This is a genomic window from Aestuariicoccus sp. MJ-SS9 (genome assembly GCF_032586235.1).
Classification (GTDB): Bacteria; Pseudomonadota; Alphaproteobacteria; order Rhodobacterales; family Rhodobacteraceae; genus Aestuariicoccus.
The window spans coordinates 1-55,205 of record NZ_JAWHTD010000004.1; the positions used below are offsets into that span (position 1 = coordinate 1).

Here is a 55,205-nt window from a genome sequence, read left to right on the forward strand (position 1 = left end):
CGGCAAAAGTTCCCACGACACGGAATAGACTTGTTCCGCTTCCAAAAGCACCCTGAAAAAATCTTCATCAGAGGCGATTTCAGGGGAAATGAGTTCCAGGGTCGAACTAACAGAAGTGTTTGGTTCGAGCGTGGCCGGCGTTGAAATATCTGCTGGCAAATCCATCAAGTTTCCCTCTTTAGCCATTAATATCGTCGGCTTCATTAAGCAGCCCAAGGCCGATGGCAGAAGGTCCGCCACCAGGCCGTTTTTGGTTCAGAGGAAGGTGAAATCCTCCACCGTCAGATCAGCCGCCGCAACGCCCTCGATCAGCACGGTGTGCCCCTGGTAGTCGATCAGCGCGCCCTCGGCGGTATCGGTGATGTTGAGCGCATCGACATAGCCTTGGAGCCCGTTACCGCCGTTGGAAATGTTCACCGCTCCGGTCTCGGGGTTCACGATGCGGATCAGGAAGCTGTCGATGCCGTCTTCGAAGTCGGTGATGACATCCGCGTCGCCGTCCTTGAAGAAGTTCCAGACGAAGACGTCAGCGCCGTCGCCGCCGGTCATGGTGTCGTCACCGTCGCCGCCGTTTATCGTGTCGAGCCCGTCGCCGCCCGAGATCACGTCGTCGCGTCCACCTCCAGCAAGGAAGTCGTTTCCCAAATAACCATAGACACTATCATCGCCCTCACCACCGCCAAGGCTGTCGTCACCCATGCCACTGGAGATATCGTCTTTTCCCGGCCCTCCCCCGAGATTGTCGTCTCCCATGCCGCCATTGACAAAGTCGTTACCAACGGAGCCACCCAAAGTGTCAGATCCGTCGCCACCGAAAATATAATCATTGCCAGGGCCGCCGTTGACGACGTCGTCACCATCCTCACCGTAAACGACATCGCGGCCGTCACCGCCACCAATACTGTCGTTGCCTGCCCCGCCGTACAAAAGGTCGTTGCCAGTACCCCCACCTATGCGATCGTGTCCTTCATCCCCTGTTACGCTGTCCGCGCCCGATTGGGCAGCGATGTGATCGTCGCCAGGCCCTCCAGCAATAATGTCGCTTCCCTCGCCACCCTGTATTGCATCGCTATCCGAACCACCTTCGATCCGGTCGGGACCTGCAAGCCCTTTGATCCGGTCTGAGCCTCCTAACCCAATGATTATATCGCTTCCCGGTCCCCCGATAAGAGTATCGTCGTACTCAGTCCCGGTGAGCGTCTCAGAGGCCGCATCATAGATTTCCACGCTGTAGTTGAACAAAGCGAGACCGGGGTCGAAATAATAGTCGGGAACTGCAGGCCCCACGACGAGAAAATACGTACCATCTTCAGCGATCAGGATGGGCGGTGACTCTTCCTCAGAAATGTCGCTAAAAATTGTAATCTCGGCGAGGCTTGTACCTGCTGCATCGACTAGTTTAACCGAAAATTCCAGGGACCCCGAAAAGGCTCTAAACTTGTAGCCTTGCCCACCCATCAGGTTCACTGAGTACCAATCTGTATCGTAAATGAAATCGAACGAACCATCGATGGCATTGTCGACCTCGGCGCTAAAAGCGGTTTCGGGTGCGCTCCCCGGATCATCGAAATCTACGGTATCGAGGATAATGGTATAGGGCTCACCATCATCGATGAGAAATGTGTAAGCGCTAACGAAATAGCTTCCACTTTCAGGCACTGAGAATGGCGGAGCACCGAACTCTCCCAAATAAGCAAGCAAGTCGCCAGCCTCGTCGTAGACGGCCCTCGGCTCCCCGGTGCCGTTAAAGTCTAAGAAATAAAGCCTGTAAGCCTGCCCGGCCTCTAGCTCCACGCGAAACATGTCGGCGTCGCCTCCGGGTTCGAAGAACGACTCGAAGGGAACATCTGGCAACAAGACGGCTTCGGTAGTGAAATCGCCTGGAATGTCCGTCATCGCCCCGTCCAATATTTTCAAAGGACGAAATAGCTTTAAGCTACCCCGGCCGCCCGGTTTTGGAGTCAAGTTTAGCCATAGGGCGCACTCGTCGCTTTGAGCAGGGTCAACCGGACACCTGGACGGCTCAGGTACTCCCCGAGCACAAAACCGCCCACATTACCGCCCATGACTGACTTCACAGCAAGTCTCCCTGCAGCAACCACCGCAGGCAGAAGTTGCCGCTAGCGGTCAAAGGAACGTAAAGTCCTCCACCGTCAGATTGCTCGCCGCCACGCCCTCGATCAGCACCGTATGGCCCTGATAATCGATGAGCGCACCTCCAGCGGTATCGGTGATGTTGAGCGCATCGACATAGCCATGAAGCCCGTTACCCCCGTTGGAGATATTGGTCTCGCCGGTCTCGGGGTTCACGATGCGGATTAGCAAGCTGTCCGTGCCGTCCTCGAAGTCGGTGATCACGTCCGCATCGCCGTCCTTGAAGAAATTGAACACGAAGACATCGTTGCGCTTAGAGCCGGTCATGGTGTCGTCACCGTCGCCGCCGTTGATCGTGTCGTTGCCTTCCCCGCCATCGATCACGTCATCGCGTCCACCACCTGCAAGAAAATCATCGCCAGTGCCGCCGAAGATGGTGTCGTCACCTTCGCCCCCGCCGATACTGTCATTGGCGTTACCCCCGCCAAGGCGGTCGCGTCCAGTACCGCCACCGATATCGTCGCGGCCATTGCCGCCAAAGACCGTGTCATCGCCAAAGCTGGCACCCATCGTGTCGTGGCCCAAACCGCCGATCAGGCTATCGTTGCCGGGGCCACCGTTGACCACGTCGTTGCCGTCTCCGCCATCGACCGTATCGTCGTCCTGTCCGCCGCCCATGAAGTCGTTTCCGGCATCGCCATTCATGTCGTCGTTGCCGGTACCACCGCCCATCAGGTCGTCGCCTGCACTGCCGTGCAGCAGATCGTCGCCCGGTCCCGCGCCGATATTGTCGTCGCCGCCGGCACCGTCGAGCGTATCGTCGCCGCCCAGGCCAAAGATATTGTCGCCGCCCTCGTTGCCAACGAGATCATCCGCGCCATCGGTGCCGATCAGGGTTTGGGCCTCCGTGCCGCCCCCGTCTTGTGTCAGATCAAGCGTGGCGTCGAGGAAATGTATCGTCTCGATCCCGATCAGAACGTCGCGTCCCTCGGCGGACTCGACGATGACCCCCGCACCCTCGTAGCTGATCGCAGCCGCGTCCTGAAGCACACCAATAACCGCCACGTCCGACCCGCCGCCGCCATTTAGCGTGTCGTCACCCGGCCCACCGTCAAGCGTGTCCGGGCCCGCCCGCCCGGCCAGGCTGTCTTGCCCATGCTCGCCATAAAGCCGATCCGCGCCGCCAGCGCCGTCCAGATGATCGTTGTTCCATCCGCCCCAGATCTGATCGGCCGTATCGGTTCCGATGATGTGGTCGTCGCCGACACCGGCATGAGCCTCGTTTTGCAGTTGGAGGATGACCGCGTCGTCGTTCGAGGTGCCGTACCAGATGTCCGCCGCACCTTGCCCGGTCATCATGACCATGCTGGTGCGTGAGAGCGCATTCTCGTGTTCGCTCCACGCCTGGACGAAATCCGCGCGCCCGTCACCGTTCATGTCGGCGATTTCCCAGCCGGCGAGGCTGTACTCGGACTGAACGTCCGGCTCGTGAAAACCGAAGGCGCCGTCACCAAGCAGAACAGCCGCCGACGTTTCGGGATCTGCGGGGGAAAAGAAAAGGTCGAGATTGCCGTCCGCATCGAGGTCCAGAATATTGATCTCGAATGCCGTAAAAGTGTTGCGCGTCGTAACCCGAGGCAGATGTTCGGAGACATCCGTATAATGGTCGCCGTCGTTGCGCAGCACCTGGATGATCCGATGCGCAAAGTTGGGGTCTACTGTAACACCCAGGTTTTCGGCCTCCCACGAGGGATAGAAATCGCCTTCGTGGATAAAGCCGCCGTTGTTCATATAGGCGATCACCAGATCCATATCGCCATCGCCGTCGAGATCGCCGATCTGCGAATTGTTGATCTCATAGGCCCAGGGATCCATCCATGGAACCTGCGGAACCGGCAGCGCCACGCGCGTTTCGTGGTCCCGTGAGAAGGAATAGATAATTTCGCTGGGAAAAACGGGCGGCGCATTCCCCGGTGCCATGGGCAGGTTCCAACCCGAGGCGCCGATCAGCAGGTCGGTTTCTCCATCCCCGTCAAAGTCCTGAATGCGCGTTCTGTGCAGGACGTCCCGGTAATAGGGTCCGTACCAAATATGCGGTCCGATCAAATCGGTACCGGTAAGCTCGTCGACCACGAATCCCTCGGCGGAGCCCCAGTAGACATAGAGCGGATCATTCGATCCACCGGTCGAGAACACGTCAATCCAACCGTCGTCGTTGAGATCGCCGACCGAGGTCGCATGCGCCCAGTTCGCCGGCAGCTCGGTTCGGGTGTCGCGGCTGAAGCTACCGTCAGGGTTCTGCAGATACAGCACATCCGGCGTGGAACCTTCGGGGATCAGCAATTCATTGCCGAGGGTCGACACATACAAATCCGTCAGGCCATCGTTATTGAAATCCTTGGCCCAGATTTGTCCGGGAAAGGCGAGCTCTTGACTTTCCTCCACGACCGCGCTGGCGAAACTTCCGTCTGGCTGCTGCAGCCAGAGATGCGGTTTGGTGAGAATCTCTCCAGTCGGCCAATCGCCGGGTGCGTGCACCATGTCGAGACGCCCGTCACCATTCACATCCGCAAGAAGGGTCGAGATAGGCGTCGCGCCAATGGGCCGCGGCGTGATATCGGTTTGCACAATCTCGTCTGAGACAACTGCCAGATCATTGAAAACCAGCTCGTCCGGCATCATTCGTCCTCACGCTTCACCTTCGGCGGACGAGTGGCCTCGAGCCGCGGTGGAGCGTAGGCCATGGGGTGTGTCTTGCCAAGCTCACAAAGCTCCGACAAGAGTTGGCCCTCGACCGTCCCGGGCTGGTGTTCCACAGCACCAGAAAGTGGTTTGTGACCCAATGCGAGCGAACCGGCGTCCCCGAGCACTGGACTGCCAGCCTCGTCGGACACCAGTCGGCGCGGTCGGAGAACGGGGTGACCTACGGGCTGTACTCGACGGGTATCTCGGACGAGCAGAAGCGGGGCATAGTGGACCAGATCCGGTTGCCGGACGGCGGAACGCCATGACCATCCCCGACATCGAGGCGTTCGAGGAGAGGGCCGCTATCGCTCAGTACGATGGCGGGTGCTCTCGTTCCCAGGCCGAGGACGTCGCGGCGGTGGACCAAAGGTTTCCTGACGCTCAAGCCTACTGGCAGTGGCTGGCCGACTACGTGATCGCCCGTAGACTGCCCTGACAACACCCTCGGCCTTCGGGCCGGGGGACCCCCACTTTGCTTTCTTTTTGCCCCCGTTACCGCCTCAGTTTCCTGGATCGTTGGGATTTCTTCCGAAGAACCTGTTCCGGGTGCACGAGGTCTTTGACGACTGCGTACCCGGATTACCAATTGGGTTCCGACCGCGATTTGCGGTGGCCTAAAACGCCATCGCCACCTATGGATGCTAATGTTTAAGGCAACAGAGAACGTACGGTCTTATCTGGCTGTTTTGACCCACTGCAGAGCCGCATTCACGCGTAAGGTGGTCATGCCTCAAGCGGGAAGTCTTTCGCGGCGGTGCGGTGGGCTAGGTTGAGCCAGCCCAAAACCTGTTTGGACAAAACGAGTGAATTTCGAAGTTTTGGGCGACTTTCCGGGATGGACCGCGGGCTCTCCAGACAGCAAGGGGAAGAAGGCCTTGCAACATGAGTTTGCCAAGATACAGATCAAAGCACCCAAGGTCCCCTGACATGCTGAAAGGAGGTCAAGCGGATGGTAACCTACAGCGAGGAGGTTGCAGCCGAAATCTGTGAACGGATTGCACTGGGAGAGACCGTCTCCAGCATCTGCAAGGACAAGCACATGCCCTCCGAACGTACGGTTTAGAAATGGCGACAGGTGCATGGCAAATTCGACGAACAGTATCAGCGCGCCCGAGTGGATCAGATGCACTCTTGGGCGAACCAGATCGTACACCTTGCGGACGATGCCGAAGGAGACTTCAAGATCACGGTGCCACTGGACAGCCCCGAGTTGCAGCGCATTGAGAAAAAGGGGGCCGTGACCTTCAAGTTCGACGGCACGCATGTGAACCGTGCCAGGCTGTCGATCGACACTCGGAAATTTCTTATGGCCAGGTACGCTCCCGAGACGTTTGGGACGCATTCGACCGTTCAGATCAACCCGCCGCTTGATCACAAGTCCGACGAAGAGTTGGTACAAGACCTTCGCGACGCTCTGCAGGAAGCCGGTATGACTACCCAGGAATTGGTTGAGTTGCTTGATGGCGGAGAGCAAGCGTTACGCGGCTTGTGAGCATCTGTTGCTTCGAACCACTACACCGGAGCGATTTCACCGAGCATACCAGCCCTGAAAGTTCTCTGAAATTTTATACAAGGACGGCACGCTCGAGGTGGAACCGGCGCTGGCGGAAAGCTGGGAGATCAGCGAGGACGGCACCCAATATACCTTCACCCTGCGCGAAGGCGTCACATTCCACGACGGGTCGTCCTTCGACGCCGAGGCTGTGGTCTTCAACTTCGAGCGGATGCTGAACGAGGATCACCCCTATCACGACACCGGCCCGTTCCCGCTGGCGTTCTTCTTCTCGGCGGTCGAGAAGGTCGAGGCGGTGGATCCGATGACGGTGAAATTCACCCTGAACGCGCCTTACGCGCCGTTCCTGTCGAACCTGGCCTATCCGACCGGGCTGATCGTGTCGCCCGCCGCGGTGGAACAACACGGCGCGGAGTTCGGGCGCAACCCGTCGGGCACGGGGCCGTTCACCTTTGCCGAATGGCGGTCGAACGAGGCCGTGGTGATCGAGGCCAACCCAGATTACTGGGACGGTGCGCCGGATCTGCAGGCGGTCGTCTTTCGCCCGATCACCGATGCCAACACCCGTACCGCCGAGATGCTGGCGGGCGGCATCGACCTGATGGTCGAGGTGCCGCCGGTGGCGCTCTCGGAATTCCAGGGCGACGCCTTTACCTTGCACGAACAGGCCGGCCCGCATGTCTGGTTCCTGATCCTGAACGCCAAGGAGGGCCCCTTTGCCGACAAGCGCGTGCGCCAGGCGGCCAATTACGCGGTCAACAAGGAGGCGCTGGTGAACGAGGTGCTGGAAGGCACCGCCGAGGTCGCCGCCGGGCCGACCCCGCCGGCCTTCGCCTGGGCCTACAACCCCGATCTGGAGCCCTATCCCTACGATCCCGAAAAGGCCAAGGCGTTGATCGGCGAGGCCGGCGCCGAGGGGGCGGAGCTGACGTTTTTCGTCACCGAAGGCGGGTCGGGGATGCTCGACCCCGTGGCCATGGGAACGGCGATCCAGGCGGACCTCGAGGCGGTGGGCTTCGACGTGAAGATCGAGACCTACGAGTGGAACACCTTCCTCGGAGAGGTGAACCCGGGGCTGGAAGGCAAGGCCGACATGGCCGAGATGGCGTGGATGACCAACGATCCGGACACGCTGCCGTTCCTCGCGCTGCGCACCGAGGCCTGGCCCGACGCGGGCGGCTTTAACTCTGGCTATTATTCCAACCCGGAGGTGGACGCGCTGCTGGAGGCGGCCCGCGTGGCGACCGATCAGGACGAACGCGCGCGGCTTTACAAGGAGATGCAGACCATCGTGCAGGAGGACGCGCCCTGGGTCTTTGTCGCGAACTGGAAACAGAACGCGGTGACCAGCGACCGGGTGGAGAATTTCACCCTGCAGCCGTCGTTCTTCCTGCTGCTGGATGACGTGGTGAAGAACTGACGGATCGGATCGGCTTTGCCGATCCGACCGAAGCGGGGGGCCAGCCCCCCGCACCCCCCGGAGTATTTTCACCAAGAAGAAGAAGAGGGGTGGTTCTGGTGACGGGCTACATCCTGAAGCGATTGGTGTCGGCGGTGCCGGTGCTGCTGGGCATCACGGTGATCGTGTTTCTGATCATGGCGATGATCCCGGGCGATCCGGCCACGGCGATCCTGGGCAGCTATGCGACGCCGGAGAATGTCGAGAAGCTGAACCGCGATCTGGGCTTGGACAAGCCGCTGGTGCAGCAGTATTTCATTTGGCTCGGCAATATGCTGACCGGGGATTTCGGCACCTCATTCGCGCTCAACCGTCCGGTGTTGGACGAGGTGCTGGAGCGGTTCAACGGCACGCTGGTGCTGGCGGGCACTGCCTTTGTGCTCTGCTCGGTGCTGGGGGTCGTGGCGGGGGTGATTTCGGCGGCGAACCAATACGGGCTGGCGGACAAGGCGATTACCTTTGCGGTGCTGTTGGGGATTTCGATCCCGTCGTTTTTCCTTGGCATGATGATGATCCTCTTCTTTGCGGTGAACCTGCGGTGGTTCCCGGTGTCGGGCATGTGGCCCATCTACGGGGCGCGGGATCTGTCGGCGCTGGTGTCGCATCTGACCATGCCGGCGCTGGCGGTGGTGGCCACGGGCGTGATCGCACGGCTGTCGCGGTCGGCCATGCTGGAGGTGCTGCGCCAGGATTTCATCCGCACCGCGCGGGCCAAGGGCGTGCATGAGCGCGGCGTGATCTGGCGCCATTCGCTGCGCGCGGCGATGGTGTCGATCATCCCGGTGTTGGGCATCCAGGCGGGCTTTGTGCTGTCGGGCGCGGTCTATATCGAGATCGTCTTTCAATGGCCCGGCGTGGGGCGGATGCTGGTCGATGCCATCCTCAAGCGCGATATCCTGTTGGTGCAGGGGGGCGTGGTCTTTGTCGCGGCCTGTTATGTGATGTTCAACATCGCCGTTGACGTGGCGCAGAGTCTGCTCGACCCGAGGATCAAGACATGAGGGGTTTTCTGAGCCTTCTCGCCCGCAACCGGCTGGCGCTGGCGGGGGGCATCGTGCTGGTCGCGGTGGTGCTGCTGGCGCTGGTCACGCCGCTTTTGCCGCTGGCGGATCCGGATGTGACCAACACGTCCAACCGTTTTCAGCCGGTGTTGTCCGAGGGCGCGCTGCTGGGCACGGATCATCTGGGGCGCGATCTGCTGAGCCGGCTCTTGTGGGGCACGCGGCTGTCGCTGGCGGTGGGGTTCGCCGCGGCCATCGTCGCAGCCACAATCGGGGCGGCCATCGGGATCGTGGCGGGGTTCTATGGCGGGCGCACGGACAACATCATCATGCGCGGCGTCGATATGCTGATGGCCTTTCCCTACATCCTGCTGGCGCTTGCCATCGTCGCGGCGCTTGGCCCGGGGCTCTTCAATGCGCTGATCGCGGTGGCGGCGGTCAACGTGCCGTTCTTTGCGCGCAACATCCGGGGCATCACCGTGGGCATCGCGCATCGCGAGTTCGTCGATGCCGCGCGTCTGGCCGGGCTGTCGAACACCCGCATCATCCTGTCCGAGATCCTGCCCAACGTGGTACCGGTGATCGTCATCGCCATGTCGACCACCATCGGCTGGATGATCCTCGAGACCGCCGGGCTGTCGTTCCTGGGGCTTGGCAGCCAGCCGCCGCAGGCCGATCTGGGCTCGATGCTGGATGAGGCGCGCTCGGCGCTGATCACCAATCCGCATACCTCCATCGTGCCGGGGATGATGATCCTGGTCATCGTCATGTCGATCAACCTCTTGGGCGACGGGGTGCGCGACGCGCTGGACCCGCGGCTGAAATCCGGCGCGCTGTCGCGCCCGATGGCGGCGACGCGGGTGGCGCGCAAGGGGCCCGTGCCCACGCCTTCGGGCAAAGGCCTGCTGGAACTGCGCGGGCTCGAGACGCAGTTTCACGTCAAGGACCGTGTCTATCGCGCGGTGGGCGGGGTCGATCTGCACGTGGAAAAGGGCGAATGCCTTGGCATCATCGGCGAAAGCGGGTCGGGCAAATCGGTCACCGCGCTGTCGATCATGGGGCTGGTCGCCTCGCCGCCCGGGGTGATCACCGTGGGTGCCGCCTATTACGACGGCGAGGATCTGATCGGCGCGCCTTACGGCCGGCTGCGCGACATGCGCGGGCGCAACGTGTCTTATATCTTTCAGGACCCGCTGGCGACGCTGCATCCGCTCTATCGCGTCGGCGACCAGCTGATCGAGGCGATCCGCGCGCATCGTCCCATCGGCAAGGCCGAGGGCCGCGCCAAGGCGATCGAGCTGCTGGACGCGGTGCGCATTCCCAATGCCGCGCAGCGCATCACCGATTACCCGCACGAGATGTCGGGCGGGATGCGCCAGCGTGTGGGCATCGCCATGGCGCTGGCCAACGACCCGGACATCATCATCGCCGACGAGCCGACAACCGCTCTCGACGTGACCGTTCAGGCGCAGGTGCTGACGATCCTCGACGATCTGCGTCGGTCGCGGGGGCTGGCCATTGTCTTTATCACCCATGATTTCGGCGTGGTGGCGCAGATGTGCGACCGGGTAGCGGTGATGTATGCGGGCCGGATCGTGGAAGAGGGGCGCACGGCAGATATCCTCGATGCGCCCCGTCACCCCTATACCGCGCGGCTGATGGCCTGCGTGCCGGAACTGGGCGGCGGCAAGCGGCGGCTTGAGGCGATCGCGGGCCTGCCGCCGGTGGTGGACCGGCTGCCCGCGGGCTGCGCCTTTGCCGACCGCTGTCTCAAGGTGACCGAGGCGTGCCGGGCGGGCGACATTCCTTTGGACCGGCAGGGCGCGCGGGCGGTGCGTTGTCTTTTCCCGGAACCGGCCACGTCGGAGGCGGCCCAATGACCGAAGCGTTGAAATTGACGGATCTGTCCAAGACCTTCGCGGTGGGTCGGTCGCTTTTCGGCCGGGCCAAAGGGTCGGTCAAGGCGGTGCATCCGGTGTCGCTGACCGTCCGCAAGGGCGAAACGCTGGGGATCGTCGGGGAATCGGGCTGCGGGAAATCCACCCTCGCGCGGATGCTGGTAGGTCTGCTCGAGCCCACGACGGGCAGCATCGAGATCGAGGGTGAGGCGCTCGACAATGCCGATCCGGCGGTCTTCGGCAAGCGCATCCAATATGTCTTTCAGGACCCGATCTCGTCGCTGAACCCGCGCAAGACCATCCGGCAGGTGATGGAGGCGCCGCTCAAGCGCCTGCACGGGATGCCCGCGCCGGAACGGGCCAGGCGCATCGCCGAGATCTTCGACAGCGTGAACCTGCGCGAGGAATTCCTGGATCGTTATCCGCATGAATTCTCGGGCGGGCAGGCGCAGCGGATCGGTATCGCCCGCGCTTTGGCCGCCAATGCCCGCATTCTGATCCTGGACGAGCCGGTGTCGGCGCTGGATGTGTCGGTGCAGGCGCAGATCCTCAACCTGCTGGCGGACCTGCGCCGCGCCTTCGATCTGACCTATCTCTTCATCAGTCACGATCTGGCGGTGGTCGAGGCGGTCAGCGACCGGATCGTCGTGCTTTATTTCGGGTCGGTGGTCGAGGTCGGCCCGGCCGAGCAGGTCTTTGCCAACCCGCGCCACCCCTACACCCGGCTCTTGGCTGACAGCGCGCCGGTGGTGGGCCGCCCCTTGACCGCGCCCGAGGCCAAGGGGACCGAACTGCCCGACCCGCTGAACCCGCCGCCCGGCTGCGCCTTTGCCGCGCGCTGCCCGCGCGCGTCCGACCGATGCCGCGCCGAGACGCCCGCGCTGGGACCTGTCGGGGGCGAGACCGAGGTGGCCTGTTTCCATCCTTTGGGGGGCGACACGGGGTAGGGCGCAGGCGGCCCGCCCCGGCTCAGGACGCTTTCTTGAGAACGGGCCAGACCGGTTTGCGGTCGGCCTTGCGGTCGAGCCCGCGCAAGAGCGCGGCCAGCTCTTTCTCGCGCACCAGAGCCGCCGCTTTGCGGGGCGAAAACCAGTGCCGTTTGCGCGCCTTGCGTTCCTTCCAGCGCCGTTTGAGCTTTTGCACGTCCATCGCATAGACTGTCACGCGGCAGCGCAGCCGGCGGCCGTTGGGCAGCCTTTTGGCGTAATGATAGGTGCCGAGGGGACGGTGCGACACGGCGCCCACCGCGCCTGCCTCTTCCAGCGCTTCGATCTCGGCGGCGCGCCAGGGTTTCTTGCCGTCCATCGGCCAGCCCTTGGGCATGACCCAGCGGCCGCTTTCGCGCGTGGTGACCATAAGCACCCGCAGCCGGCCTTTCCTGTCGCGCCGGACCGGCAAGGCGGCGATCTGCCAGGCCAGGTTTTCCGGCGCCTTCATCGCCACGCCCCTGCATTTGCGCAGCGGCAACGCAGGGTCTTTTCCCAAGCAATCCCGTTCGCGTTCAAGGCGAGAAACTCCTTTGCTCTATAAGAGTTTCACCACCCGTTTGAGGGGTATGCAACAAAAATCGTTGCAAAAAGGATGGAAACTCCACAATCCTCAAAGGGAACGTCGAGTCGGTGCAGGCATGGCAGAGGCCGGAATCAAAGCGCAACATCACGACACGGGCCGGATGCGGCTCAACAAGACCGAGCGGCGCGATCAGATCCTGCTCGAGCTCAAGCTGCGTCCGCATGTCCGGATCAGCGACCTGGCCGCGCGCTTCAACGTCTCGACCGAAACCGTGCGGCGGGATTTCGACGCGCTGGCCGATGACGGGCTGGTCAGCCGCGCCCACGGCGGTGCGTCCGCGCCGGTGCAGGGTCGTTATCCCGGGCTCGACGAACGGGCCTCGGCGCGTGTGGAGGAACGCGAACGCATCGGGCGCCGTGCGGCGCAGCTGGTGCACGCGGGCGAGACGGTGATGATCGATTCCGGCTCGACCACGATCCAGATGGCGCGGTCGCTGGCCTATCTGGGCACGCCCTGCACGGTGATCACCAATTCGATCCCGGTGGCCATGACGCTGGGCCACGGCGCGGCGCAGGTGATCTTGTGCCCGGGCGAATACCTGCCCGCGGAATCTGCCGTGGTCGGCACCGAGACGCTGGAGTTTCTGAGCGGCTTCAACGTCGACCGCTGCATGATCGGCGCCTCGGGCATGTCGTCCGAGGGGCCTTCGGAAACCGTGCGCGGCTTTGCGGCGGTCAAGCGGGCGATGCTGCGGCGGGCGGCCAAGCGGCATCTGCTGATCGACGCCGGCAAGTTCGGCACCCGCGGGCTGGCCCGTGTCGGAGCTTTGGAGGAGCTCGACTCGGTGGTCGCCGACCGCCGTCCGAAAGGCGATCTTCTGTCGGCGTTTCAAACGGCGGGGGTCGAGATCGTTCTGGCGCAATAATGGGAAAAGCGCGTTGATAACCGCGGTAAAAAAACAACCGCATCACTGGGAGGAACCAAAATGAAACTTGACCTGAAGCTTTTGATCGGCGCATCCGCCATCAGCCTGATGTCGCTGACGGGCACCGCCTCGGCGCAGGATTGCCCGCGCGGGGATCTCGATGACCGCTTTTGCGATGTCGATGGCGATCTGGTTGCGGATATCCCCACCGATCCCAACGAATGGGTCGATCCCGACACCCTGATCTTTGCCTACACACCGGTCGAGGACCCGGCGGTGTACCGCGACGCCTGGGTCGAATTCATGGATCACATGACCGAAGTGACCGGCAAGAAGGCCGTTATCTTCCCGGTTCAGTCGAACGCCGCCCAGATCGAGGCGATGCGTTCGGGCCGTCTGCACATTGCAGGTTTCAACACCGGTTCGAACCCGCTGGCGGTGAACTGCGCGGGCTTCCGTCCCTTCACGATCATGGCGTCTGCGGACGGGCATTTCGGCTATGAGATGGAGATCATCACCTATCCGGGCTCGGGCATCGAAAGCATCGAGGACATCAAGGGCGGGCAGCTGGCGTTCTCGTCGCCGACCTCGAACTCGGGCTTCAAGGCGCCTTCGGCGATCCTGAAAGGCGATTACGACATGATCGCCGACCGCGATTTCGAGCCGGTCTTCTCGGGTAAGCATGACAACACTGTTCTGGGCGTGGCCAACAAGGATTACCCGGCCGGCGCGGTCGCGAATTCGGTCATGAACCGGATGATCGCGCGGGATGTGATCAAGCCCGACCAGGTGGTGTCGATCTACAAATCGCAGACCTTCCCGACCACTGGCTTCGGCGTGGTCTACAACCTTCCCCCGGACCTTCAGGAAAAGATCATCGAGGCGTTCTTCACCTTCGACTGGGACGGTACGGCGCTTCAGGCGGAGTTCTCGAAGTCCAACGAGGCTCAGTTCATCGAGATGAACTACAAGGATTTCTGGGACGTGATCCGCAAGATCGACGCGGCCAACGGCGTCAGCTACGCCTGCGAATGATCCCACTTTCAAAAGGCAGGCCCGCACCGGGCCTGCCGCACACCCGAGCAAGGGGTCTTTCATGCTGCGGCTGAACAAGCTGACGAAAACCTATAAAACCGGCGATCAGGCGCTCAAGGCGATCGACCTAGAGGTGCCCAGCGGGCAGGTGCTGGCGCTGATCGGGCCTTCGGGCGCGGGCAAGTCCACGATGATCCGCTGCATCAACCGGCTGGTGGAACCCACCGGCGGCGAGGTCTGGCTGGACGATCTGGAACTGACCGGGCTGGGCTCTGGCGCGCTGCGCCGGGCGCGGCGGTCCATGGGCATGATCTTTCAGGAATACGCGCTGGTCGAACGGCTGACCGTGATGGAGAACGTGCTGTCGGGCCGTCTGGGATATGTCGGGTTCTGGCGCAGCTTCCTGCGCCGTTATCCGCAATCGGATGTCGACGAGGCCTTTCGCCTGCTCGACCGCGTGGGCCTTTTGCACATGGCCGACAAGCGCGCCGATGAATTGTCGGGCGGGCAGCGCCAGCGTGTGGGTATCTGCCGGGCGCTGATCCAGAACCCCAAGCTCTTGCTGGTGGACGAGCCGACGGCGTCGCTCGACCCCAAGACCAGCCGCCAGATCATGCGGCTGATCACCGAACTTTGCCGCGAGCGGGGGCTGGCGGCGATCATCAACATCCACGATGTGGCGCTGGCGCAGATGTTCGTGCCGCGCGTCGTCGGGCTGCGCTTCGGCGAGATCGTCTTTGACGGCCAGCCGACCCAGCTCAGCCCGGAAATGCTGACCGAGATCTACGGCGAGGAAGATTGGGAAGCCACGATCGAGGCGATCGAGGACGAAGAAGAGATCGAGGCCGCTCAATGAGCCACAGAGAGCTGGACGACATGCTCGGCAAGGGCTGGCGCAAACCGCATTTCATCAAGAACCCGGCGCTGCGGTGGGCGTTGCTGGCGGGCTTTGGGGCCTATCTGGTCGCTGCCGTGCTGACCATCGACGTCGATTGGGCCCGGGTCTATGCCGGGCTCGACCGGGGCTGGCAGTTCATCCTGTCCTTCACCCGGCCCGATTTCGTGTCGCGCGCCAGCGACATCTGGGCGGGTCTGCTGGAAAGCATCGTGATGACCGTGGCCGCGTCGGTGGTGGGCATCCTTATCTCGATCCCCATCGGGCTGGGGGCCGCGCGCAACATCGCGCCGCTGCCGGTCTATGTGGTCTGCCGGGGCATCGTCGCCGTCAGCCGCGCGCTGCAGGAAATCATCGTCGCCATCCTGCTGGTGGCGATCTTCGGGTTCGGGCCGCTGGCGGGTTTCCTGACACTGTCCTTCGCGACCATCGGCTTTCTGTCGAAACTGCTGGCCGAGGATATCGAGGCGATGGACAAGGTGCAGGCCGAGGCGATCCGCGCCTCGGGCGCGCGCTGGATGCAATGGATCAACTACGGCGTCCAACCCCAAGTAATGCCACGACTTGTCGGGCTCAGCATGTACCGGATCGACATCAATTTTCGCGAAAGCGCGATCCTTGGGCTGGTGGGTGCGGGCGGAATTGGCGCGACGTTGAACACCGCCTTCGACCGTTATGAATACGACACCGCCGCCGCGATCCTGATCCTGATCATCGGCATCGTCATGGCGCTGGAATATCTGTCGGGCATCATCCGCGCGAGGGTGCAGTAATGCCGGTGCTCGACAAGAACGGCGCGCAGGTCTGGCGTCGGCGCACCAGCCGCGAGAGCCTGGTGCGCTGGTTCGGCTGGCTGATCGGCGTCGCGGTCTTCCTGGTCTGCTGGCAGCGAATTTCCGAGGCCACCACCTGGTTCTTCGTCTGGGACGCGCCGCGCATCGCCGGCGACATCTGGACCCGCGCCACCCCGCCGCGCTGGGAATACATCACCCAGCTGGGCCGCCCGATCTGGGACACGTTGAACATCGCCACGCTGGGTACGCTCATTGCGCTTTGCCTGGCGGTGCCGGTGGCCTTTCTGGCGGCGCGCAACACCACGCCCTCGGCGCTCTTCATCCGGCCCATCGCTTTGCTGATCATCGTCTCGACCCGCTCGATCAACTCGCTGATCTGGGCGCTGCTCTTGATCGCCATCATTGGCCCCGGGGTCTTTGCCGGGGTGGTGGCCATCGCCATCCGCTCGATCGGGTTCTGCGCCAAGCTGCTCTACGAGGCCATCGAAGAGATCGACCACACCCAGGTCGAGGCGATTTCGGCCACGGGCGCATCGCGCTGGCAGGTCATGGCGTATGGCATCGTGCCGCAGATCCTGCCCGCCTTCGCCGGGATCGCGGTGTTCCGCTGGGACATCAACATCCGCGAATCCACCGTGCTGGGGCTGGTCGGGGCAGGGGGCATCGGGCTGCAGCTGTCGTCGTCGCTCAACGTGCTGGCCTGGCCGCAGGTGAGCCTGATCCTCGTGGTCATCCTGGTGGCGGTGGTCATCAGCGAATGGGTGTCGGCCAAGGTCCGGGGCGCCATCATATGATGCTGACGGCCGACGCGGCCTTTGCCGCCTACGAGGCCGTCCGCCCCCGGCTGCCCGCGGCCGTGCCGCCGGGGCAGGCCGCGCGGCGGGTGGCGACGCTCGATGCGGTGGCCGATCTTTTCGACGTGTTCCTGCTGGATGCCTTCGGGGTGCTGAACATCGGCGAAACGGCGATCCCCGGCACCGCCGAGCGGATCGAGGGGCTGCGCCGCGCGGGCAAGCGCGTGCTGGTGGTGTCGAACGCCGCCAGCGTGCCTTTGGCCGAACTCGAGCGCAAATACCGTCGGCTAGGATACGATTTCGCGCCCGAGGACATCATCACCAGCCGCGCGGCGATGGCGGCCGCGCTCGGCGCGATGGCCCCGCGGGACTGGGGCGTCATGGGTGCCGAACCCGCCCGCTTCGACGATCTGGGCGACCTGCGGCTGACCCTGCTGGCCGAGGACCGCGCGGCCTATGACGCCGCCGAGGGCTTTTTGCTGATCGGCAGCGGTGCCTGGACCGAGGACCGGCAGGCGCTCCTCGAGGCCTCGCTGGGCGCCGCCCCGCGCCCCGTGCTGGTGGCCAACCCCGATATCGTCGCCCCGCGCGAGACCGGCTTTTCCGCCGAGCCGGGGCATTTCGCGCATCGGCTGGCCGACCGCCTGGGGCTTGCGCCCGCGTTCTACGGCAAGCCCTTCGCCAACATCTACGATCTTGTCTTCGCCCGGCTGGGCCCGGTCGACAAGGCCCGTGTGCTCATGGTCGGCGACAGCCTGCACACCGATATTCTGGGCGCGCAGGCGGCGGGGGTGCGCTCGGCCCTGGTGGCGGATTACGGCTTTTTCGCGGGGCACGACGTCGAGGCCGCCATCGACCGCGCGGGCATCGTGCCGGACTTTGTGCTGGACCGCCCCTGAGCGGTCCGAACGCGCGGGCGGCGCATCGCGCTTTGGGCGCAAATTGGCGCGAATACGCCTTGCACGTATGGGCTTCGGCGCATAGAAGACCCCAAATTTGACAGGCCCGGGCGCATCCGCCCCGGCGAAGCTATGGGGAATTGAATGCAGGTCACCGAGACGCTGAACGAAGGTCTGAAGCGCGGCTATGCCATCACCGTGACGGCGGCCGAGCTGGACGCCAAGGTCAACGAAAAGCTGGCCGAAGCCCAGCCCGACATCGAAATGAAGGGCTTTCGCAAGGGCAAGGTGCCGATGCCGCTGCTCAAAAAGCAGTTCGGTCAGCGCCTGCTGGGCGAGTCGATGCAGGAAGCCATCGACGGCGCGATGAACGAGCATTTCGAAAAGTCGGGCGACCGCCCCGCGCTTCAGCCCGAGGTCAAGATGACCAACGAGGACTGGAAAGAAGGCGACGACGTTAAGGTCGAAATGTCCTACGAGGCGCTGCCCGAGGTGCCCGAGATCGACTTCACCCAGATCAAGGTGGAAAAGCTGGTCGCCAAGGCAGACGACGCCTCGGTGGACGAGGCGCTGGCGAACCTGGCCGAGACCGCGCAGGACTTCAAGGACCGCAAGAAGGGCACCAAGGCCAAAGACGGCGACCAGGTCGTGATCGACTTCGTCGGCAAGGTCGACGGCGAGGCGTTCGACGGCGGCTCGGCCGAGGATTACCCGCTGGTGCTGGGCTCGAACTCGTTCATTCCCGGCTTCGAGGAACAACTGGTCGGCGTGAAGGTCGGTGAGGAAAAGGCCGTCGAGGTCGCCTTCCCCGAGGAATACGGCGCCGAGAACCTGGCCGGCAAGGCCGCGGTCTTTGACGTGACCGTCAAGGCCGTCAAGGAGCCCGTCGCCGCCGAGATCAACGACGAACTGGCCACCAAGTTCGGCGCCGAGGATCTGGAGGCCCTCAAAGGCCAGATCCGCGAGCGGCTCGAGGCCGAATACGTCGGCGCCGCCCGCGCGGTGATGAAGCGCGCCATGCTCGACAAGCTTGACGAAATGGTGTCGTTCGACCTGCCCCCCAGCCTGGTCGAGGCCGAGGCCAAGCAGATCGCGCATCAGCTCTGGCACGAGGAAAACCCTGACGTTCAGGGCCACGATCACCCCGAGGTCGAGCCCACCGACGAACACACCAAGCTGGCAGAACGCCGCGTGCGTCTGGGCCTGCTGCTGGCCGAGCTGGGCCAGAAGGCCGAGGTCGAGGTGACCGACGCCGAGATGACCCAGGCGATCATGAACCAGGCGCGGCAATACCCGGGCCAGGAACGCGCGTTCTTCGACTTTGTGCGCCAGAACGCCCAGATGCAGCAGCAAATGCGTGCGCCGATCTTCGAGGACAAGGTCATCGACCACATCGCCGAGCAGGCCGAAGTGACCGAGAAAGAGGTCACCAAGGACGAACTGCAAAAGGCGGTCGAAGAGCTGGAAGACGAATAAGCGCCGCTCTTCGGGACAAACGCAAAGGCCGGGCGCGACAGCCCGGCCTTTTTTGTTCCGCTATGTGGCGTGACCCTTGGCGGAGATGTGCCGCTGCCCGTCGGCCCGGGCAGCGGCCTTTTCGTGAGTGGTGGTCGACCGAAAGGTGTCAGAAGTTGCAGTTCGGCACGGCCGCTTTCATGGCGAATGTCTCTTCGAGAACCTTCATCAGCGCCTCGGCCGCGCGGCGTTCTTCCTCGGTGTCGGCAGAGGCGATCTGGTCCTGGCAGTATTGCATCAGGTCCGCAGGCCGGATCTTTTGCTTGGGCGGCGTCGTGGTCTTTTCGGTCGGGAAAGCGACTACGTTTGTGCCCGTTTCGGGATTGTCGGCCAGTGCGTCGGCCTCTTCCGGCGTCGCGAAGACGTCGCCGTCAATGCCCGAATGTGCGCGGATGCCCGCGACGCGTTCGGGGGAACAATCGAGAAGTCCGGCCATGGCCACCACCTTTCCCATTGGAGTTGCTTGGCCCAGATAATCGTAGGGCGCATTGTTGGAGCGTATCATCACGCGGTTCATCACCGGGTCCATCACGGCGACGGCGTCCCTGACGCCAGCCTCCATCGCGTATTCGAAGGCGCCGATCATCACCTCGCTGGTGACATATGAAATCGAGTTCCGCCCGCGTCCGCCGCGCTTGAGCCGGTCGGCGTCGACGCAGAATCGGGTCGCCTCCCAGACCTGCGGGTCGCGAAGCGGGGATTCACCCCCCAGAATTTCGTGGAAGACGTCGGCCAGCATGTGCGGCCCCGTCGTTTGCAGCAGGCGCATACAGCCGACGACCTGCCGGTCGTCATCGACCGAAATCAGATAGGCCGGATCGAGATGGTCGAACTGGTCGATCTCCATGCCGTTCTCGACTTCGACCTCCCAGCCGAGCCGGTCGCGGAAGACGCGCGCGCGCAGCCGGAACGTGTCTTCCAGAAGGGTGGTGTATTCGTTTCGGTTGAGTCCATCTACGACTATGATCATTGTGTTATCCCCTGAGTGTGTCGTTAAGAGCCTGTGAACAGCCTACGACAACTCGGGAATAACGCTATTGGGGGTATCCCGTAGCCGGGGGATTCTCGCCGATCTCAGCCTGGCTCGATCATGCCAAGCGCGATGCCACGGCCCACCGCTTGCGCGGTTGTGAGCGCGCGCAGCTTGGTGCGGGCGGATCTGAGATGCACTTCGACGGTGCGGTGCGAGATGGTCAGGATGTCGGCGATGTCCTGCTGCATCTTGCCCATGGCGCACCATTGCAGGATTTCCACCTCGCGTTGCGACAGGGCCTGATGCCCCAGCGCGGCGATCAGCGTGCCCGACTGGATCACGCTGTCATGGATGTGCACGGCGGCGACCTGAAGGTTGCCGATCACCTTCTGTTTCAGCTGCAGCCACTCGGTATCGCCGCAATCGCGCGTCACGCTCAGCAGGCCGCAATCGCCGAAGGGGCCCCGGATGGGAACGGTCAGGCCGCGTTTCGAGATGCCGAATTCCCCGGCGTCGTCGAACACCCGGTTGAAGTTCCGGTCACGGCGAAAGCGCGACCAGTCCACCGGCGCGATGCTGCGCGCCGAGGTATAGAGCGTGGGATCGACCTCGTGCATCTGGCTCTGGCCGTAATGCCGCTTCCATTCGTCGGGATAGGTCGCATAGCCCAGCACATCGCCGGTGAGCGGGTTTGCGGTCGCATAGGACGCGTAGTCGAACTCCAGCTCGTCGCAGAGTTTCGCAAGGTATCTGTCATAACGGGCTTCGTCACCCGCATGATCCGCAAGATCGATCAGTTCCATGCAGCCCCTTTCCCCGGGCGCGGTCAGTTCGATTTGGTCAGGTTGACCTGATTGGACTCGTTAGACAAGGAACGCAAGAAACTCACCAAAGCTTTCTTCTGATTATCCGATAACGTGTCGACCAATTCAACCACATCCCTATGGCGCGATCCGCTGCGCCCGTCGAAACGGGCGCTGCATAAGCTGTCGGCGTCGTCGTCCTGCTCGAAAAAGAAGGTCACCGGCACTTCGAGAACACGCGCGATCAGCCACAGCCGCGAGGCCGCAACCCGGTTTTGCCCGCTTTCATACTTTTGGATCTGCTGAAAGCGGACGTCTATTTGTTCAGCCAGGTCCGATTGCGTCATCCGCAGGGCCTGCCTGCGTTGCTTGATGCGCCGCCCGACCAGGGCGTCGATGGTACTCGTCAACATTAGATACCTCACAAGTCACTGAACTTTACACGGTTGTACCGATAATCGTGGCATCCCTTTGACGCGAGGGCAAGGAATACGTAGCTTTGTGGCCATATGGGCAGAAAACGAACAAAAAGAGGCCGCACAATGGGTTGTGCGGCCTCTTTGATGTCACAAAAAGTGGCGATCAGTCGTCGCTGTCGTCCCGGGCGGGGGTCTCTTCGGTCTCGACCGTCTCGGCCAGCTCTTCGTCTTCCGAGGTCGCGGCTCCGATGTCCTCGAAAAGCTCGGCGATCTCGAATTCCGCGGCGGCCTCTTCCTCGGCGGCCAGTTCCTGGATCGACTTGCCCGACGCCTGCAGCTCGGCCTCTTCGGGCGAGCGGGCAACGTTCAGCTCCATCGTGACCATGACCTCGGGGTGAAGGTGCACCTCGACGGTGTGCAGGCCCAGCTCTTTGATGGGCTGGCGGATCACGACCTGCTTGCGGTCGATCGAGAAGCCGGCCTCGGTGGCCACGTCCGCGGCGTCACGGGTGGTGACCGAGCCGTAGAGGTTGCCGCCGTCCGAGGCGGAGCGAATCACCACGAACTGCTGACCGTCGAGCTTTTCGCCCAACGCCTCGGCTTCCTTGCGGGTTTCGAGGTTGCGGGCTTCGAGCTGCGCTTTCTGCGTCTCGAATTGCGCGATGTTCTCTTTCGAGGCGGTCAGCGCCTTGCCCTGCAGCAGCAGGTAGTTGCGCGCATAGCCGGGCTTGACGTCGACGACGTCGCCCATCTGGCCCAGCTTGGCCACGCGTTCCAGAAGGATCACTTGCATGTGCCTGTCTCCTTATTTCACGGCGTAGGGCAGCAGGGCGAGGAAGCGGGCGCGCTTGATGGCGCGGGCCAGTTCACGCTGCTTCTTGGCCGATACGGCGGTGATGCGCGAAGGCACGATCTTGCCGCGCTCGCTGATGTAGCGCTGCAGCAGCTTCGTGTCCTTGTAGTCGATCTTGGGTGCATTGTCGCCCGAGAAGGGGCAGACCTTGCGGCGGCGGAAAAACGGTTTTGCAGCCATAGGTTATATCCTCTTCTTCAGGTGATCAGTTGCGGCGTTCGCGGCGGTCGCCACGTTCGTCGCGCTTCTGCATCTGGACCGAGGGGCCTTCGTCGTGGGCGTCGACCTTGATGGTCAAGACGCGCATCACGTCGTCATGCAGACGCATCAGGCGCTCCATCTCCTGCACGGCGGATGCGGGGGCATCGGTGCGCAGATAGGCGTAGTGGCCCTTGCGGTTCTTGTTGATCTTGTAGGCCATCGTCTTGACGCCCCAGTATTCCTGCTCGACCAGCTTTCCGCCGTTGTCGGCCAGGACGGTGCCGAAATGTTCGATAAGGCCTTCGGCTTGCGTGTTGGACAAGTCCTGACGCGCAATAAAGACATGCTCATAAAGCGGCATGCGTGCTCCATTTCTATCCGGGCGCATTTCAAAGGGCGCGGCTGCCAGACCTTTCGCGCCGGCCCACGAGAGACTGCGCGGTTCAAACGTTTCTGCGAAAGGCGAGGCTCCGTATACACGGATTGCGGTGCGGCGCAAGGGCGGCGGGTTTCCGCCGGGGCGGGGCATTGCCCGGGGCCTTGCCGCATTCGCGCCATCATTCGGCGGGACGGTCAAGGGTACACGAGTAACCGGAGAGTCCCATGCCGTCCCGTGCCGGAAACGTCCGCCCCGATTTCGCCCGCATCCTCCTGTTGCGCCTGTGTCTGTCGACTGCGGGATGGGCACTGGGGTTTTCGGCGTTCCTGTGGTGGCTGGCGCCGGGCCCGGGCGCGCTGCCGGAACTGTCGCTGCCGCGGCTGGGCCTGTCGCTGGCGATGCTGCTGGGGGGCCTGTGCTGTCTCGTGGCGGCCCATCCGTCCCGAGGCTGAAACTCCTGTTCATCCCTGCACAGAAACTGCGGGTTTTCGTGCAATTGAGGCTTGGGCCCTGCCGATCACATACCTCCTCATATTTGAATTGGAGGTACGACCGATGAAATCCCTGATCCTCGCCGCCGCCCTGGGCCTTGCGCCCTTGGCCGCCTATGCCAACAACAGCGCCACCGCCGGCGCCGAAACCTACGTTCTGGACGCCAGCCACAGCCAGATCGTCTTTTCCTACAACCATCTGGGCTATTCCACGACCTACGGCATGTTCTCGGGCTTCGACGGCACGATCCAGTTCGACCAGAACGCGCCCGAGAATTCCTCGGTCGAGGTTTCGTTCCCGGTGCGCACCATGCTGACCGGCTGGGAAGGCCGCTTCAATCACTTCATGTCGGCCGATTTCTTCGATGCCGCCGATGACGAGATGGTGACCTTCACCTCGACCGCGATCGAGGTCACCGGCGACACCACCGCCGACATCACCGGCGATCTGACCCTCAACGGTGTCACTAAGCCGGTCGTCCTGGCCGCCACGCTGAACCAGCAGGGCAACCATCCGATGGAAAACAAGCCCTGGGCCGGGTTTGACGCCACCACGACGATCAAGCGCAGCGATTTCAACGTCGGCGCCTTTGCGCCCTTCGTGTCGGACGAGGTCGAAGTGATGATCTCGATCGAGGCAATGAAGGCCGACTAAGCTCCGCACTCACGGAATCTGCAAAACACCCCCGAAGCGCGGCTTCGGGGGTGTTTTCGTGCCGTCAGCCCTTGCGACGGGGGCGCGACAGACGCATTCCGGGCGCGTGCAGCATCTCTTCGGGTCCGGTCCAGGCATAGGCCAGAAGACAGGGCTCGCGGTCGCCGGTGGTGATGCGGTGTTCGTCGCCGGGGCTGTTGAGGATCAGCGAGCCGGGCGCATAGACCGCCGAGTTGTTCTCGGACCAGGCACCCGCGATCGAGATATAGCTTTCCTCGATGTCGCGGTGGCTGTGCTGGGGGTAGGTCGTCTTGGGCGCGAACAGCACGAACCCCAGGATCAGCCGTTCCGACAGCACCGGCCCGCGCGGGCCCAGCACCTCGCAATAGGCGTATTTCTGCGCCAGCCCCTTGGGCACCTTGTCATAACCGTATTCCCAGTTCAGCCGGTCGCGCACCTCGCGCAGGGCGCGGGCCATGCCCTGCATCGCGCCGCGCTCGCCCAGATCGAGCGCGCGGGCGAAATGCGCGGTCACCGGCTTGGTGCCGGCCGGGGTGACGGCGATCTCGGCATTTCCGGCGATCACCGCCGACAGCCGGTCGCGCACCCGCTTCATATGGCTGCGGATCGTGGTGCTGCCCCCGGCCGACCCTTGCCGGTAAAGCGATTCGAACTCGCGCAGCAGGTAGATCCAGTCGGGATTTTCGGTCAGCCGGCCAAGCGCCGGGGCGGATGGGGAAAGGTCTGTCATGGCGCACCTGCGGCAGTCGGGGGTCACGCCCCCTCAGAAAGCCAAACCGGCGCCGGGATCAAGACCTATTCGGCGTCGGCGCGTATCGCGGTCAGCGACACGACTACATCGACGGCAAAGCCCAGCTGGCTGTCGTCGGTCATGGTGTCGCCGATGGCGAAGTCGCGCCGGTCGAGCGTCACGCGCCCGTCCATCGCCGCGCTGTCCCCCTCCAGCGTCAGGGCAAAGGGCATTTGCACCGGCATTTCAGCCCCGCGCAGCGTCAGCGTGCCGTCTGCCACATAGCCGTCGGCCGCGCGCAGGATGTCGGCGCGGAAGGTGGCGGTGGGAAATTGCGTGGCGTCGAAGAAATCCGGCCCCATGGCCTGCGCCGTGACCGACCCCAGAGACAGCGACGCGATGGCGATCTGCACCGTCACTTCGCCTTGTTTGCCGGGCTGATCCCGGTCCTCGAAGGTGATGTCCGCCGTCCAGTCGGCGAAACTGCCCGTGACCTCGGAACCGAGCTGCTGGACCGCGATCTGGAGCGTGCCTTCCTGCACCTGCCAGTCGGATTGGACCTCCTGCAAGGCGGCGACCTGCGCGGCGCTGGCCTGATGCTGGAACGCGCCCAGTCCGGCCCCCGCGCTCAGGGCTGCGGCCCAAAGCACTAGCGCAATCAGCGGCGCGGCAAGACCGCCGTGGCTGCCGCCGTGCTGGCCCGCCTCGGTCTTGCCCGGCAGCATCCGGCGCAGCGTGGCGTCGCGGTCGACGAAGTGGTGTTTCAGCGCGCCGAGGATATGCAGGCCGAGCGCGATGATCAGGACCCGCTCGAAGATGATGTGCAGCGCGGCGGCTGTGCCGGCCACCGCCTCGGATTTCGGCACGAAGGGCAGCGACTGGCCGAAGGGCCACCAGATCGGCGCAAATCCCGACGTGGCGGCGTGATGAACCCAGCCCGCCAGCGGCACGACCACCAGCGACCCGTAAAGCAGCCAGTGCACCACGGCGGCCAGCAGCGTCTCGGCCCGCCGCTCGGGGTGCAGGGACGCGGGCTTGGGCTGGCTCAGCGCCCAGAGGATCCGCAAGAGCGCCACAAAGAAGATCGTCACGCCCACGGTCTTGTGCGCCGAAAAGAGCAGCGCCTTCATGGCCAGCGCCTCGGGCGTGTCGAACGCCCAATCGTTGGCGAGGATGCCCAGCGGGATCGCGGCAAGAATGCCAAGCGCGGTCAGCCAGTGCAGCGTCTTGGTGACGGCGCCGTAGCGGGTGGAGGTGTTGGTCATGGCCATGGTGCAGTCTTTCATTTGCATTTCCGCGCAACCTACGTCGGCGCGCGGCGGCGGCAATGACCGCTGCCGCACAAAGACCGTGCAGGATTGCGCGTTCGGGGCGGGACGGGTAAGCACAGGGCAAAAGACAAGGCGACAGGAAGGAGTTTCCATGCAGCGTGCGTTCGTGTTTCCCGGTCAAGGGGCGCAGACCATCGGGATGGGCCGCGACCTGGCCCAGGCCTATCCGGCGGCGCAGGCGGTCTTCGACGAGGTTGACGCCGCGCTCGGAGAATCGCTCAGCGCGCTGATCTGGGAGGGCGAGATCGAAACCCTGACCCTGACCGAAAACGCGCAGCCCGCGCTTATGGCCACGTCCATCGCGGTGATGCGCGCGCTCGAGGCCGAGGGCGTCGGGATCGACACGGCCTCTTTCGTGGCCGGGCACAGCCTCGGCGAATATTCCGCCCTGACGGCGGCGGGCGCGTTCAGCGTCGGCGACGCGGCGCGGCTCTTGCGGCTGCGCGGCCGGGCGATGCAGGCGGCGGTTCCGGTGGGGCAGGGCGCGATGGCGGCTCTGCTGGGCCTCGACTTCGACAACGTGCGCGCGGTGGCCGAAGAGGCCGCCCAGGGCGAGGTCTGCCAGGCCGCCAACGACAACGATCCGGGGCAAGTGGTCGTCTCGGGCCACAAGGCCGCCGTCGAGCGCGCGGTCGAGCTGGCCAAGGCGCGTGGCGCCCGGCGCGCCGTTCTGCTGCCCGTCAGCGCCCCGTTCCACTGCGCGCTGATGCAGCCCGCCGCCGACGCCATGGCCGAGGCGCTGGCCGGGGTCGAGATCAAAGCCCCCGCCGTGCCGCTGGTGGCCAATGTGACCGCGGCGCCGGTCAGCGACCCGGCCAGCATCCGCAAGCTGCTGGTCGACCAGGTCACCGGCGCGGTGCGCTGGCGCGAATCCGTCGCCGCCATGACCGCCGCCGGCGTGACCGAGTTCTGGGAGATCGGCGCGGGCAAGGCGCTCACCGGCATGGTGCGCCGCATCGACCGCAACGCCTCGGGCCGCGCCATCGGCTCGCCCGACGACGTGCGCGCGGCGGCGGAAAGCCTGCAGGCCTGACATCCCGGCGCGCACCCCCCGCGCGCCCCCGAAAAGGAGACGACATGTTCGATTTGACTGGAAAGACCGCGCTTGTGACCGGTGCCTCTGGCGGCATCGGCGGCGAGATCGCCAAGACGCTGCACGCCGCCGGGGCGACCGTCGGCCTCTCGGGCACCCGCACCGGCCCGCTTGAGGCGCTGGCCGCCGAACTGGGGACACGCGCCCATGTACTGCCCTGCAACCTCTCGGACCCCGAGGCCGTCGCCGCGCTGCCCAAGCAGGCCGCCGAGGCGATGGGTGGCGTCGATATCCTGGTGAACAACGCCGGGATCACCCGCGACAACCTCTTCATGCGGATGTCGGACGACGAATGGCAATCGGTGATCGACGTGAACCTGACGGCGACCTTCAAGCTCTGCAAGGGCGTTCTGCGCGGCATGATGAAGGCCCGCTGGGGCCGGATCGTCAACATCAGCTCGGTCGTGGGGGCCACCGGCAACCCCGGGCAGGGCAATTACGCCGCCGCCAAGGCGGGCATGGTGGGCATGTCGAAATCGCTGGCCTACGAGGTCGCCAGCCGCGGCATCACCGTCAACGCCGTGGCGCCAGGCTTTATCGAGACCGCGATGACCGACAAGCTGAACGACGACCAGAAGGCCGCGATTCTGGGCCAGATCCCCGCCGGCCGCATGGGCACGCCCGAAGAGATCGCGGCGGCGGTGCTCTATCTCGCCAGCCCCGAGGCGGCCTATGTCACCGGGACGACGCTGCATGTGAACGGCGGCATGGCGATGCTGTGAATGCTGCGCCGCGGCGCGTTCGGCGAGGGGTGCGAAAGCATTTGCCATCCCCGCCGCGTATGCTATAGGCGCGTCAGTTTTGGCCGGGGGGCGCGTTTTGCGTTGATTGGCCAGACCCTCCGAAACGCGGGGGGACCGAGCCGCCCGAAAGGGTAACCAGAGCCACCCCCTCGGGGCGAGGGCAAACCGGGCCACAATAGGCCCGAACAGACGATGAGGATGACAATATGAGCGATATCGCAGAGCGCGTGAAGAAGATCGTGGTCGAGCACCTGAGCGTGGAAGAAGAAAAAGTGACCGAGAGCGCGTCGTTCATTGACGATCTGGGCGCAGACAGCCTCGACACGGTCGAGCTGGTCATGGCGTTCGAAGAAGAATTCGGTATCGAGATTCCCGATGACGCGGCCGAAACCATCCAGACCTTCGGCGACGCGGTGAAATTCATCTCGGAAGCCAACGACTCCTGATCCCCCGACGGATCGGAAATTTCAGCGGCGCTCCCATCCGGGGGCGCCGTTTCTCGTTGTGTGTGCCGCGTCAGGAGCTTTCGGGCTGCAGCAGGCCACGCGCCAGCAACGCGCGGAATTGCGCGATGTCGGTCTCGATGGCGCGCTCCAGCGGGATATGCGGCACCTCGCCCAGAACGCCGCGCAGCGCCGCGTCGTCGTAATCCGCCGCCACAGGCAGCGGCGTGCCGCGTTCATAGGTGATCTGTGCGCCGGGTTCCTGCCGCAGCACCATGTCGACGAAATCCGCGACCTCGACCACGTCGTTGCGCAGGTTGCAGGCCGCCGCCCCGCGGTGCCCGGCGCGCGCGCAGCCGATGAACATCCGCGCCACGTCGCTGGCGTGCTGCAGCGCGACCGGCCCGTCGAAACGGATGTGGAAGGGCGCCCCTGCGGCGACGGCCAGCAGCGCCCGCGCGGTGTCTGAACTGATGCCCTGGTCGCGGCCCACGCCATAGACCACACCCGGGCGCAGCCCGACGCTGCCGACCTCCCATTCCTGCCAGTAGATGCGCGCCATATCCTCGTTCGCCATCTTGGTGACGCCGTAAAGCGTATCTGGCAGGCGCGGCGCGTCGTCGGCGATGCGCCCTGGAGGATAGGCCGTGGCGGGGCCGAAGACGGCCATCGAACTGGCATAGCTCAGCCCGCTGACGCCGCAATGCCGCGCGGCCTCGAAGATGTTGGTGGTGCCGGTGACGTTCACCGCCGCGCCCAGCGGCGGGTTGGCCTTAACGAACGGCACCTGCAGCCCGGCCAGATGCACGATATGTGTGATGCCGTGATCCTCGACGGCGGCGCGCACCGCTGCGCCGTCGGTGACATCGAGCTCGATCCACGCGATGGCGTCGAGCGCGTCGTCCTCCATCAAAAGCCGGGGCCGCGCCAGATCCTTGCGCAGGTCCGAGGCGACAAAGGCCGCGCCTTCGCGCTGAAGGTGGTAAAGCACCCAGGACCCGATGCAGCCCGACGCGCCGGTGATCAGAAATTTCTCGTCCATTCCGCGACCGCCTTTCCCTTTTGGTATACCATCAACCCTACGCCCATCCCGCCCCGAATGCCATGCCGGGCGGTCGATGCCGCGAAGCGGCGTCGACATGTCGTGTGCAAACGACAGGACGCGCGGGATCGCTATTATGCTCTGATCCGGACGCATTGCGCGTCCACGGCGCAGGAGAGGTTGCCATGCAGATCATACCGACACTCGAATTGCAGAACGGGCGCTGCGTGACGCTGCGCAAGGGCCGGATGGCGGACCCGATCCTCTGGCATGTGGACCCGGTCGAAACCGCCTTGGGCTTTGTCGAGGCGGGCGCCAGCGCGCTGCGCATCACCGATTTCGACGCGATTGCCGGCGCGCAGGGCAACGACGCGCTGATCGAGACCCTGCTGCGCAAGGTCGGCGTGCCGGTGCAGATCGCCGGCGGCATCCGCTCGCGCGAGCGGGCGGAATACTGGATCGACAAGGGCGCGGGCCAGGTCGTCATCGGCACGCTGGCGGTGCAGGCCCCGCGCGTGGTGATGGAACTGGCCAAATACCACCCCGACATGGTGGTGCTGAGCCTCGACGTCTGGCAGGGCAAGCTGATGACCCATGGCTGGAATACCCCCAGCGCCTTCACGCCCGAGGCCTTCCTCGACTCGTTCCGCGACGTGCCGCTGGCTGGCGTGGTCGTGACCGATATCGACAGCGACGACGAGGATGTGGATGCCCAGCTGGGGCTGATCACGGGGCTGGCGGCGCACACCCGCCATCCGGTGATCGCCAGCGGCGTGGTCGATACGCTCGACGATATCGCGCGGCTGAAATACGTCTACAACATCGCGGGCGTACTGGTGGGGCGGGCGCTGATGCGCAAGACCTTCGCATTGGCCGATGCGCTGAGCGTGGCGCAGGAAAGCCGCGAAAAGGTCGCCGATTTCCAATAGCCGTCCCCGGGCCGGAATGAAAAACGCCGCCGGGGGACCGGCGGCGTCTCAACGTTCGGAGGGCGCAATCAGCCGTCGAAATCGACCTCTTCGACCAGGCGCAGCGCATCGGCGCTGTAGCCTGCGAGCGTCATCAGGTTGACGTCGTCGGCGGTGAAGCTGCCCCAGTTGTTGACCAGCGCCACCGGCTCGGTGCCCGGCGCGATGGGGTATTCGTAGTTGGCCGCGGCATAGATCTCCTGCGCCTCGGGCGAGGTCAGGTATTCCATCATCTTAAGCGCGTTGTCGCGGTTCGGCGCCGCCTTGGTCATCGCCACGCCCGAGATATTCACATGGGTGCCGCCGTTCTCGAACTCGGGGAACAGGATGCGCACGGAATTGGCCCATTCCGCCTGTTCCTCGTCCTCCAGCATCTCGCCCATGTAATAGGTGTTGCCCAGGCTCACGTCGCACTGCCCGGCCCAGATTGCCTTGACCTGTGCGCGGTCGTTGCCCTGCGGCTTGCGCGCCAGGTTCGCCTTGACGCCCTCGAGCCATTCCTTGGCGGCCTTTTCGCCGTGGTGGTGGATCATCGCCGACACCAGCGCGATCGTGTAGGGGTGCGTGCCCGAGCGGGTGCAGATGCGGCCTTCCCATTCCGGGGTGGCCAGCTCTTCGTAGCTGGTCAGCTCGCCATCGGCCACGCGGTCCTTGCTGGCATAGACGATGCGGGCGCGGGTGGTGACGCCGAACCATTGGTTGTCCGGGTCGCGGTATTGCGCGGGCACGTTCTGGATCAGCGTGTCGCTGGTCACCGGCTGGGTGACGCCCGCGTCGACCGCGGCGGCCAGGCGCGAGATGTCGACCGTCAGGATCAGGTCGGCGGGCGAGCGGTCGCCCTCGGCCAGCAGACGCTCGACCATGCCCTTTTCCAGATAGGCGACGTTGACCTCGATGCCGGTGGCCTTGGTGAAGGCGTCGGTCAGCGGCTGGATCAGCTGCGGCTGGCGGTAAGAATAGACGTTGACCTCGTCGGCGAAGGCCGGTGCTGCGGTGGTGGCCAGGGCCAACGCGGCGGCGGTGGTGGTGCGGAATGACATGCAAACCTCCCAAGGCTTGGTGTTTCGATTACACCGCCCATAAATCCGACAAAAACACTCGGGTCAATACCCGATTTTTTAGATCAGGTATTTGTGAGCCCCTTTTCGCGCGCCTTTGCCGCATCCCAGAGCGCGTCCATCTCCGCCAGATCGCTGTCCTGCGGCCCGCGGCCTTGGGCGGCGAGCGCGGCCTCGATGGCCTGAAAGCGGCGGGTGAACTTGGCGTTGGCGGCGCGCAGGGCCTCTTCGGGGTCGATGCCCAGATGCCGGGCGAGATTGGCCATGACGAACATCATGTCGCCGAATTCTTCGTGCCGGTGGTCGGGGTCGGTGGCCTCGCGCAGCTCTTGGGCCTCTTCGATCAGCTTGTCGATCACCTGATCCGTGCTGGGCCAGTCGAACCCCACCCGCGCCGCGCGCTTTTGCAGCTTGACCGCTCGAGTCAGCGCCGGAAGGCCCCGCGCCACGCCGTCGAGCACCCCGGTCTCGGCCTTGCCCGCGCGCTCGGCGGCCTTGATCGCCTCCCAGTCGCGGGTCTGTTGTTCGGCGGATTTGTCCCGGCTTTCGTCGCCGAAGACATGCGGATGGCGCGCGACCATCTTGTCGCCGATGGCGTTGGCCACGTCGTCGAAGGTGAACATCCCCGCCTCGGCCGCCATCTGGGTGTGATAGACCGATTGCAGTAGCAGATCGCCCAGCTCGCCCCTCAGCTCGTCCCAGGCCTGCCGTTCGATGGCGTCGGCGACCTCATAGGCCTCTTCGATGGTGTAGGGCGCGATGCTGGCGAAATCCTGCTCGATGTCCCAGGGGCAGCCGGTCTCGGGGTCGCGCAGACGGCGCATGATCTCCAGCAGCCGCGGCATCCCGCCCTTGGGGTCGTGGATCAGATCGTCGCTCATTGCATTGTCCCTCCGTTTGGGCAAGGGATGAGACAATCCGCCAAAGGAGTCCAGCATTGCCCGTCATCAACCGAATCGCCGCCTTTGCCGAGGACATGACCGCCTGGCGCCAGCATCTGCACCGCAACCCCGAGCTGGGGCTCGACTGCCACCGGACGGCGGCCTTCGTGGTCGAGAAACTGCGCTCTTTCGGTATTTCGGAAATTACCGAAGGATTGGCGACATCCGGCGTCGTGGCGATCATCGAGGGGCAGGGCGAGGGGCCCTGCACCGGCCTGCGCGCCGATATGGACGCGCTGCCGATGGAGGAACGCACCGGGGTCGACTGGGCCTCGACCGTGCCGGGGCGCATGCACGCCTGTGGGCATGACGGCCACACCGCGATGCTGCTCGGCGCGGCGAAATACCTTGCCGAGACGCGTAATTTCGCGGGCCGGGTGGCGCTGATCTTTCAGCCCGCCGAAGAGGTCATCGGCGGCGGGCGCATCATGGTCGAGGAGGGCATGATGGAGCGTTTCGGCATCGACGAGGTCTATGCCCTGCACACCGACCCTTTCGGCGAGCTTGGCGAATTCCGAACCTGCCCGGGCCCGATCATGGCGTCGGTGGACGAATTCGAGATCGCGGTGAAGGGCGTCGGCGGCCACGCCGCCTATCCGCATATGTGCCGCGATCCGATGCCGGCGGCGCTGGCGATCGGGCAGGGCTTGCAGACCATCGTGTCGCGCAATGCCGATCCGGTGGCGTCGCTGGTGGTGTCGCTGACGCAGATGCACGGGGGTACGGCGATGAACATCATCGCCGACCGTGTCTATATGTCCGGCACGGTGCGCAGCTTCGACCCGGCGCTGCGCGATCTGGCCGAGACGCGGCTGCGGGCGCTGGCCGAGGGGCTTGCCGCCGCGCATGGCGTGACGGCCGAGGTCACCTATCACCGCAACTACCCCGCCACGATCAACCCCGCCGCTGAAACCGCGCAGGCGGCCGAGGTGGCGCGGCAGGTGTCGGGCCGCGTGATCGACGACCTGCCGCCCGAGATGGGGGCCGAGGATTTTTCCTACATGCTCAACGCCCGTCCGGGATGTTTCCTGTTTCTGGGGCAGGGGATCGGCCCGTCGGTGCACCACCCGGAATTCGATTTCAACGACGCGGCAGCGCCCTTCGGCGCGTCCTTCTTCGCGCGGCTGATCGAGACGCGCCAGCCGCTGTCGGCCTGAGCGGCGTCAGACCTCGACCGGGCGGATCAGAGTCGCCAGATAGTCGCGCGTGTCCTTGTCCCACTCGGCGGGGTTTTCGTCGTGGGCGATGCGGGCGTGGGCCTCCATCAGCTGCCAGACCTCCGCTTCGGTCTCGGCGACGACGGAGGCCGGGCAGGCCTCCATCCCCTCGCAATCGCGGCAGGCATAGGAATAGGCTTTCATGATCTCTTCTCCGGACGGTCAGGGGAATTTCGGATAGGCGCGCAGGCGTTCGTCCAGCACCACCCAGGGCTGCTTTTCGCTGACATAGACATTCGTCGTGGGCCTTGCCGCCGAGGGATCGTCGAGCGTGGCGCTGAGAATGGCGTAGTCGGTCCAGTCGTCCCCGGCATAGCTGAGCGAGGTGCCGCAGGTTCCGCAGAACCCGCGCCGCACGCCGGGCGAGGAATGATAGATCGCCATCTCACCTTGCAGGATCTCGAAATTGTCCGGGGCGACGGCGGAATAGGTGGCAAAGCCCGCGCCCACCGCGCGCTGGCAGGACCGGCAGTGGCAATGGGCGGAATAGGTGAAGGGCCCGTGCAGGCGGTAGCGGATCGCACCGCACATACAGCCGCCGTCGTGATGGGGGTTGGGGGCGGTCATGGCGCCTGTCCTCCTGTCAGAATTTCTGCGAAAAACCGGTGAAGTTTGCGTGATACCCCGGCAAGCTTGGCAGAAGCCCGCGAAAATGCGACATAATAATTCTCGGGAATTGTCAGGAAATCTCACAGGTGAGCTGGACCGCGCTGCCATCTCTGAACGCCTTGCGCGCCTTTGCGGTGCTGGCCGAGACCGGTTCGTACTCGCGTGCGGGCCTTGCGCTCAACGTCACGCACGGGGCGATCGTTCAGCAGGTCAAGGCGCTTGAGCGCGATCTCGATCTGCAGCTGGTCGCCCGGGCGGGGCGCGGCGTGGTGCTGACCGAAGAGGGCGCGCGGCTGGCGCGGGATCTGAACGCCGGGTTCCGGACCATCCGAAACAGCATCGAGGCGCTGCGCGACACCGGACATGAGCGGCCCGTGCAGGTGACGATGTCGCCCGCCTTTGCGGTGCAATGGCTGATGCCCCGGCTGGCGGAGTTTCAGACGCAGCACCCCGAGATCACGCTGATGCTGAACCCCAGCGGCAAGCTGGTCGAGCTGCGGCCCGGTGGCATGGATTTGGCGATCCGCTATGCGCGCAAGGACAGGCTGCCCGAGGGCGCGGATGTGCTGCTGAGCTGCGATCTGTTGGTGGTCGGAACGCCCGAGCTGGTCGCCGGGCGCGAGCTGCGCGATCCCGCCGATCTGCTGGGGCTGCCGTGGCTGCAAGAGCTTGGCACCGACGAGGTGGCGGAGTGGTGCGCGCGCCATGGCCTTCCGCCGGAGCGGCGGCCGGGAAACATCTCGCACATGCCGGGCAACCTGATTCTGCGGGCGGTGCGGCGCGGCGACGGGCTGACCTATACGGTGCGCTCGTGGGTGGCGGATGCGCTGGAGAGCGGCGCGCTTGTGGGCTTTTTCGCCGAAAAGGACGCAGGCGCCTTTCATATTCACACCCTGCCGCTGGCCCACCGCCCGGCGGTGCGTCACTTCATCCGTTGGCTGAAACGGCAGGCGGCGGGCGGCGCCCCCCTTGTACCCTGAGCCGTTTCGGTCAAGGTTGCGCGGCGGGAGGTGGCCAATGCCAATCATCAATTCCATCGCGGCCATGGAGGCCGATCTGACCGCCTGGCGGCGGCATCTGCACCAGCACCCGGAACTGGGGCTGGAGTGCCACCAGACCGCGACCTTCGTCGTGGACAAGCTGCGCTCGTTCGGTATTTCGGAAATTTCCGAAGGATGGGCGCAATCGGGTGTCGTGGCCATCATCGAGGGGCGTGGCCCCGGGCGCACCATCGGGCTGCGCGCCGATATGGACGCGCTGCCCATCGCCGAGATCAGCGGCGCCGCCCATGCCTCGACCGTGCCGGGCAAGATGCATGCCTGCGGGCACGACGGCCATACGGTCATGCTGCTGGGGGCGGCGAAATACCTCGCCGAGACCCGCAATTTCGCCGGCCGCGTGGCGCTGATCTTTCAGCCTGCTGAAGAGGGCGAGGGCGGCGGGCGCATCATGGTCGAAGAGGGCATGATGGATCACTTCGGCATCGACGAGGTCTACGGCATCCACAACGCGCCGGGCGAGACGGCGGGCAACATCCTGACCGCGCCGGGGCCGCTGATGGCGGCGGTGGACACGTTCTATATCGACGTGCAGGGGCAGGGCGGCCACGGTGCCATGCCGCATCAGGCGCGCGATCCGGTGATGGCGGCGGTGAGCATCGTGCAGGCGCTGCAGACCATCGTCAGCCGCAATGCCGACCCGCTCGATCAACTGGTGCTGACGGTGACGCAGATCCATGCCGATGGCGGCACGAACATCATCGCCGACAGCGCCCGCATCGTCGGAACCGTGCGCTGGTTCCAGCCCGAGGTGCAGCAGCTGGTCATCGACCGGATGGCTGAAATTGCCGAGTTTCAGGCCAAGAGCTTTGGCATGTCGGCCCGCGTGACCTACGAGAAAGGCTATCCGCCGACGATCAACCACCCCGCCCAGGCCGGTTTTGCCGCCGAGGCCGCGCGCGAGGTGGTGGGTGCCGATCACGTCGACGAGGCCACCCCGCCGATCATGGCGGCCGAGGATTTCTCGTATATGCTCGAGGCGCGTCCGGGGGCCTATCTGTTCCTCGGGCAGGGCGACACACCGGTCTGCCACCACCCGGCCTATGATTTCAACGACGCCATCGCGCCCGTGGGCGTGTCGTTTTTCGCGCGGCTGGTCGAAAAGGCCCTGCCGCTCTGATCCGGGGCAGGCGTCGCGCGGCCCTTTCGCGCAACGTCCACCCACCCACCCCGTTGCACGAAAGGGCCGCATCGCATGGCATTGGAAGACGCCAAGACCGAAGTGGATCGCGCCTTTACCGGCCAAGACCTCAAGGGGCCGTCGTTCGAGAACGTCTTCGGCGGCGCCGCCTCGTTCCTGCGGCGGCGCTACACCAAGGACCTCAGCATGGCCGATCTGGCGGTGACAGGCGTGCCCTTCGACCAGGCGGTGACCAACCGCCCCGGCACTCGTCTGGGCCCGCGCGCGATCCGCGAGGCGTCGCTCTTGCAGCCTTGCGACGCGCCTTACGGCTGGGGTTATGACGTGCTGAGCGAGTTCGCCATCGCCGATTACGGCGATCTGGCCTTCGATTATGCCGATGTGGCGGGGTTTCCCGCCACGCTCGAGGCGCATGTCAAAGGGATCCTCGACAGTGGCACCGGCTGCATCGCGCTGGGGGGCGACCATTCGATCACCCTGCCGATCCTGCGCGCCCATGCGGCGAAATACGGCCCCCTGTCGGTGCTGCAATTCGACGCCCATACCGACACCTGGGCGGATGACGACATGTCCCGCATCGACCACGGCACGTTTATGTACAAGGCGGTCAAGCTGGGGCTGGTGGATCCGGCGCGGTCGGTCCAGGTGGGCATCCGCACCGACAACCCCGACACGCTGGGCTTCAACATCATCGACGCGCGCGCGGTGCACCGCGAGGGGCCCGAGGCGGTGGCGGCGCGCATCCGCGACATCCTGGGCGATCATCCCGCCTATCTGACCTTCGACATCGACGCGCTGGACCCGGCCTTTGCGCCGGGCACCGGCACGCCGGTCTGGGGCGGGCTGACGAGTCATCAGGCGGCGGTGATCCTGCGCGGCATCGCCGGGATCAACATGGTGGGCGGCGATGTGGTCGAGGTGTCGCCGCCTTTCGACACCACCGGGGCCACGGCGATCGCGGGCGCGCATGTGGCGACCGAGCTTTGCTGTCTCTGGGGCTGGACCCGGCGCTGACGCGGCCGCCGCTGGTGCGCAGCACCCGGCACGATCGGCGGGAAATCGCGAAAATCCGCCCTATGGCCTTTCCCCCGCGCCCGAATCGTGGGACGCCCGTCGCCTGACGCGAACGAGGCATTGGCGGGCGGGATCAGATCGGGTAATCACTCGAAATGAGTGCCTCGGGCACAACCAAAACGGGATCAGGGTATCGTGCGGATGATTTTCTGGATCATTGTGGTGGCCATCGTGGCCGGGCTGGCGTGGATCCGCTTTGCCCCGTCCGATCCGGCGGATTGGCATGTCGACCCCAAGGTCACCGCCGATCAGGATCTGGCCGTCGGGGTGCGGCGGCGGATCGGGCTTGGCGCTGACACGTTCGAGACCCTGCATCAGATCATCCTGGAAACCCCGCGCACCGAGGTGCTGGCAGGCGGCCCCGAAGAGGGGCGCGCGACCTATGTTACCCGCAGCCTGTGGCTGGGCTTTCCCGATTACACGACGGTCCAGCAGGCCGACGACCATCTGGAGCTTTACGCCCGTCTGCGGTTCGGCCAGTCAGATCTGGGCGTCAACAAGGCCCGGGTCGAGGGCTGGCTGACGGCTTTGCGGCAGGCCGAGGCCGGAGGATAGGCAGCCCTCGCTCACCTCGCGCCACATCGGCACGTTGAGCGACATCTGGCATTGCGCCATGAACATGCGTCCGTCCACCTGCAGGCAGATCGTCTCGCCCAGCTCGACCCGCGCGCCGGTGCGGTCGGTGCAATAGCAATCCACCGTCTTGCCGCCGATATTGGCATCCGCCAGCGCCGGGCCCGCAAGCGCCAGAAACAAAAGCGTTATCCGTATCATGGGCCAAGGGTATCACGGTTTCGCCCCTTGACCAAAGCGCATTCCTGAGGGACAGAGACCCATGATCCCGTCAGACCGTCTTGAACAGCTCCGCCAGCGTCTTGGCTATATCGAGGCCCAGATGGCCGAGGGCGCAGGCGACATCGCCGCGCTGGGGCGCGAATATGCCGATCTCAAGCCCGTGGTGGCGCAGATCGACGAATGGGATCGGCTGCAATCGGACATCGCCGAGACCGAAGAGATGCTGTCGGACCCCGAAATGCGCGCCCTGGCCGAGGACGAGCTGCCCCGCCTGCGCGCCCGTCTGCCCGAGGTCGAGCGTGCCTTGCAGGTGGCGCTTTTGCCGCGCGACGCGGCGGATGCGCGGCCCGCCATGCTGGAGATTCGCCCAGGCACGGGCGGCGAAGAGGCGGCGCTTTTCGCGGCCGATCTCTTGCGGATGTACCAGCGCTATGCCGAATCCAAAGGCTGGCGCTTCGAGATCGTCGAGGCGCAGGAAACCGAGCTGGGCGGCATCCGCGACGTGACGGCGCATATCGCCGGCGAGGGCGTCTTTGCCCGGCTGAAATACGAATCCGGCGTGCACCGGGTGCAGCGCGTGCCCGAAACCGAATCCGGCGGGCGCATCCATACGTCAGCCGCCACCGTCGCCGTGCTGCCCGAGGCCGAAGAGGTCGACATCCGCATCGACCCCAACGATTTGCGCATCGACACGATGCGCAGCTCGGGTGCGGGCGGCCAGCACGTCAACACCACCGACTCGGCCGTGCGGATCACCCATATCCCCACCGGGATCGTGGTGACCTCGTCCGAGAAATCCCAGCACCGCAACCGCGAGATCGCCATGCAGGTCCTGCGCACGCGGCTCTACGACGCCGAGCGCCAGCGCGCCGACAGCGAGCGTTCGGCAGACCGCAAGGCGCAGGTGGGCTCGGGCGACCGCTCCGAGCGGATCCGCACCTACAACTTCCCGCAGGGCCGGATGACCGACCACCGCATCGGCCTGACGCTTTACAAGCTCGACCAGATCATGGCGGGCGATCTGGATGACATCATCGACGCGCTGATCGCCGAACATCAGGCCGCGCAGCTGGCCGAAATGGGCGCATGAGGGGCGCCGAGCTTGTCGCGCGCGGCACCGCCACGTTGAACGCCGCCGACGTGCCCGACGCGGGCCGCGACGCGCGCCGCCTGCTGGCGCATGTGCTCAAGGTGCCGCCGGGGCGGCTGACGCTGTTTCTCAGCGAAGAGGTCGACCCGCATCTCGAAGTGGCCTTCAACGTGCTGATCGAACGGCGCGCCGAGCGCGTGCCGGTCAGCCACCTGACCGGGCGGCGGCTGTTCTACGGGCGCGAATTCCTGGTCACGCCCGAGGTGCTCGACCCGCGCCCGGAAACCGAAACCCTGATCGAGGCGGCTTTGGCAGAACCCTTCGGCGGCGTGCTCGATCTGGGCACCGGGTCGGGCTGCATCCTGCTGACGCTCTTGGCCGAGCGCGACTCTGCCTGGGGCATCGGCACCGACCTGAGCCCAGAGGCGCTGAACGTCGCCTTCTGGAACCGCAACGCGCTGAAGCTCGAAGGCCGCGCGGCGCTGGAGCAGGGCAGCTGGTACGACCCCCTGCGCGATCTCGACGAGGTCTTCGACCTGATCGTGTCGAACCCGCCCTATATCGCACAGGACGAGCTGCGTGATCTCGCCCCAGAGGTGCGCGATTACGAACCCCACATGGCGCTCAGCGACGGCGGCGACGGGCTGTCGTGCTATGCCGAGATCTTTGCCCAGGTGCTGGATTTTCTGGCGCCCGAAGGCCGGCTTCTGGTCGAGATCGGCGCCTCTCAGGGCGCCGAGGTCAGTGCGATGATGCGCGACGCCGGGCTGAGGCAGGTGACCGTGATCCAGGATCTCGACGGGCGCGACCGGGTGGTCCTGGGCCGTCATCCGGCCGCAAAGCGACGCTGATCGGCCACTTACGCCCGAAATTCGGCGTTTTATGCTTGTATATCGGGGCTTGGCGTGTTTATCAGTAGATGTTCCAGCGGTGGATGCCTTGCGGCGGTCCCGCGGAACGCCAAGCCATACATTGTCGTGGTTCGCACATCAGGGTGCACATCGTACCCGCCGAACCGCTAAAGCAGGCAGTCAAAACGAAGGCTGGAAACACCACACCATGCGCTCATCGAAATCCCGTTCGCGGAACAAGTCGAACCGCAACCGTTCGTCGGTTGGCAATGTCGTCAACCGTGTGTTCGACAGCTCTGGCCCCGAGGGCAAGGTGCGCGGCACCCCGCAGCAGATCATCGACAAGTACAATCAGCTTGCGCGCGACGCGCAGCTCTCCAACGACCGCGTCGCGGCGGAAAACTTTCAGCAGCACGCCGAACACTACCTGCGCATGCTGAGCGAGGCGCAGCGCGAACAGGATCAGCGCCGCGAACAGCAAGAGCGGGAAAACCGCGAACGCCAGGCGCAGCGCGACCGCGAACGCAGTGACCGGCAGGACCGCGACCAGCAGCATGGTGGGTCCGACACCTCGGGCGATCAGGGCGACCAGCGCCCGCAGCAGCCGCCGCGCGACCCCGCTTATTCCGATCAGCCCGACGTGGTCGACATGTCCGGGCCTGACGATGGCCCCGGCCTTGTGGACACCCCTGAAAGCCGGTCGGACAACCAGCCCGAACTCACGTCCGAGGACAAGCCGCGCAAACCCCGCGCCCCGCGCAAACCGCGCGCCCCGCGCAAGAAGTCCGAGCCCAAGTCCGACGGTACCGACAGCTCCGGCGACGAAACGCCGAGCGCCGCGGAATAACAGCCCGCGCACCAGCCCGAAGTGACGAAAGGCGCCCCCGCGGGCGCCTTTTTGCTGCGTCCTGCCGACCTGGCGCGGCCTCAGCCCCGGCGCGCGGCCTCGACGGCGCAGGCCAGCGCACAGAACGCCTCCAGCGGCACCTGTTCGGCGCGTTCGGTGGGCGCGATCCCGACCGAGGTCAGCAGATCCTCGATTTCGGGGTGCAGCCCCCGCAACGCGGCGCGCAACATCTTGCGGCGCTGGTTGAAGGCCATGGCGACCACCCGCTCCAGCACCGCGGCCGGCGCGGGAAAGCGCGGCTCGGGCAGGGCACGCAGATGCACCACGGCCGAACTGACCTTGGGCGGCGGGGTGAAGGCCTCGGGCGGCAGGGTCAGCACGATCCGTGCCTCGGTACGCCACTGCGCCAGAATCGCCAGCCGGCCATAGGCCTTGCTTCCCGGCTGAGCCACGATGCGCTCGGCCACCTCGCGCTGGAACATCAGCGTGAGGCTGGTCCAGAACGGCGGCCAGTCCTCGGGCGTCAGCCAGCGCACCAGCAATTCGGTGCCGACGTTGTAGGGCAGGTTGGCGCAAACCGCGATGGGCGGCGTCAGATGCGCCAGCGGATCGATGCGCAGCGCATCTCCCTCGATCACACTCAGCCGCCCGGGATAGGCCTCTGCGATCTCGGCCAGCGCCGGCAGACAGCGCGCGTCCTTCTCGATCGCCAGCACATGCCGCGCGCCCTCGGCCAGAAGACCGCGCGTCAGCCCCCCGGGGCCGGGCCCCACCTCCAGCACATCCATGCCGCTCAGATCCCCCGCCGTCCGCGCAATCCGCGCGGTCAGGTTCAGATCGAGCAGAAAGTTCTGCCCGAGCGCCTTGCGGGCCCGCAGCTCGTGCCGCGCGATTACCTCGCGCAGAGGCGGCAAGCCATCGATCCCGCTCATGATTTCACTGATCCCAAAATATCTCGGGGGGTTTGGGGGGCTGGCCCCCCAGCGGGTCGCGTGCGCAGCACGGGAAACCGGATCATCGCCCGACGCCCGACACAAGCCGCCAGGCCAGTTTCAGCGCCTCCACGGTCGACGAGGGGTTGGCCACACCCCGCCCGGCGATGTCGAAGGCGGTGCCGTGGTCGGGCGAGGTGCGCACGAAGGGCAGGCCCAGAGTCACGTTCACCCCTCGGTCGAAATCCAGCGTCTTGATCGGGATCAGCGCCTGGTCGTGATACATCGCCACGGCCACGTCATAGCCTGCGCGGGCGGCGGCGTGGAACATCGTGTCGGCAGAGAGCGGCCCGGCGATGTCCATCCCCTCGGCGCGCAGGCGGTCTAGCACGGGGTTGATGAGGTCGATCTCCTCGCGCCCCATCCGCCCGCCTTCGCCCGCGTGGGGGTTGAGCCCGGCCACCGCGATGCGCGGGGCAGGGATGGCGAACTGCGCGCGCAGGGCTTCATGGGTGATGCGCAGACGGCGCTCCAGCAGATCGGCGGTCAGGGCGGTGGGCACCTCGGCCAGCGGGATGTGAATGGTGACCGGCACGACGCGCAGCCGGTCCGAGGCCAGCATCATCACCACCTCGTCCGCGCCCGCGAGATGCGCGAGAAACTCGGTATGGCCGGGAAAGGCGAAGCCCGCCCCGTCCTGCAGCGCCTGTTTGTGGATGGGCAGGGTGCAGAGCGCCGAGGCCGCGCCGTCCTGCACCAGCCCGACGGCGCGCGCGATCACGTCGATCACCGCCTGCGCTTGCGCCGGCTGCGCCGTGCCGGGGGTGCGCGGGCCGGGGAAGGTATGGGGCAGGACGGCCAGCCCCTCATCGGCCCCTTGCTGGGCCTCTTCGGGACGTCCGATCAGCCGTACCGGCGCGCCTTCGGGCAGATGCGCGGGATCGCCGATCCAGAAGAACGGCACCTCCGCCCCCAGCGCCTGCCAGGCGGCCACTGCCAGTTCGGGGCCGATGCCCGCCGGTTCGCCGCAGCTGAGCGCGATGGGCGCCGGGCTCATCGCTCCACGATGCGCGCTTCGGCGCGCAGCTGCGCCAGGTATCCCTCGGCCAGCGATTCGATCCGGCGGTTGCGCAGGCCCTGGGCCAGATCAGCGCGCGCCACATCCTCGGAGATCGCATTGGTGCGCCCGCAGAGCATCAGCACCATCAGCGTCTCGCCGCCATTGCGGGTCAGCGCGGTCGAGATCTCGCCCGCGTCGAGCTTGGAGAGCTCGAAGGCGATGTCCGTGGGAATGTCCGCCGGCGCCTGCGAAACCCGTTCCAGCGTGCCTTCGGGCTGGCCCTTGGCGGCGGCGTAAAGATCGTCGCAGCGGTCCATCTCGGCATCCAGGACCCGCGCCCGCGCCAGCGTCTCGGGCGTGCGGCCGCCGGGCATGCGGAACATGGCGTATTCCACCGCCGCCACCTCGGGCGGAGTATAGCCGGTCTCTTCGATGGCGCGCAGCTGAAACAGCGCGACCGCGTCCGGGATGGGCAGTGGATCGCTGACCTCGCCGGGGGCGAGGCCCAGCACGATGGGCCGCAGCGGCGGCGGCAGGTCATTGAGGCTCTGCCAGGGCAGCCGACCGCCGGCTCCGCGCGTGGCGGTGGCCGAAAATTCCCGCGCGGCGGCCGAGAACTCGCCAATCGTGGTGAATTGCGAAATCCGCTGGGCACGGGCGCGCACCGCCTCGGCCTCTTGCGGGGGGGCGGGCATGATGATCTCGGACAGCAGCACACGGATGTTGGCCCCGCCGGTGTCGCGCGAGAGCGCCCGGTCGATCTCGGCCTCCGACACCTGCACCCGTCCGGCAAAGCGCGATTGCACCAGCTGCCGCCAGCTGAGGCCTGCGCGCACGAAGTCGCGGAAGGTCTGTTCGGCCACGCCCGCGCCTGACAATTCGCGCACGAATTCCTCACGCGTGAGGTTGGCGCGACCGGCGAATTCGTCCATCCCGTCCAGCACCTCCTGATCGGAGGGAACGATGCCCGCGTCCTGCGCGGCCTGGATGCGCAGCCGGTCGTCGATCAGCTGCTCGCGGGCGACCTCGCGCGGATCGCCTGGCGCGTTCAGAACCTCGAGCATGCGCGCGCGCTGTTCGATCTCGAAGGTGGTGATCACCCGTTCGTTCACCTTGATCGCGGGCGAAAACAGCCCCTGCGCGGACGCGGTCGGCGGCGTCAGGCCCGCCACGGCGGCGAGGGCGAGGCAGGTTGTCAGGACACGGATCAATTGCTGCATGTGCGGCGGTACTCCCTGGCGCTGCCGCCGGTGCTGAAGCCCTTCAGCGCGACGGTCAGGCCGACATCTGTTGTTGGTTCGAGATTAGTGGAAGACACGAAGCGGCGCGAGACCGAAAAGTTCACCTCGACGCATTCGTTGCGGTATTCGAGCCCCAGTCCCGCGCGGGCAAAGCGGCCGTCGGCCAGATCGTAGCGCCAGTCGGCTGCGGCGGTCCAGTTGCGCGCCATCCGGTAGCGGCCGTCGAAGGACCATTCCGACAGCGTCTCGTTGCGGCCTTCGGCCAGGTCGCCGACCAGCAGCACGTAGGATGCACCCAGGTCCATGCGTGGGGTCGACCAGCCGGCCCGCGCCTCGGCATTGGAGAACTCGAAATCGGAATCGAGCAGCCCGCGCGCCGAAAACGACAGCCCTCCGGCCGTCGCCAGCCGCCCGGCGATGAGCCAGTCCGATGTGTCCCCCTGAAGCCCCGACGACAGGCTGAAGCCGTCCTCGTCGCGGTCGCGCCAGACCCGGCCCAGCGTCATCCCCGCGCGCCAGGCGCCGGGACGGTCGTGCAGCCAGCGCAGCCCGACGGCCATCTGCCCGCCACGCTCGCGCCGGTCTGCGGCGGGGTAGCGCGACAGCGACAGAAGGTTGCCTTCGTCGAACTCGACCACGGTGCTTTCGTCGTTTGGGTTGCGCTGGCGGTCGCCGCCGGTCCAGCCCAGCTGCACCACCGGTTCCAGCAGGGTGCGGCCGCCGCCGGGGCCGGTGCGGGCGAAGGGCCAGCGCAGCTCGACCGCAGCAGCGGGGGTCGCCTGAGTGACTTCGCCGGGGCTGGTGACGTCCTGGCGGATTTCGAACCGGTCGATCCAAAGATGCGCGCGCGCGCCTGCGCGCAGCCCGCCGGCCAAAGTCCAGCGGTTGCGCCAGCTCAGATCGGCGTTGAGCCGCGACAGGTCGAGCCCGTCTACCAGCAGATCGTCGTCCGGCCCGTCGAAGGCGCGGGTGGAATAGCGGTGGTGCGCATGGGCCACGGCGCCAAAGCGCAGCTCGCCGCCGATCCGGCGTGGGAAGAAGCGCCGCTCATAGCGCAGATCGGCGATGATCGTGGGCTGTGTTGCGTTGTTCTCGCCATCGCGCAGGGATTCGTAATGGATCAGCGACGCCTGCACGAAGTCGTCCCGCCGCACCCGCGTCACGCTCAGCTCGCTGTCCAGCCGGTCCTTCGAGCTGTAGTCGTAATCGCTGAGATAGGCCTCGTCGCTGGTGGCCTCAATGTCGAAGGTCAGCTTGAAATCGCGCGGCAGATCAAAGGCGCCCTCGGCAAATAGATAGCCGCGCGGCTGGTCCTGGGCGAGCGTGTCGCGGGTGATCGCCGTCTCGATCTGCAGATCGCCGTAGGTGAAGGCGCGGCGGTAGCGCGCTTCGAGAGTGCGGGTGACCGGCGACAGATAGGGCGTCAGCGTGATGTCCTGGTGATCGCCGATGGGGATGAAATAGGGTGTCTTGATCCCGAACCCCAGCAGGGTCGAGCTGCGCAGCGACGGGATCAGAAAACCGCGCGCGCGCCGCAAGGTGGGGTCGGGCAGGCGCAGGTAAGGCAGATAGGCGACCGGCACGTCGAGAATGCGCAGCTGCGCGCCCTCGAAATAGATCTGGCGGGCCTCTTCGTCATGCACCACGCGGTTGGCGCGGATCTGCCACAGCGGCGTTTCGTCCGCGCCGCAGACCTGGCACGAGGTGACGGCCACGCGGCTCAGCTGGGTATAGCGGCCTTCGGCGCGGCGGGCCTCGACGGCGGCCAGTTGCAGCTGCTGGTCCAGCACCAGCCGCGCCCCGGTCAGCAGCCCGTCGCGCAAGCGGGGGTCGAGCGTCGCGGCCTCGGCCAGAAAGACGTTACCGTCGGGATCGGTGATGCGCAGCGGGCCCTCGATGATCAGCGCGTCGGCGGCACGGTCATAGACGATGCGCGTGGCCGTCAGCCGGTTGCCCTCGAAAAGCGCCTCGACATTGCCCTGGGCGATCAACCGGTCCTCAGCCTCGACAAACACCGCGTCCGCCACCAGCAGCGCGGCGTCGCTGCTTTGGGCGCGCAGAGGGGACGCCAGCAGAAGCAGCGCCAGGATCAGCCAGCGCATCATCCGTCCTCCATGTGCAGCACCAGCCCCATGGCCAGCAGCACCGACGCCACCGGCGGCACCCAGGCGGCGAGGATCGGGCTCAGCTGGCCGGATTCGCCGAGGATCTGCGCGAAATTGCGGATGTAATAAAGCCCGAATCCCAGCAGCACCGCCGCCAGCACCGCCAGCCCGGTCTTGCCCATCCGGCTGTGGCGCATGGTGAACCCCGCGCCCAGCAGCACCATGGCCGTCAGGAACAGCGGCCGGGCCAGCTCCATCTGCATCCAGACCATGTGGCGGCGGGCCGAGAAACCCGCCTCCTCCAGCCCGTCGATAAAGGCGGGCAGGTTCCAGATCGAGATCGCCGAAGGCGTGCCAAAGCGGTCGCGGATGCTGTCCTGCGTCAGCGTCGAGGGCACGCGCAGCCGGTCGTGGGTCTGCGCCGCCGCCTCGGGGTTGAGCCCGGGCGTCAGCGGCCAGGCCTTGGCGTCGCTCAGCACCCAGGCGCCGCCCTGCAGCGCGGCCTCGGCGGCCTCGATGCGCCGAACGGGGCTGCCGCCGGGGGCGTAAGCCACGAAGGTCACGTCATAGAGGACCGTGGCGTCGGGGTTGGCGCGGGCGGCGCTGATCACCGTCTGCCCGCGCGCGTCGCCCTGCCGCAGCCAGAGCCCCTCGGCCCCGATCGACAACACCGACCCGCCGCCTGAACGGTAGGATTCGCTCAGTTCCGCGTAGCGTTTCGAAGTGGCGGCGACGATAGGGTTCATCATCGCCACCGCGATCCCGCCGATGATCAGCGCCACCAGCACCGGCGCGGCCAGCGTAGTCAGCCCCGACCGCCCCGTCGCCCGCACCACCACCAGCTCGGACGACCGCGAAAGCCCCAGAAACAGCGCGATGGTCGACAGGATCGTGATCAGCGGCAGGATCTGGTACATGCCCTCGGGCGTGTTGAGCAGCGTCAGCTCCAGGACCTGGCCAAAGCTCACGTCGGAATCGTGGCGCCGGATCTGCTCGATCAGGTCGAGCAGCGACTGGAACAGGAAGAAGACGCCGAAGACCGTGCCGAACATCTTCAGAAACCGGCGCGCGAAGTAGAAATGCAGGGTCATGCCGTGCCTCCCGCCGCGCGGCGGCGCGGCCGGAAGGGCCGGGCGGCCAGATGCAGCATCACGCCTGCCATGGCGAACCCGGTGGCCGAGGGCAGGTAGATCAGCGGCCAGAGCCGGGCATTGGCGCGCACCGGATCGCTGACCGCGCCCTCGATCAGCTTGATGATCACCAGAAGAAAGATCGCGCCCACGATCTGCTTGCCCACGCCAAAGCGCGAAAAGCCCCCCTGCAACAGCGCCGAGAACCCCACAAGCGCGGCCACGACGCACAAAAGCGCCTGCGCGACGCGGCCGTGCAGTTCTTCCAGCGCTTGGCCCAGGTCCCTGCGCGCCTCGTCCGCCGCCGCCTGCGGGTCGGCGGCCAGCTTCAGCGTCGACATATGGCTCAGCCGGGGGCGCTTGGCGGTGGCGGGCTCGATCAGCCCGCTCACGTCATAGGTCAGATCGGCGAAGGTCGTGGTCGAAAGCCGCTGGTTGTCCGTTTGCAGCGTCTGCGCCTGGCCGCTCAGCATCACCAGCTTGGGCCCGTCGTCGTCGCGCATCAGAAAGGCGCGGTCGGCGGTATAGATCACCGACCGCCCCGCCAGCCGCCGGTCCGACAGGAACACGTCGCGCAGCTCGCCGTCCGGGGTGATGTCGCGGATGTAGAACGTCACGCCGCGCGCGGGATGCAGGAACGCGCCCTCGCGCAGCAGGCGGGCACTGACCGAACCCGAGATCTCGATCTCGCGCTCGCGCAGCTGCTGCAGCGATTGCGGCACCAGGAAATGCGTCAGGATCGTCATCATGCCGGCCACGATCAGCCCGAAGACCAGCACCGGCCGCGCCAGCCGCCAAGGCGAAAAGCCGGTGGCCTGCATCACCGTCAGCTCGGAATCGTTCGAAAGCCGGTTTGTGACATAGACCGTGCCCGCGAAGGCCGCCATCGGCAGCACCAGCCGGATCACGTTGGGCAGGCTCAGCGCGGTGAACTCCAGAAAGACGCTCGCCGAATGGCCGTCGGCGATAAGCTGGTCGAACAGGATCACCGCGCGGTTCACCCAGTAGACCGACACCAGCACCAGCGCGAAGAAGCCGAACAGCACCATGAGCTGCACCAGCAGGTATCTGTCGAATCTCTGCAAGCCGATTGCCCCTTGCGCGCCTTCAGTCGCCGCCAATCTACGCAATGCAGGCCGGAGGGGAAAGCAGGCTCTGGTCAATGCGGCGCGCGCCCGCTACCTCTTGTCGCCAAAGAAGGAGCCCCCGCATGACCGACCGACGCGCCATCACCTTTACCGCCACCGATCCCGATGCCCTGGCCGAGGCCACCGGCCGCATCGCCGTCTGCATCACCGGCGAGGGCAAGCTCAGCCCCGGGGCCCGGCGGCTCAACCGGCTGACCAAGGGGGCCGTGGCCCGCGCTGTCGGTTCGGAACGCTGGGGCAAGCTCAAGGCGGGCGAGGTGCTGACGCTGGCCTATCCGGTGGGGCTGGCCGCCGACGCGGTCGATCTGGTGCGGCTGGAACGCCGCCCCGATGTAGCCGAGGCGCGCAAGGCCGGCGTGTCGCTGGCCAAGGCCGCCGGCAGCGCCGCGCTGACGGTGCTGACCGAGGCCACCGCGCGCGCAGAAGAGGTGGCCCTGGGCCTTGCGCTGCGCGGCTACAGCTTTGCCGATCATAAATCCGACAAGGGCAAGGCGCTGGAACCTGCGGTCTTCATGTGCTCGAAACCCGACGAGGTCGCCGCCAGGGCCGAAGGCCTGCTGGCGGTGGCCGAGGGCGTGTTCTTCACCCGCGATCTGGTGTCCGAACCGGCCAACGTGCTGACCACCACCGAATTCGCCGCCCGGCTCGAAGGGCTGCGCGATCTCGGCGTCGAGGTCGAGGTGCTGGAAGAGGACAAGCTGGCCGAGCTCGGCATGGGCGCGCTGCTGGGCGTGGGGCAGGGGTCGCACAGCCCGTCCAAGGTCGTGGTGATGCGCTGGTCCGGCGGCGGCGACAGCGCGCCGCTGGCGCTGGTGGGCAAGGGCGTGGTCTTCGACACCGGCGGGATCTCGCTCAAACCCGCGGGCGGGATGGAAGACATGACCATGGACATGGGCGGCGCGGGCGTCGTGGCGGGCACCATGCGCGCCCTGGCCGCGCGCAAGGCGCGGGCCAATGTCGTGGGCCTCGTGGGTCTGGTCGAGAACATGCCCTCGGGCAACGCGATGCGCCCGGGCGACATCGTGACCTCGATGAAGGGCGACACGATCGAGGTGCTCAACACCGACGCCGAGGGGCGGCTCGTGCTCTGCGACGTGATGTGGTACGCGCAGGAACACATCAAGCCCGCCGCAATGATCGACCTGGCGACACTGACCGGCGCCTGCATCATCGCGCTTGGGCATGAAAACGCCGCCACCTATTCCAACGACGAGGACCTGGCGGCGGATTTCCTCAAGGCCGCCGCGGCCGAGGGCGAGGGCGCCTGGCGGATGCCGCTGGGGCAGGCCTATGACGACATGCTGAAATCGCCGCTTGCGGATATGAAGAACATCGGCGGCCGGCCCGGCGGGTCGATCACCGCGGCGCAGTTCCTCAAGCGCTTCGTCAAGGACGACACGCCGTGGATCCACCTCGACATTGCCGGGGTGGCACATGTGAAGGCCGAAACGGCCTATGCCCCCAAGGGCGCGACCGGCTGGGGGGTTCTGGCGCTCAACCGTCTGGTGCAGGAGCGTTTCGAGACCGAATAGATGGGGGCGGCCTATTTCTACCACCTGACCCGGCGTCCCTTGGAGGATACTTTGCCGGTGCTTCTGGAAAAGGCGCTGGCGGCGGGCTGGCGGGTCGCGGTGCGCGGCACCGACGGGGCCCGCATGGCCTGGCTGGACGAACGGCTCTGGCTGGGGGCGGAGGACGGGTTTCTGCCGCATGGTCTGGCGGGGGGCGACCACGATGCTTTGCAGCCGGTGCTTTTGACCACCGCAGTTGAGGCCGCCAACGCGCCGCAATGCGTCATGGCGGTGGACGGCGCGGCACTCGATCCGGCCGAGGTACAGGCGCTGGAACGCGCCTGCGTGCTTTTCGACGGCAATGATCCGGCGGCGGTGCAGGCCGCGCGCGAAGAATGGAAGCGGCTGACGGACGCAGGATGTGCGGCGCAATACTGGTCCGAGGAATCGGGCCGCTGGGAAATGAAAGCCGAACGCTGACCGCCGCGCCGGAATTTTCCTCAAAATTCCGGATCATTTTTCGTCACGAAAAATGGCCCCGGCGTCAGCGTTCCAGCACCAGTCGTCCGTCCGAGATTTCCAGCCGTGCATAGCGCTGCAAATAGCTCATGCCGAGCAGCGATTGCTCCATCTCGCCTTCGTTGACGAAGGCCGGCACGTCGCGGTCGACGAAGGGGCCGATGGCCACGCTCTTCAGCGTCACCGGCGCCGTGCGCACCGGGCCATTGGCGGTCATCGCCTCGGAAAAGAAGATCAGCCCATCCTCGCCCATCCCGGCGCGCCGGGCGTCTTCGAGCGTCAGCACGATCGACGTCGCCCCGGTGTCCACCACGAAGCGCGTCGGCACGCCGTTGAGATCGACGGTGGCATAATAATGCCCGTCCGGGCTGCGCGGCAGCTCGATCCGGCCCTCTTCGGCAAAGACCGCCTGGGTCGGGATCACGGTGCGGCGGATGTCCTCCCAGAGCCCGATTGCCGCGATCGTGCCGAGAAATATCAGCCCCCAGACCACCATCTGTTGCAGCTTCTGCCCCAGCTTCTCGCGGTTCTGCACGAAGACCCAGAACACCAGCACGGATCCCAGCAGAATAAGATAGAGAAGATTGCCGATTTCGAATTCCGACATGGGGGCGCCGCTCCGTCCGTTGCCACCCTCCTGATGTAGGCACGCGCGGCCGCTTTTCACAGAGCCTGCGTCAGCCCGCCAGCCCGAAGGTGCGCAGCCCGTCCAGCACGAATTGCACCGACAGCGCCGCCAGCAGCATCCCCAGCAGCCGCGTGGCGACGGTGATGCCGATCTTGCCAAGCGCCCGTTCGATCAACCCGGCGCTCAGAAAGAACAGGAACACGATCCCCACGACCCCCAGCATCACCCCCAGCACCGCGGCCATGCCTGCGGCGTCGTTCGTCTGGCCCACCAGCAGGATCATCGAGGCGATCGCCCCGGGCCCGGCGATCAGCGGGATGGCGATGGGAAAGACCGAGGGGTCGGGCTTGTCCTCGTCCTCGGCACTGTCCGACCGCCGCTTGGTGCGGCGCTCGAACAGCATGTCGAGCGCGGTCAGGAACAGCAGAATGCCCCCCGCGATGCGGAAGGCCGGCATGGAAATGCCGATGAACCCCAGCACCGCCTCGCCCAGAAAGGCAAAGAGCATGAGCAGCACCGCCGCGATCCCGCAGGCCCTCAGCGCCACCGCGCGCCTGTGCGCCGCATCCGCGCCCTGCGTCAACGCGATGAAGATCGGGGTCAGCCCGATCGGGTCGATCACCACGAAGAGCGTGACGAAGGCGCTGATGAGAAAGGTCGTGTCCATGCCCATGGGCTCAACCACGTTTGCGCTGTCCGCGCAAGGGCTCAGGCCGCCGCGGCGGCCCGGCCCCAATCGCCGCGCATCCCCTGCACGCGAAAGCGCGAAAAGGACGACCGGTCGAACATGGCGTCGCCGAAATGCCCGTCCATCTGTCCGCGATGCACGCCCGGCTTATAGGCCGCCTGCACCATGGCCGCGTCGCTGTCCCAGAGCGACAGCGTCAGCCCGTCGCGCCCGTCCACGCCCGCGCCGTTGCCGACATCGCGAAAGATGTTGCCGGGTGCCTCGGCATAGCCCTTGAGCACCGCCTCGACCCCCCGGGCGAAGTCCAGCCGCCGCGCCATCGGCACCGCGCTGTCCGCGTCGAACCCCGCCGAGGTCACCACCGCCAGCGTGCCCTCGGGCGGCGTGCGGCAGACCCGCAGCGCGCTATCGGTCTCCACCGCGTCGCGCCACTTCACCGCGCCGCGATGCGCAAAGGGAACGGCGAGCGCGACCCAGACGTTTTCCGCTTCGGCCAAAAAGGGCAGATGCGCCTGCGGATCGTCAAAGGCCGCCCGCGCCGCTTCCTCGTCGTCAAAAACGGCCATGCCGCACCATACATCCGAGGCATAGCTCGGGATGCCCTCGGGCCCCAGCCTCTGGGTCGGGCAGAACCGCCAGATATCCGCGCCCGGCATGGCCGGAAAGCGACGGTCGGCGGCGGCGATGATGTCGGGAAAACAGACGCGCAGGAACGTCACCCAGTGGAAATCGGACATGACGAAGGACCTTTCGGAAAATAAATCCGGGCCAGCCTAACACGCAACCGCCCGAACCCTAGGCTTTTTCCGCCCGCTCAAGCTTTTCCAGCGCCGCCATCCAGAGTGTCTCGGCCTTGTCGAGCCCCTCCATCACCTCGGCGTACTTGCGGTTCCAGGTTTCCAGCTCGCCGACACGGGTCTCTTCATAAAGCGCGGGATCGGCCAGTTTCGTGGCCAGCTTGTCGCGCATGGCGTTGATCTTGCCGACGCGCTCCTCGCATTTGCGCACATCGGCGCGCAGCGCGAGGATCTCGTCGCGGCTGGCCTTCCGGGGCTTGGGCGCCTCGCGCCGGGGCGACCGCGCGGGTTTGTCCGAGGCCAGCAGCAGCGCGCGATACGCCTCCAGATCCTCGTCGAAGGGGCGCACCGTGCCATCCTTGACCAGCCACAGCCGGTCGGCCACCAGGCTCAGCAGATGCATGTCGTGACTGACCAGGATCACCGCGCCGTCATAAGCGGTCAGCGCCTCCACCAGCGCCTCGCGGCTCTCGATGTCCAGATGGTTGGTCGGCTCGTCGAGGATCAGCAGATGCGGCGCATCCAGCGTCGCCAAAAGCAGCGACAGACGCGCCTTCTGCCCGCCCGAGAGCCGCCCGACCTCGGTCTCGGCCTGCTCGGCCATCAGCCCGAAGCCCGCCAGCTGCGCGCGCAGCTTGGGCGGGGCCGCCTCGGGCCGCATCCTCTGCAGATGCTGCAAGGGCGTCTCGTCCACATGCAGCTCATCCACCTGATGCTGCGCGAAATAGCCGATGCGCAGCTTGGAACTGGCGGTCTTGCGCCCGCCCATCATCGCCAGCCGGTCCGACAAGAGCTTGGCCAGCGTCGACTTGCCCTGACCGTTCTTGCCCAAAAGCGCGATGCGGTCGTCCTGGTCGATGCGCAGGTTCAGGTCGCGCAGCACCAGCCGGTCGCCGTAACCGGTGCGCCCGTCCTCGATATGAATGATCGGCGGGCTCAGTTGGTCGGGCGTGGGAAAGGTAAAGACCCGGCGGGCCACATCCTCGGGCGCGGTGATCCGCTCCATCCGTTCAAGCATCTTGACCCGGCTCTGCGCCTGCTTGGCCTTGCTCGCCTTGGCCTTGAAGCGGTCCACGAAGGCCTGCAGATGGGCGCGCCGCGCGTCCTGCTTCTTGGCCTGCGCGGCCTGCTGCGCGCGCACCGCAGCGCGTTGGCGCGCAAACTGGTCGTAAGGCCCCTGCCAGAGCGTCAGCTTGCGTCCCTCCAGATGCAGGATCGACCCCACCGCGCGGTTCAGAAGCCCGCGGTCGTGGCTGATGATGATCACCGTATGGGGGTAGCGCGCCAGATAGCTTTCCAGCCACAGCGCCCCCTCGAGATCAAGATAGTTGGTCGGCTCGTCCAAGAGCAGCAGGTCGGGCTGCGCAAAGAGCACCCCCGCCAAAGCCACCCGCATCCGCCAGCCCCCCGAAAAGGCGCTGCACGGCATCTGCTGCTCGGCATCGTCGAACCCCAGCCCCTTCAGAATGCTCGCCGCCCGCGCCTCCGCCGACCAGGCGTCGATATCCGCCAGCCGGGTCTGCACCTCGGCGATGCGCGCGCCGTCCTCCGCCGCCTCCGCCTCGGCCATGAGCGCCGCGCGCTCGGTATCGGCGGCCAGCACCGTGTCCAGCAGGCTTGTCTCCGAGGCCGGCACCTCCTGCGCCACCCCGCCGATCCGCGCCTTCGACGGCAGCGAGATCTCGCCCCCGTCCAGCGTCAGCTCGCCCCGGATCAGCCGAAAGAGCGTGGTCTTGCCCGCGCCGTTGGCGCCCACCAGCCCCACCTTGTGACCTTCGGGAATCGTCGCCGAGGCCGCCTCGAACAAAGGCCGCCCTTCCACCGAATAATTGATCTCACGGATCCTCAACATGGCCGCGCCATAGCAGAGCCCCCGGCGCCATGCCAGCCCGTCATCCCCCTTTCACTGATCCAAAATATCCCGGGGAGTGTGAGGGGCTGGCCCCTCACTCCCGCAGCCCGCCACAGACGGACCGCCCGCGCCCTTGGCTCTTTCCAATCCCGCGCGCCCATGCTAACCGCGCGCTCAATTATTCATCGCCAACGGAGCAGCCCCATGGAACGCACCCTCTCGATCATCAAGCCCGACGCCACCCGCCGCAACCTCACCGGCAAGATCAACGCCAAGTTCGAAGAGGCCGGCCTGCGCATCGTCGCGCAGAAGCGCATCCACCTGACCAAGGCGCAGGCGGGCGAGTTCTACAAGGTCCACGCCGAACGCCCCTTCTACGACGAGCTGTGCGAATTCATGGCCTCCGAGCCGGTGGTCGTGCAGGTGCTCGAAGGCGAAGGCGCCATTGCCAAGAACCGCGAAGTCATGGGCGCCACCAACCCCGCCGACGCGGCACCGGGCACCATCCGCGCCGAATTCGCCGAATCCGTCGGCGAAAACTCGGTCCACGGTTCCGACGCGCCCGAGACCGCTGCGGTCGAGATCGCCTATTTCTTCTCGGGTCTCGAACTGATCGGCTGAGACGCACCGGTAAACAGAGTGTTTCCATCACAGGGGACTTGAAACAGGCCGTCCGGCACCGGGCGGCC

Annotated in this window: 57 protein-coding genes and 2 pseudogenes; 31 read left to right on the plus strand and 28 right to left on the minus strand. The window is 65.7% G+C overall.

What is annotated here, in order from left to right; all coding sequences use genetic code 11:
* The 3 genes from RXV88_RS04145 to RXV88_RS04155 all read right to left on the minus strand — a co-directional run.
* Positions 1-240 (minus strand): hypothetical protein (locus RXV88_RS04145; protein WP_316290841.1); only part of this gene is annotated, 240 nt, incomplete at its 3' end.
* 15 nt (positions 241-255) lie between these two features.
* Positions 256-1,896 (minus strand): calcium-binding protein, encoded by a 1,641-nt coding sequence (locus tag RXV88_RS04150; protein ID WP_316290842.1) that lies wholly within the window; start codon positions 1,894-1,896, stop codon positions 256-258.
* Between the two features lie 231 nt (positions 1,897-2,127).
* A complete protein-coding gene (locus tag RXV88_RS04155) occupies positions 2,128-4,722 on the minus strand; it encodes an FG-GAP-like repeat-containing protein (protein WP_316290843.1) in 2,595 nt (864 codons plus the stop codon).
* Between the two features lie 155 nt (positions 4,723-4,877).
* Here RXV88_RS04155 and RXV88_RS04160 point away from each other — a divergent pair, with 155 nt between their 5' ends.
* The 7 genes and pseudogenes from RXV88_RS04160 (at position 4,878) to RXV88_RS04190 (ending at position 11,657) form a co-directional block, all read left to right on the plus strand.
* Positions 4,878-5,105, plus strand: a complete 228-nt coding sequence (locus RXV88_RS04160; protein WP_316290844.1) for a hypothetical protein — start codon at positions 4,878-4,880, stop codon at positions 5,103-5,105.
* A complete protein-coding gene (locus tag RXV88_RS04165) occupies positions 5,102-5,275 on the plus strand; it encodes a hypothetical protein (protein WP_316290845.1) in 174 nt (57 codons plus the stop codon). Before RXV88_RS04160 ends, RXV88_RS04165 begins: the two co-directional genes overlap by 4 nt.
* Positions 5,276-5,788: 513 nt before the next feature.
* A pseudogene (locus RXV88_RS04170) lies at positions 5,789-6,331 on the plus strand (hypothetical protein).
* 70 nt (positions 6,332-6,401) lie between these two features.
* A pseudogene (locus RXV88_RS04175) lies at positions 6,402-7,772 on the plus strand (ABC transporter substrate-binding protein); the annotation flags it as partial.
* 98 nt (positions 7,773-7,870) lie between these two features.
* Positions 7,871-8,812 (plus strand): ABC transporter permease, encoded by a 942-nt coding sequence (locus RXV88_RS04180; RefSeq protein ID WP_316290847.1) that lies wholly within the window; start codon positions 7,871-7,873, stop codon positions 8,810-8,812.
* Positions 8,809-10,692 (plus strand): dipeptide/oligopeptide/nickel ABC transporter permease/ATP-binding protein, encoded by a 1,884-nt coding sequence (locus RXV88_RS04185; protein ID WP_316290848.1) that lies wholly within the window; start codon positions 8,809-8,811, stop codon positions 10,690-10,692. Before RXV88_RS04180 ends, RXV88_RS04185 begins: the two co-directional genes overlap by 4 nt.
* The gene (locus RXV88_RS04190; RefSeq protein ID WP_316290849.1) at positions 10,689-11,657 is read left to right on the plus strand and encodes an oligopeptide/dipeptide ABC transporter ATP-binding protein; all 969 of its coding nucleotides are present in this window, start codon (positions 10,689-10,691) and stop codon (positions 11,655-11,657) included. Before RXV88_RS04185 ends, RXV88_RS04190 begins: the two co-directional genes overlap by 4 nt.
* A gap of 22 nt (positions 11,658-11,679) precedes the next feature.
* Here RXV88_RS04190 and RXV88_RS04195 read toward each other — a convergent pair whose 3' ends face one another.
* On the minus strand, positions 11,680-12,147 hold the full coding sequence (locus RXV88_RS04195) for an NUDIX hydrolase (RefSeq protein WP_316290850.1): 468 nt from the start codon (positions 12,145-12,147) through the stop codon (positions 11,680-11,682).
* A 190-nt stretch (positions 12,148-12,337) separates the two neighbouring features.
* Between RXV88_RS04195 and RXV88_RS04200 the strand changes: the two genes are divergently transcribed.
* From RXV88_RS04200 to tig, 7 genes are all read left to right on the plus strand, one after another.
* Complete coding sequence (locus tag RXV88_RS04200; RefSeq protein ID WP_316290851.1) at positions 12,338-13,147, plus strand: DeoR/GlpR family DNA-binding transcription regulator; 810 nt, start codon at positions 12,338-12,340, stop codon at positions 13,145-13,147.
* A 60-nt stretch (positions 13,148-13,207) separates the two neighbouring features.
* Entirely contained in the window at positions 13,208-14,182 is a 975-nt protein-coding gene (gene phnD / locus RXV88_RS04205; RefSeq protein WP_316290852.1) for a phosphate/phosphite/phosphonate ABC transporter substrate-binding protein, read from the plus strand.
* Between the two features lie 61 nt (positions 14,183-14,243).
* On the plus strand, positions 14,244-15,038 hold the full coding sequence (gene phnC, locus RXV88_RS04210) for a phosphonate ABC transporter ATP-binding protein (RefSeq protein ID WP_316290853.1): 795 nt from the start codon (positions 14,244-14,246) through the stop codon (positions 15,036-15,038).
* Positions 15,035-15,850, plus strand: coding sequence for a phosphonate ABC transporter, permease protein PhnE (gene phnE, locus RXV88_RS04215; protein ID WP_316290854.1), 816 nt, complete (start codon positions 15,035-15,037; stop codon positions 15,848-15,850). The genes phnC and phnE (RXV88_RS04215) overlap by 4 nt, the downstream gene beginning before the upstream one ends.
* Positions 15,850-16,665 (plus strand): phosphonate ABC transporter, permease protein PhnE, encoded by an 816-nt coding sequence (gene phnE, locus RXV88_RS04220; protein ID WP_316290855.1) that lies wholly within the window; start codon positions 15,850-15,852, stop codon positions 16,663-16,665. Before phnE (RXV88_RS04215) ends, phnE (RXV88_RS04220) begins: the two co-directional genes overlap by 1 nt.
* Positions 16,662-17,564 carry an HAD-IIA family hydrolase gene (locus RXV88_RS04225; RefSeq protein WP_316290856.1) on the plus strand — a complete coding sequence of 301 codons (903 nt, stop codon included), beginning with the start codon at positions 16,662-16,664 and terminating at the stop codon, positions 17,562-17,564. Before phnE (RXV88_RS04220) ends, RXV88_RS04225 begins: the two co-directional genes overlap by 4 nt.
* Before the next feature lie 144 nt (positions 17,565-17,708).
* Complete coding sequence (tig, locus tag RXV88_RS04230) at positions 17,709-19,040, plus strand: trigger factor (protein ID WP_316290857.1); 1,332 nt, start codon at positions 17,709-17,711, stop codon at positions 19,038-19,040.
* Between the two features lie 148 nt (positions 19,041-19,188).
* Here tig and RXV88_RS04235 read toward each other — a convergent pair whose 3' ends face one another.
* The 6 genes from RXV88_RS04235 to rpsF form a co-directional block, all read right to left on the minus strand.
* A complete protein-coding gene (locus RXV88_RS04235; protein WP_316290858.1) occupies positions 19,189-20,049 on the minus strand; it encodes an acyl-homoserine-lactone synthase in 861 nt (286 codons plus the stop codon).
* Positions 20,050-20,153: 104 nt separating this feature from the next.
* Positions 20,154-20,855, minus strand: coding sequence for an autoinducer binding domain-containing protein (locus tag RXV88_RS04240; protein ID WP_316290859.1), 702 nt, complete (start codon positions 20,853-20,855; stop codon positions 20,154-20,156).
* Positions 20,856-20,878: 23 nt separating this feature from the next.
* Positions 20,879-21,265 (minus strand): helix-turn-helix transcriptional regulator, encoded by a 387-nt coding sequence (locus RXV88_RS04245; RefSeq protein WP_316290860.1) that lies wholly within the window; start codon positions 21,263-21,265, stop codon positions 20,879-20,881.
* A 172-nt stretch (positions 21,266-21,437) separates the two neighbouring features.
* On the minus strand, positions 21,438-22,067 hold the full coding sequence (gene rplI / locus RXV88_RS04250) for a 50S ribosomal protein L9 (RefSeq protein WP_316290861.1): 630 nt from the start codon (positions 22,065-22,067) through the stop codon (positions 21,438-21,440).
* Between the two features lie 12 nt (positions 22,068-22,079).
* A complete protein-coding gene (gene rpsR / locus RXV88_RS04255; protein WP_008328567.1) occupies positions 22,080-22,307 on the minus strand; it encodes a 30S ribosomal protein S18 in 228 nt (75 codons plus the stop codon).
* A gap of 25 nt (positions 22,308-22,332) precedes the next feature.
* Positions 22,333-22,689, minus strand: coding sequence for a 30S ribosomal protein S6 (rpsF, locus tag RXV88_RS04260; RefSeq protein ID WP_316290862.1), 357 nt, complete (start codon positions 22,687-22,689; stop codon positions 22,333-22,335).
* 242 nt (positions 22,690-22,931) lie between these two features.
* On the opposite strand from rpsF, the gene RXV88_RS04265 reads away from it, so the two are divergent.
* Together RXV88_RS04265 and RXV88_RS04270 are read left to right on the plus strand one after the other, a co-directional pair.
* A complete protein-coding gene (locus RXV88_RS04265; protein ID WP_316290863.1) occupies positions 22,932-23,159 on the plus strand; it encodes a hypothetical protein in 228 nt (75 codons plus the stop codon).
* A gap of 103 nt (positions 23,160-23,262) precedes the next feature.
* Entirely contained in the window at positions 23,263-23,853 is a 591-nt protein-coding gene (locus RXV88_RS04270) for a YceI family protein (protein ID WP_316290864.1), read from the plus strand.
* Positions 23,854-23,917: 64 nt separating this feature from the next.
* Here RXV88_RS04270 and RXV88_RS04275 read toward each other — a convergent pair whose 3' ends face one another.
* Together RXV88_RS04275 and RXV88_RS04280 are read right to left on the minus strand one after the other, a co-directional pair.
* On the minus strand, positions 23,918-24,604 hold the full coding sequence (locus RXV88_RS04275; RefSeq protein ID WP_316290865.1) for a dimethylsulfonioproprionate lyase family protein: 687 nt from the start codon (positions 24,602-24,604) through the stop codon (positions 23,918-23,920).
* Between the two features lie 65 nt (positions 24,605-24,669).
* A complete protein-coding gene (locus tag RXV88_RS04280; protein ID WP_316290866.1) occupies positions 24,670-25,896 on the minus strand; it encodes a cytochrome b/b6 domain-containing protein in 1,227 nt (408 codons plus the stop codon).
* A 130-nt stretch (positions 25,897-26,026) separates the two neighbouring features.
* On the opposite strand from RXV88_RS04280, the gene fabD reads away from it, so the two are divergent.
* The 3 genes from fabD (at position 26,027) to RXV88_RS04295 (ending at position 28,217) form a co-directional block, all read left to right on the plus strand.
* Positions 26,027-26,968 (plus strand): ACP S-malonyltransferase, encoded by a 942-nt coding sequence (gene fabD, locus RXV88_RS04285; protein WP_316290867.1) that lies wholly within the window; start codon positions 26,027-26,029, stop codon positions 26,966-26,968.
* A gap of 44 nt (positions 26,969-27,012) precedes the next feature.
* Positions 27,013-27,750: a 3-oxoacyl-ACP reductase FabG gene (gene fabG, locus RXV88_RS04290; RefSeq protein WP_316290868.1), complete on the plus strand. Its 738-nt coding sequence runs from the start codon at positions 27,013-27,015 to the stop codon at positions 27,748-27,750.
* A 227-nt stretch (positions 27,751-27,977) separates the two neighbouring features.
* Positions 27,978-28,217, plus strand: coding sequence for an acyl carrier protein (locus tag RXV88_RS04295; RefSeq protein WP_316290869.1), 240 nt, complete (start codon positions 27,978-27,980; stop codon positions 28,215-28,217).
* 70 nt (positions 28,218-28,287) lie between these two features.
* On the opposite strand, the gene RXV88_RS04300 is transcribed toward RXV88_RS04295, so the two are convergent.
* Positions 28,288-29,256: an NAD(P)-dependent oxidoreductase gene (locus RXV88_RS04300; RefSeq protein ID WP_316290870.1), complete on the minus strand. Its 969-nt coding sequence runs from the start codon at positions 29,254-29,256 to the stop codon at positions 28,288-28,290.
* Between the two features lie 185 nt (positions 29,257-29,441).
* Between RXV88_RS04300 and RXV88_RS04305 the strand changes: the two genes are divergently transcribed.
* Positions 29,442-30,185 carry a 1-(5-phosphoribosyl)-5-[(5-phosphoribosylamino)methylideneamino] imidazole-4-carboxamide isomerase gene (locus RXV88_RS04305; RefSeq protein WP_316290871.1) on the plus strand — a complete coding sequence of 248 codons (744 nt, stop codon included), beginning with the start codon at positions 29,442-29,444 and terminating at the stop codon, positions 30,183-30,185.
* 68 nt (positions 30,186-30,253) lie between these two features.
* Here RXV88_RS04305 and RXV88_RS04310 read toward each other — a convergent pair whose 3' ends face one another.
* The gene (locus RXV88_RS04310; RefSeq protein ID WP_316290872.1) at positions 30,254-31,264 is read right to left on the minus strand and encodes a Fe(3+) ABC transporter substrate-binding protein; all 1,011 of its coding nucleotides are present in this window, start codon (positions 31,262-31,264) and stop codon (positions 30,254-30,256) included.
* An 83-nt stretch (positions 31,265-31,347) separates the two neighbouring features.
* A complete protein-coding gene (gene mazG / locus RXV88_RS04315; protein ID WP_316290873.1) occupies positions 31,348-32,163 on the minus strand; it encodes a nucleoside triphosphate pyrophosphohydrolase in 816 nt (271 codons plus the stop codon).
* A gap of 56 nt (positions 32,164-32,219) precedes the next feature.
* On the opposite strand from mazG, the gene RXV88_RS04320 reads away from it, so the two are divergent.
* Positions 32,220-33,380 carry a M20 aminoacylase family protein gene (locus RXV88_RS04320; protein WP_316290874.1) on the plus strand — a complete coding sequence of 387 codons (1,161 nt, stop codon included), beginning with the start codon at positions 32,220-32,222 and terminating at the stop codon, positions 33,378-33,380.
* Between the two features lie 6 nt (positions 33,381-33,386).
* Here RXV88_RS04320 and RXV88_RS04325 read toward each other — a convergent pair whose 3' ends face one another.
* Together RXV88_RS04325 and RXV88_RS04330 are read right to left on the minus strand one after the other, a co-directional pair.
* Complete coding sequence (locus tag RXV88_RS04325; RefSeq protein WP_316290875.1) at positions 33,387-33,584, minus strand: DUF1059 domain-containing protein; 198 nt, start codon at positions 33,582-33,584, stop codon at positions 33,387-33,389.
* 18 nt (positions 33,585-33,602) lie between these two features.
* On the minus strand, positions 33,603-34,007 hold the full coding sequence (locus tag RXV88_RS04330; protein WP_316290876.1) for a GFA family protein: 405 nt from the start codon (positions 34,005-34,007) through the stop codon (positions 33,603-33,605).
* Between the two features lie 128 nt (positions 34,008-34,135).
* On the opposite strand from RXV88_RS04330, the gene RXV88_RS04335 reads away from it, so the two are divergent.
* The 4 genes from RXV88_RS04335 (at position 34,136) to RXV88_RS04350 (ending at position 37,877) form a co-directional block, all read left to right on the plus strand.
* Positions 34,136-35,029, plus strand: coding sequence for a LysR family transcriptional regulator (locus RXV88_RS04335; RefSeq protein WP_316290877.1), 894 nt, complete (start codon positions 34,136-34,138; stop codon positions 35,027-35,029).
* Positions 35,030-35,066: 37 nt separating this feature from the next.
* Positions 35,067-36,227: a M20 aminoacylase family protein gene (locus RXV88_RS04340; RefSeq protein WP_316290878.1), complete on the plus strand. Its 1,161-nt coding sequence runs from the start codon at positions 35,067-35,069 to the stop codon at positions 36,225-36,227.
* A gap of 75 nt (positions 36,228-36,302) precedes the next feature.
* Positions 36,303-37,262, plus strand: coding sequence for an agmatinase (gene speB / locus RXV88_RS04345; protein ID WP_316290879.1), 960 nt, complete (start codon positions 36,303-36,305; stop codon positions 37,260-37,262).
* 201 nt (positions 37,263-37,463) lie between these two features.
* Positions 37,464-37,877 (plus strand): DUF1499 domain-containing protein, encoded by a 414-nt coding sequence (locus tag RXV88_RS04350; RefSeq protein ID WP_316291049.1) that lies wholly within the window; start codon positions 37,464-37,466, stop codon positions 37,875-37,877.
* Here the strand turns inward: RXV88_RS04350 and RXV88_RS04355 are convergent.
* Positions 37,803-38,096 carry a hypothetical protein gene (locus tag RXV88_RS04355; RefSeq protein WP_316290880.1) on the minus strand — a complete coding sequence of 98 codons (294 nt, stop codon included), beginning with the start codon at positions 38,094-38,096 and terminating at the stop codon, positions 37,803-37,805. The two genes, RXV88_RS04350 and RXV88_RS04355, sit on opposite strands and share 75 nt — an antisense overlap.
* Before the next feature lie 61 nt (positions 38,097-38,157).
* On the opposite strand from RXV88_RS04355, the gene prfA reads away from it, so the two are divergent.
* From prfA to RXV88_RS04370, 3 genes are all read left to right on the plus strand, one after another.
* Positions 38,158-39,207 (plus strand): peptide chain release factor 1, encoded by a 1,050-nt coding sequence (gene prfA / locus RXV88_RS04360; protein WP_316290881.1) that lies wholly within the window; start codon positions 38,158-38,160, stop codon positions 39,205-39,207.
* On the plus strand, positions 39,204-40,058 hold the full coding sequence (gene prmC / locus RXV88_RS04365; protein WP_316290882.1) for a peptide chain release factor N(5)-glutamine methyltransferase: 855 nt from the start codon (positions 39,204-39,206) through the stop codon (positions 40,056-40,058). The genes prfA and prmC overlap by 4 nt, the downstream gene beginning before the upstream one ends.
* 208 nt (positions 40,059-40,266) lie before the next feature.
* On the plus strand, positions 40,267-40,905 hold the full coding sequence (locus tag RXV88_RS04370) for a DUF4167 domain-containing protein (RefSeq protein WP_316290883.1): 639 nt from the start codon (positions 40,267-40,269) through the stop codon (positions 40,903-40,905).
* Between the two features lie 80 nt (positions 40,906-40,985).
* Here RXV88_RS04370 and rsmA read toward each other — a convergent pair whose 3' ends face one another.
* From rsmA to lptF, 6 genes are all read right to left on the minus strand, one after another.
* On the minus strand, positions 40,986-41,837 hold the full coding sequence (gene rsmA / locus RXV88_RS04375) for a 16S rRNA (adenine(1518)-N(6)/adenine(1519)-N(6))-dimethyltransferase RsmA (RefSeq protein ID WP_316290884.1): 852 nt from the start codon (positions 41,835-41,837) through the stop codon (positions 40,986-40,988).
* A gap of 82 nt (positions 41,838-41,919) precedes the next feature.
* Entirely contained in the window at positions 41,920-42,894 is a 975-nt protein-coding gene (gene pdxA / locus RXV88_RS04380; protein ID WP_316290885.1) for a 4-hydroxythreonine-4-phosphate dehydrogenase PdxA, read from the minus strand.
* On the minus strand, positions 42,891-44,117 hold the full coding sequence (locus RXV88_RS04385; protein ID WP_316290886.1) for a peptidylprolyl isomerase: 1,227 nt from the start codon (positions 44,115-44,117) through the stop codon (positions 42,891-42,893). Before RXV88_RS04385 ends, pdxA begins: the two co-directional genes overlap by 4 nt.
* On the minus strand, positions 44,105-46,240 hold the full coding sequence (locus tag RXV88_RS04390; protein WP_316290887.1) for an LPS-assembly protein LptD: 2,136 nt from the start codon (positions 46,238-46,240) through the stop codon (positions 44,105-44,107). Before RXV88_RS04390 ends, RXV88_RS04385 begins: the two co-directional genes overlap by 13 nt.
* Positions 46,240-47,334 (minus strand): LPS export ABC transporter permease LptG, encoded by a 1,095-nt coding sequence (lptG, locus tag RXV88_RS04395; RefSeq protein WP_316290888.1) that lies wholly within the window; start codon positions 47,332-47,334, stop codon positions 46,240-46,242. The genes RXV88_RS04390 and lptG overlap by 1 nt, the downstream gene beginning before the upstream one ends.
* Positions 47,331-48,458, minus strand: coding sequence for an LPS export ABC transporter permease LptF (gene lptF / locus RXV88_RS04400; RefSeq protein WP_316290889.1), 1,128 nt, complete (start codon positions 48,456-48,458; stop codon positions 47,331-47,333). Before lptF ends, lptG begins: the two co-directional genes overlap by 4 nt.
* A gap of 125 nt (positions 48,459-48,583) precedes the next feature.
* Here lptF and RXV88_RS04405 point away from each other — a divergent pair, with 125 nt between their 5' ends.
* Complete coding sequence (locus tag RXV88_RS04405; RefSeq protein ID WP_316290890.1) at positions 48,584-50,053, plus strand: leucyl aminopeptidase; 1,470 nt, start codon at positions 48,584-48,586, stop codon at positions 50,051-50,053.
* Positions 50,054-50,512: a DNA polymerase III subunit chi gene (locus RXV88_RS04410; RefSeq protein WP_316290891.1), complete on the plus strand. Its 459-nt coding sequence runs from the start codon at positions 50,054-50,056 to the stop codon at positions 50,510-50,512.
* Positions 50,513-50,576: 64 nt separating this feature from the next.
* Here RXV88_RS04410 and RXV88_RS04415 read toward each other — a convergent pair whose 3' ends face one another.
* The 4 genes from RXV88_RS04415 to RXV88_RS04430 form a co-directional block, all read right to left on the minus strand.
* Complete coding sequence (locus RXV88_RS04415) at positions 50,577-51,158, minus strand: TIGR02281 family clan AA aspartic protease (RefSeq protein WP_316290892.1); 582 nt, start codon at positions 51,156-51,158, stop codon at positions 50,577-50,579.
* A 70-nt stretch (positions 51,159-51,228) separates the two neighbouring features.
* Positions 51,229-51,846, minus strand: a complete 618-nt coding sequence (locus RXV88_RS04420) for a MarC family protein (RefSeq protein ID WP_316290893.1) — start codon at positions 51,844-51,846, stop codon at positions 51,229-51,231.
* A 41-nt stretch (positions 51,847-51,887) separates the two neighbouring features.
* A complete protein-coding gene (locus RXV88_RS04425) occupies positions 51,888-52,604 on the minus strand; it encodes a hypothetical protein (RefSeq protein ID WP_316290894.1) in 717 nt (238 codons plus the stop codon).
* A 58-nt stretch (positions 52,605-52,662) separates the two neighbouring features.
* Complete coding sequence (locus RXV88_RS04430; protein ID WP_316290895.1) at positions 52,663-54,516, minus strand: ABC-F family ATP-binding cassette domain-containing protein; 1,854 nt, start codon at positions 54,514-54,516, stop codon at positions 52,663-52,665.
* A gap of 204 nt (positions 54,517-54,720) precedes the next feature.
* Here RXV88_RS04430 and ndk point away from each other — a divergent pair, with 204 nt between their 5' ends.
* Positions 54,721-55,137: a nucleoside-diphosphate kinase gene (gene ndk / locus RXV88_RS04435; RefSeq protein WP_316290896.1), complete on the plus strand. Its 417-nt coding sequence runs from the start codon at positions 54,721-54,723 to the stop codon at positions 55,135-55,137.
* Positions 55,138-55,205 lie beyond the last annotated feature (68 nt).

Coding starts and splice junctions, on each gene's coding strand:
- RXV88_RS04270 (WP_316290864.1), top strand. CDS start 23,263: ATGAAATCCCTGATCCTCGCCGCCGCCCTGGGCCTTGCGCCCTTGGCC.
- RXV88_RS04390 (WP_316290887.1), bottom strand. CDS start 46,240: ATGCGCTGGCTGATCCTGGCGCTGCTTCTGCTGGCGTCCCCTCTGCGC.
- RXV88_RS04200 (WP_316290851.1), top strand. CDS start 12,338: ATGGCAGAGGCCGGAATCAAAGCGCAACATCACGACACGGGCCGGATG.
- rsmA (WP_316290884.1), bottom strand. CDS start 41,837: ATGAGCGGGATCGATGGCTTGCCGCCTCTGCGCGAGGTAATCGCGCGG.
- RXV88_RS04275 (WP_316290865.1), bottom strand. CDS start 24,604: ATGACAGACCTTTCCCCATCCGCCCCGGCGCTTGGCCGGCTGACCGAA.
- phnE (WP_316290854.1), top strand. CDS start 15,035: ATGAGCCACAGAGAGCTGGACGACATGCTCGGCAAGGGCTGGCGCAAA.
- pdxA (WP_316290885.1), bottom strand. CDS start 42,894: ATGAGCCCGGCGCCCATCGCGCTCAGCTGCGGCGAACCGGCGGGCATC.
- RXV88_RS04295 (WP_316290869.1), top strand. CDS start 27,978: ATGAGCGATATCGCAGAGCGCGTGAAGAAGATCGTGGTCGAGCACCTG.
- prfA (WP_316290881.1), top strand. CDS start 38,158: ATGATCCCGTCAGACCGTCTTGAACAGCTCCGCCAGCGTCTTGGCTAT.
- RXV88_RS04240 (WP_316290859.1), bottom strand. CDS start 20,855: ATGGAACTGATCGATCTTGCGGATCATGCGGGTGACGAAGCCCGTTAT.
- RXV88_RS04385 (WP_316290886.1), bottom strand. CDS start 44,117: ATGCAGCAATTGATCCGTGTCCTGACAACCTGCCTCGCCCTCGCCGCC.
- phnD (WP_316290852.1), top strand. CDS start 13,208: ATGAAACTTGACCTGAAGCTTTTGATCGGCGCATCCGCCATCAGCCTG.
- RXV88_RS04190 (WP_316290849.1), top strand. CDS start 10,689: ATGACCGAAGCGTTGAAATTGACGGATCTGTCCAAGACCTTCGCGGTG.
- speB (WP_316290879.1), top strand. CDS start 36,303: ATGGCATTGGAAGACGCCAAGACCGAAGTGGATCGCGCCTTTACCGGC.
- RXV88_RS04225 (WP_316290856.1), top strand. CDS start 16,662: ATGATGCTGACGGCCGACGCGGCCTTTGCCGCCTACGAGGCCGTCCGC.
- mazG (WP_316290873.1), bottom strand. CDS start 32,163: ATGAGCGACGATCTGATCCACGACCCCAAGGGCGGGATGCCGCGGCTG.
- lptG (WP_316290888.1), bottom strand. CDS start 47,334: ATGACCCTGCATTTCTACTTCGCGCGCCGGTTTCTGAAGATGTTCGGC.
- ndk (WP_316290896.1), top strand. CDS start 54,721: ATGGAACGCACCCTCTCGATCATCAAGCCCGACGCCACCCGCCGCAAC.
- RXV88_RS04150 (WP_316290842.1), bottom strand. CDS start 1,896: ATGACGGACATTCCAGGCGATTTCACTACCGAAGCCGTCTTGTTGCCA.
- RXV88_RS04430 (WP_316290895.1), bottom strand. CDS start 54,516: ATGTTGAGGATCCGTGAGATCAATTATTCGGTGGAAGGGCGGCCTTTG.
- RXV88_RS04265 (WP_316290863.1), top strand. CDS start 22,932: ATGCCGTCCCGTGCCGGAAACGTCCGCCCCGATTTCGCCCGCATCCTC.
- RXV88_RS04195 (WP_316290850.1), bottom strand. CDS start 12,147: ATGAAGGCGCCGGAAAACCTGGCCTGGCAGATCGCCGCCTTGCCGGTC.
- fabD (WP_316290867.1), top strand. CDS start 26,027: ATGCAGCGTGCGTTCGTGTTTCCCGGTCAAGGGGCGCAGACCATCGGG.
- RXV88_RS04355 (WP_316290880.1), bottom strand. CDS start 38,096: ATGATACGGATAACGCTTTTGTTTCTGGCGCTTGCGGGCCCGGCGCTG.
- RXV88_RS04330 (WP_316290876.1), bottom strand. CDS start 34,007: ATGACCGCCCCCAACCCCCATCACGACGGCGGCTGTATGTGCGGTGCG.
- RXV88_RS04410 (WP_316290891.1), top strand. CDS start 50,054: ATGGGGGCGGCCTATTTCTACCACCTGACCCGGCGTCCCTTGGAGGAT.
- rpsR (WP_008328567.1), bottom strand. CDS start 22,307: ATGGCTGCAAAACCGTTTTTCCGCCGCCGCAAGGTCTGCCCCTTCTCG.
- RXV88_RS04370 (WP_316290883.1), top strand. CDS start 40,267: ATGCGCTCATCGAAATCCCGTTCGCGGAACAAGTCGAACCGCAACCGT.
- RXV88_RS04310 (WP_316290872.1), bottom strand. CDS start 31,264: ATGTCATTCCGCACCACCACCGCCGCCGCGTTGGCCCTGGCCACCACC.
- prmC (WP_316290882.1), top strand. CDS start 39,204: ATGAGGGGCGCCGAGCTTGTCGCGCGCGGCACCGCCACGTTGAACGCC.
- RXV88_RS04185 (WP_316290848.1), top strand. CDS start 8,809: ATGAGGGGTTTTCTGAGCCTTCTCGCCCGCAACCGGCTGGCGCTGGCG.
- RXV88_RS04405 (WP_316290890.1), top strand. CDS start 48,584: ATGACCGACCGACGCGCCATCACCTTTACCGCCACCGATCCCGATGCC.
- RXV88_RS04165 (WP_316290845.1), top strand. CDS start 5,102: ATGACCATCCCCGACATCGAGGCGTTCGAGGAGAGGGCCGCTATCGCT.
- phnE (WP_316290855.1), top strand. CDS start 15,850: ATGCCGGTGCTCGACAAGAACGGCGCGCAGGTCTGGCGTCGGCGCACC.
- RXV88_RS04280 (WP_316290866.1), bottom strand. CDS start 25,896: ATGCAAATGAAAGACTGCACCATGGCCATGACCAACACCTCCACCCGC.
- tig (WP_316290857.1), top strand. CDS start 17,709: ATGCAGGTCACCGAGACGCTGAACGAAGGTCTGAAGCGCGGCTATGCC.
- RXV88_RS04425 (WP_316290894.1), bottom strand. CDS start 52,604: ATGTCCGATTTCCACTGGGTGACGTTCCTGCGCGTCTGTTTTCCCGAC.
- fabG (WP_316290868.1), top strand. CDS start 27,013: ATGTTCGATTTGACTGGAAAGACCGCGCTTGTGACCGGTGCCTCTGGC.
- phnC (WP_316290853.1), top strand. CDS start 14,244: ATGCTGCGGCTGAACAAGCTGACGAAAACCTATAAAACCGGCGATCAG.
- RXV88_RS04235 (WP_316290858.1), bottom strand. CDS start 20,049: ATGATCATAGTCGTAGATGGACTCAACCGAAACGAATACACCACCCTT.
- rpsF (WP_316290862.1), bottom strand. CDS start 22,689: ATGCCGCTTTATGAGCATGTCTTTATTGCGCGTCAGGACTTGTCCAAC.
- rplI (WP_316290861.1), bottom strand. CDS start 22,067: ATGCAAGTGATCCTTCTGGAACGCGTGGCCAAGCTGGGCCAGATGGGC.
- RXV88_RS04305 (WP_316290871.1), top strand. CDS start 29,442: ATGCAGATCATACCGACACTCGAATTGCAGAACGGGCGCTGCGTGACG.
- RXV88_RS04350 (WP_316291049.1), top strand. CDS start 37,464: ATGATTTTCTGGATCATTGTGGTGGCCATCGTGGCCGGGCTGGCGTGG.
- RXV88_RS04325 (WP_316290875.1), bottom strand. CDS start 33,584: ATGAAAGCCTATTCCTATGCCTGCCGCGATTGCGAGGGGATGGAGGCC.
- RXV88_RS04415 (WP_316290892.1), bottom strand. CDS start 51,158: ATGTCGGAATTCGAAATCGGCAATCTTCTCTATCTTATTCTGCTGGGA.
- RXV88_RS04340 (WP_316290878.1), top strand. CDS start 35,067: ATGCCAATCATCAATTCCATCGCGGCCATGGAGGCCGATCTGACCGCC.
- RXV88_RS04420 (WP_316290893.1), bottom strand. CDS start 51,846: ATGGACACGACCTTTCTCATCAGCGCCTTCGTCACGCTCTTCGTGGTG.
- RXV88_RS04300 (WP_316290870.1), bottom strand. CDS start 29,256: ATGGACGAGAAATTTCTGATCACCGGCGCGTCGGGCTGCATCGGGTCC.